The sequence below is a fragment of the Nostoc sp. genome, assembly GCF_036919555.1.
In the GTDB taxonomy this organism is placed as follows: domain Bacteria; phylum Cyanobacteriota; class Cyanobacteriia; order Cyanobacteriales; family Nostocaceae; genus Nostoc.
The window spans coordinates 57,672-115,342 of sequence record NZ_JBALCS010000008.1 but is presented as its reverse complement, the minus strand read 5'-3'; the positions used below and the strand labels follow the sequence as shown (position 1 = coordinate 115,342).

Below are 57,671 nucleotides of genomic sequence, written 5' to 3'. Positions count from 1 at the left end.
ATTTGAGATCGATCTCCCTGAATCACCAGATTTAGAAGATGTTGCACGGGCGAGTCAACAAACACAAGCTCTTTTAGGTAGTAAGAAACCTACGGATCTGCTAAATCTACCAGAGATGACGAATCCTCAAATTTTGTCAGTGATGCAAATTCTCAATGAAATATTGGTCCCTGCTTATTTGACAAAACCAAATCTCAATTCATTGATAATCATGACACAGATGAATCTATCAATGATTTATGGAAATGCACCTCTTTCTGCATTAGGCTACTCTAGCTACGGATTATTTCTTTGTGCTGTTGCTGGCGATATTGAGCAGGGCTATGAATTTGGTCAATTGGCGTTGAATTTATTATCTAAATTCAAAGAAAAAAAGATTGAAGCTAGAGTCTTATTTGTAACCTCTACTTTTATAATTCATTGGAAAATTCATGTCAGAGAAACCTTAAAGCTGCTGCAAAATGCTTACTCTAGTGGTTGGGAAAGTGGAAATTTAATGGTCTTGGGCTACGCAGCTTATGCTTACGGCTTCCATGCCTATTTTATGGGTTATGAGTTATCTGAGCTAGAACAAGAAATGACAGCCTATAGCAAGGTATTAGAACAAATTAATCAGCAAACGCAGCTCAACTACAATGAACTTTATCGACAGTCAATTTTGAATTTGCTAGGTCAAACGGCAAGTCCATTTCTGTTGCTTGGTGAAGCAGATAAAGAACAGGAACTTTTAGCACGATATCAGCAGATAGATGACAAAACAGGATTATGGCATTTCTTTTTAAACAAGTTAATTCTGTGTTATTTTTTTCAAGAATTTGAGGCAGCGCTTGAGTATATCGAACGGGCAAAACATTATGCCTCTGCGGGAAAAGGAATGTTTAATATTCCTGTATTCTATTTTTATGCTTCTCTGACTTGCTTAACTGTTTTGCCTAACCATCCTAAATTTGAGCAAGAAAATATCCTGCAACAAGTCGCAGCTAATCAGAAAAAGATGCAAGAATGGACAAGTTATAACCCGACGAATCATCTACACAAATTTTATCTAGTGGAGGCAGAACGACATCGAGTTCTTGGTGAATATTTAGAAGCAATGAAAAATTATGACCTGGCGATTTCTCTTGCTAAAGAAAATGGCTACATCCAAGAAGAAGGATTGAGCAACGAACTTGCAGCAAAATTCTACCTCGACTGGGGTAAACAAAAAGTCGCTCAAGCATATATGCAAGAAGCATACTACTGCTATGCTCGCTGGGGTGCGAAAGCCAAAACGGATGACTTAACAAAATACTATCCCAAACTGTTGCAACCCATCCTGCAACAGCAAAGAATTAACCTCAACCCCCTAGAAACTATTGAATTTTCTGGGACTTTTTCATCTACTTACACTTTTAGCACTAGTAGCACCAATATTTCCAATGTTCTAGATTTTACCTCTGTCCTCAAAGCCTCTCAAGCTATCTCCAGTTCTCTAGAAATAGATCAACTCATTACCACTCTCACCCGCATTATCCTAGAAAACTCTGGCGCGAAAAAATCTGCACTCATTCTTCCTCAAGGAGATACTTGGCAAGTTAAGGCAATTACCTTTATTAATCATGGATCAAATTCTTATATTGAGATACAAACCATTGTTAATTCACAAGCACTAGATACTTGTCAAGATATTCCCGTAAATATTATCAATTACGTCAAAAATACCCAACAAACAGTTGTGATCGATAACTTGCAAACAGATATTCCTGGTGTAATTGGGGAATATATGTACCGAACAAAACCCCAGAGTGTATTATGTACCCCGATTATTAATCAAGGACATTTGGTAGGTATTATTTACTTAGAAAATAAACTGACTCCAGGAGTGTTTACCAGCGATCGCCTTAGCGTGATTAACTTACTTTGTACTCAAGCTGCAATATCCCTAGAAAATGCTCAATTGTACACTGATCTACAGGGCAGTCAAGCTCGTTTCCATCGCCTAGCGGAGAATGTTCCGGGGATGATTTATCAATTCCAGCTCTTACCAGATGGTATATCCAGATTCAACTACGTTAGTACTGGTTGTTATGAAATTTACGAAATCCCACCAGAGCAGGCGGTGGCTGATGCTAGCAGCTTAATATCTGCGGTTTCCCCAGAGGACATGGCACATTTTCAAGAGTCTGTTACCATTTCTGCTCAAACTTTGGAGCCTTGGCGATATGAAGGACGAATTATCACCCCTTCCGGTAAAGTAAAATGGATTCAAGCTGCATCCCGTCCAATTAAACAAGCTGATGGCACAATTATTTGGGATGGCTTGTTGTTAGATGTCACAGAACGCAAACAAGCTGAAGCTGCTGTTTTTCAAAAATCCCAAGAATTGAAAAAAGCTTTAGAAGAATTACAACAAGCACAACTGCAAATCGTTCAAAGTGAGAAAATGTCGGCACTGGGTAATTTAGTTGCTGGGGTAGCTCATGAAATGAATAATCCTTTGGGCTTTATTTATGCCAGCCTTCAACAAGCTAAACCTAGTCTTGCAGATATTGTTGAACACTTGAAACTCTATCAATCAAGTCTTCCAAATCCGGGTGGTCAAATTATCGATCATGCCGAAGAAATCGACTTGAATTATAGCTTAGAAGACTTACCTAAGATTATTGATTCAATGGTGATGGCGTGCGATCGCCTCAAAAATATCAGCACTAGTCTCCGCACTTTTTCGCGTGCTGATAAAGATTATAAAGTCCGATTTAACATCCACGAAGGTATCGATAGTACGATTTTAATTCTCAAACATCGCCTGAAAGCAAACGAACAACGTCCAGCAATTGAAGTGATAACTGATTATGGTAATTTCCCCCAGGTTGAATGTTTTCCTGGGCAATTAAATCAGGTATTTATGAATATTCTGGCAAATGCCATCGATGCGCTGGATGAATCAAATACGGGACGGAGTTTTGAGGAAATTAAGACCAATCCCAACCGAATTATAATTAAAACCTCCCTGGAAAATGAAGGCGTGAGAATTGCTATTGCTGATAATGGCAAGGGGATAAATGAGTCAGCAAAACAAAAGATTTTTGACCAATTATTTACTACAAAAGCTGTGGGTAAAGGGACGGGATTAGGATTAGCGATCGCTCGTCAAATCGTCGAAGAAACCCACAGTGGCAAATTGAGTTTTAACTCTGTTCTGGGTGAGGGTACAAAATTTTTCATTGAAATTCCACTGTAAAGTTTTGAAGATTGTTGGTAAACAACTCACATATCTGGGAACACTAAACCTGGAATCGTCAGGATTTAGCAATATGGTTACCACTCTAGTTAGTATTCCCGGATATCAAGCTAATGAACAACTTTATAATGGTTCGAGAACCCTAGTTTATCGCGGTTATCGAGAAACTGACTCCTTAAGAGTAGTGATTAAACTGCTGAAAAATCCATATCCGGGTTTTAGCGAACTGATGCAGTTTCGCAATCAATACACCATTGCCAAAAATCTCAACTCACCTCTAATCATCCAAACTTATAGCCTCCAAGCGTATCAAAATGGCTATGCGTTGGTGATGGAAGACTTTGGGGGGATTTCTCTGAAAGAATGGGGAACAGGGGAAAACCTACGAAATCTCACAGACTTTTTCCAGATAGCGATCGCACTATGCGACACCTTAGATATACTGTACCGCGCTCGGATTATTCATAAAGATATCAAACCCGCAAATATTCTAATTAATCCAGAAACCAAACAAGTAAAATTAATTGATTTTAGTATTGCATCCCTACTACCACGAGAAACTCAAACGCTGATCAGTCCCAATGTGTTGGAAGGGACACTTGGTTATATTTCACCTGAACAAACTGGAAGGATGAATCGGGCGATTGACTACCGGACTGATTTTTATTCACTGGGTGTCACTTTCTATGAATTACTTACAGGAGAGTTACCATTTCAATCAAACGATATGATGGAGTTAGTGCATTGTCATATTGCCAAACTTCCACCAGATATGAATCAACCTCACCCCAACCCTCTCCTTGCTAAGGAGAGCGTGCCGAAGGCGGGTGAGGTTTCTTTTCATATTCCCCAAGTTCTCTGTGACATCGTGATGAAATTGATGGCGAAAAATGCTGAAGATCGGTATCAAAGTGCATTAGGACTGAAATCTGATTTAGAAAATTGTTTAACTCAACTCCAAGAAACTGGTGAGATTGAGGACTTCCCAATTGCTCAACGGGATGTGTGCGATCGCTTTATTATCCCCGACAAACTTTATGGACGAGAAGCCGAAGTAGAAACCTTACTCCAAGCATTTGAGCGAGTCAGCAAAGGTGCAACTGAAATGATGCTGGTAGCTGGTTTTTCGGGTATTGGTAAAACTGCGGTTGTTAATGAAGTTCATAAACCCATTGTTCGTCAACGTGGTTATTTTATCAAAGGTAAATATGACCAATTTGGGCGAAATATTCCCTTCAGTGCATTTGTGCAAGCATTCCGAGATTTAATGGGGCAATTGCTCACTCTAAGCGATACTGAAATCCAGCAATGGAAAAGTAAAATTTTATCAGCTGTTGGTGAGAACGGACAAGTAATTATTGAAGTCATTCCCGAATTATCAAGAATTATTGGTATCCAACCACCTGCCATAGAATTATCAGGAAGTGCGGCACAAAATAGATTTAATTTCTTGTTGCAAAAGTTTACTCAAGTCTTTACCAGCTTAGAGCATCCATTAGTGATATTTTTAGATGATTTGCAATGGGCTGATTTGGCATCGCTGAAGTTAATGCAGTTATTAATGGCTGATACAAGGCATCTTTTGATCATTGGTGCATATCGTGATAACGAAGTCAACCCAGCACATCCGTTAATGTTGACTTTGAGTGAAATTGCTAAAACACTCTTCACGATTAATACGATTACTTTAGCACCGCTGAGTCAAATAAAAATGAATCAGTTAGTTGCTGACACACTTAAATGTACAGAAAATTTAGCCTTGCCTCTTTCTCAACTGGTATCTCAGAAAACTCAAGGTAATCCGTTTTTTGCTATCCAGTGTCTCAAAGCATTGCATCAAGATCGGCTGATTAAATTTGATTTTCAGTCGGGTTGTTGGGAATGTGACATTGCACAAGTCAGTCAGCAAGCGGTTACAGATGACGTTGTTGCTTTTATGGCACTTCAATTGCGAAGACTGCCGCCATCAACTCAAGACATATTGCAGTTAGCCGCCTGTATTGGTAATCAGTTTGATTTAGCAACTTTGGCAATTGTTTCGCAACAGTCAGAGGTAGAAACGGCTGCTGATTTGTGGAAAGCTTTACAATTCGGTTTAATTTTACCGATTAGTGATGTTTATAAGTTTTATCAACAAGAGTTGTTTGTCATTAGTCATACTCTACGGGAAGGCGAAGCGCCTATGTCATTAGTAGATGGTCAAAAACAAATGGCCAATGACAATGAAAAAATGACAATTTCTTACAAATTTTTACATGACCGAGTACAGCAAGCGGCTTATTCACTGATTGCTGCTGACCAAAAAATAGCAACTCATCTAAAAATTGGACAGCTACTCCTCGAAAATTACTCTTCGATAGAGCAAGACGAAAAACTGTTTGATATTGTCGAGCATTTGAACAAGGGACAGGAGTTTATTACTCAAGCAAGTGAACGAGAAGCATTAGCTAAAATGAACTTAAAAGTCGGCCGTAAAGCTAGAAATTCCACAGCTTACGCAGCAGCAGGAGATTATCTAGAAACAGGAATTGAGCTACTAGATAGCAACTGTTGGCTTCATCAGTATGAATTGACCCTAAACCTCTATGTTGCAGCTACTGAAGCTGCCTATTTGAATAGCAAATTTGACAGAATGGAACATCTAGCAGCAAAGGTGTTGCAAGCAGCACAGACAATTTTAGACAAAGTTAAAATTTATGACTTAAAGATTCAATATCTTACAGCACAAAACCGATTGCATAATTCCCTAGAATTAGGTTTGCAAATTCTAGATGAATTAAAGGTTCAGATTGCCAGTCCAGAATCAGTGAAAAAAGGTGTTAAATTACCTACACTGTCTGATATTGAAAGTCTGGGAGAAATGACTAATCCCGAGAAAATTGCAGCAATGCAAATGTTGATTAGTGTTCTGCCAGCAGTATTTTTGACTACGAACAGATTTGCAGAATTTGTTCTCACACTGATTAACCTGTCTTTAGAATTTGGCAGGTCAAAGTTTGCTTGTTATGCTTATGCTGCTTACGGTTGGCTCAAGTGTGGTCAAGGGGAGATTAAAGATGGCTATCATGCTGGGAAAATTTCTTTAAAACTCCTAGAAATTTATGATAGCCGGGAGTTTAAGTGTAAAGTTAATCTCCTCTTTGCAGCCCATATTCAGCATTGGAAAGAGCATTTAAACAATACACCACCATCATTGTTAGAAGCATTAAAAGATGGATTAGATAATGGTGATGCTGAGTACGCTGGCTATGCCGCAATGCATTTATGTCATCATCCGTTATGGGTAGGTGAATACTTACCAGAAGTTCATCGAAAACAAGAGAAGTACATTCAGATTGCTGGTCAAGAAATCGCACAAGAGTTTTGCAGAGAATTCGGTAGTATTTGGAAACAATTAACGGACAACTTATTGAATCTAGGGAAAGACCGAGTGCATTTGATCGGTGATAGTTTTAATGAAGATCAGAGACTATCTCAACTAATCCAAGATAATAGCCATAATCCTTTAGTTGCTATTTATGTATCGAAACTAATTCTTCACTATCTTTATGGTGAATATAGTCAGGCTCTCGAAAATGGGAATTTAGCATACCCGCATACCTTGCCAATTCCTGGTGTATTTTCAGTGTTTATCCACAATTTATTTTGGTCATTGTCATTATTAAAATGTTGCGAAATGGTTGATGGAAATACACGACAAAATTACTGTCAGCAGATAGATCATAATCAGCAAAATCTGCGCCTTTGGGCAAATCACGCCCCTATGAACTTTCTGCACAAATTTCATTTGGTAGAAGCAGAACGGCAGCGCGTATTAGGTAACAAAGTAGAAGCAATAGACTTATACGATCGCGCCATATCGGGAGCTAAAGAAAACGGCTACATCCAAGAAGAAGCACTTAGCAATGAACTAGCAGCCAAATTCTATCTCGACTGGGGCAAAGAAAAAATCGCTCGTGAATATATGCAAGAAGCTTACTATTGTTATGCCCGTTGGGGTGCTAAAGCCAAAGTTGATGACTTAGAAAAACGCTATCCCCAACTACTTCAATCCATCCGGGAACAGCAACAACTTAAACTCAATTCCCTAGAATCTATCGCTTTTTCTGGTACTTTTTCATCTACTCGCACTTCTAGCTCTGACAGCACCAGTATTTCCGATATTCTGGATTTTACCTCTGTCCTGAAAGCCGCTCAAGCTATCTCCATTAGCATCGAATTAGATGAACTGATTGCCAACCTCACTCGTATTATCCTAGAAAACTCTGGCGGAAGAAAAGCTGTACTGCTGCTTCCCCAAGAAGATACTTGGCAAGTACGGGCAATTACTTTTATCGATCAAGAGTCAAATTTCCAGATTGATATCCAAACCATTCTTGGCTCACAATCACTAGACAATTGTCAAGATATTCCCGTAAACATTATCCATTACGTCAAAAATACCAAGCAAACAGTTGTTATAGACAATTGCAAAACAGATATTATTGGGTTGATTGGGGAATATATGCACTCCTCACAACCCCAGAGTGTATTATGTACCCCGATTCTTAATCAAGGGCGTTTGGTGGGGATTCTTTACCTAGAAAATCAACTGACTCAAGGGGTATTTACTAGCGATCGCCTTTCTGTGATAAATTTTCTCTGCACTCAAGCTGCGATTTCTTTGGAAAATGCCCAATTATATGATCATCTCCAGGAGCGAGAAAAGTTTCTCAGTAGTATTTACGAAGGTGTTGGCTGTCTGATCTTTGTAATTGATGTCCAGGATAATGGTAGGTTTGAGTACACAGGATGGAGCAAATCTTGCGAACTAGGGGTTGGTATACTTGCTTCAGAAGTGCTGGGTAAAACTCCCCAAGAATTCATGGCTGCTGATGAAGGTGCAGCAGTGGAGCAAAAATATCTGCGTTGTTTCCAAACCGAAATACCCATCACCTATGAAGAATGTCTAACATTTAATGACCAAAAAACTTGGTGGTTAACCACACTCAGTCCATTAAAAGACGAGACGGGCAAAGTTTATCGCCTAGTCGGGACAACTATTAATATTAGCGATCGCAAACAAGCTGAGTCAGCGTTAACAGAAAAATCTCAAGTACTCGGAACAGCCTTAGAAGACTTACAACAAGCGCAATTACAAATTGTTCAGAGTGAGAAAATGTCTGCATTGGGTAATTTAGTCGCAGGGGTAGCCCATGAAATGAATAATCCTTTGGGCTTTATTTCTGCTAGCCTCAAACAAGCTAAACCTACCGTTGCAGATATTGTTGAACACTTGAAACTATATCAATCAAGTCTACCAAATCCGAGTGATCAAATTCTCACTCATGCTGAAGAAATCGACTTGGATTATAGCTTAGAAGACTTACCCAAGGCAATTGATTCAATGGTGATGGCGTGCGATCGCCTCAAAAATATCAGCACCAGTCTCCGCACTTTCTCCCGCGCCGATCAAGATTACAAAGTACAATTTAATATTCATGAAGGCATTGATAGCACAATTTTAATTTTGAAACATCGTCTCAAGGCGAATGAACAACGCCCCGCGATTGAAGTTGTCACCAACTACGGTAAGTTCCCTCAAGTAGAATGTTTTCCTGGTCAATTAAATCAGGTATTTATGAATATTATAGCTAATGCTATTGATGCCTTAGATGAATCTAATCATGGACACTCTTTTCAGGAAATTAAAGCCAATCCTAACTGCATTACAATTACAACCTCAGTCGAAAATGATTTAGTTAAAATTGCCATTGCTGATAATGCTCAGGGGATGAATGAATCAGTGAAACAAAAGATTTTTGACCACTTATTTACCACAAAATCTGTGGGTAAAGGAACGGGATTAGGATTAGCGATCGCGCGTCAAATTGTTGAATTAACCCACGGCGGAAAATTGAGTTTTAACTCTGTTCTAGGTCAGGGTACAGAGTTTGTAATTGAAATGAAGTTCTAAAAAAATTAAACAGGCAAATTAGCAGCACTCTGGATGTTTTCTAATATTAAGTCAGGGCTACTACGTTTAATCAAGCCAGTTAGCACTTTACCAGGGCCAATTTCTACTACTCGCTGGATACCGTTAGCTGGTAATTGCAGACAAATTTCTCGCCAGCGTACCGAACCAGTCATTTGTTTGTTCAGGCGCTGCTTTAAAATCTCGGCATCAATAGATGGAATTGGTTCGACATTAGACAACACTGGCACAATCGCGGGCTGAAATTCTACAGATTCTAGAATGTCTTGGAATTGGGCAGCTGCTGGTGCGATTAAATGTGAGTGAAACGCTCCAGAAACTTTTAGGGGAATAGCACGCTTTGCTTTAACTTGAGACAGCGCCGCTTGTACAGCCTCAGTCGTGCCTGAAATTACCACCTGAGTCGAGCTATTGTCATTTGCTAGTACGACATCAGGCGTTTGGGCAATGACTTTTTCCAACTGTTCATGGTCAAAGTTTATCAAAGCCGCCATCATCCCACCGACAGCACTATCCATGAGTTCTGCACGACGCTTCACCAGATATAAACCAGCCGACCACTCAAAGACACCCGCAATATAAAGGGCAGTATATTCTCCCAAACTGTGTCCAGCAACTAAATCTGGCTGGTGTCCTCGTTCTCGGAGAAGGTCAGCAAGAATGCTTTCTACCACATAAAGAATTGGCTGGGTGTATAGCGTCTGTGATAACTTTTCTTCTTCGTTTTGACAGATTTCTGTTACAGACCAGCCCAAAATTTCCTCGGCTTGGGCAAATTTGTTTTTAGCGGAGGGTATATCTAATAAGTCCATTCCCATTCCCAACGCTTGGGAACCTTGTCCGGGAAACACCCATGCAGTTTTAGTCATTGGTCATTGGTCATTAGTCATTAGTCATTAGTCATTGGTCATTAGTCATTGGTCATTAACAAAGGACAAATGACAAAGGACAAAATATTCACCTTCCCCATTGAAAAATTGCCGCGCCCCAGGTAAGCCCGGCACCAAAGCCGGATGCCGCAACTATGTCATTGGGTTTAATTTTGCCTTGCCGCACTGCTTCATCTAAAGCTAAGGGAATGGAAGCAGCAGAGGTATTGCCGTACTGGGCGAGATTACTGATCACTTTATGTTCTGGGACACTCAGGCGTTGGGCAACGGCATCGATAATTCGCTGATTGGCTTGATGCAACAACAGCCAATCTATTTGGTCAACACTGAGGTTGGCTTGAAACAAGGCTTTATCAATGATTTCTGGCACTTTTTGGACAGCAAAGCGGTAAACTTCTTTGCCGTTCATCGTAATGGGTTGATAAGTGCCTTTGGTGATATTTACACCGGCGAGCAGTTCTTGGGAAACGCCTGCGTAGGCAAGATTGAGGTGATGGTTTTGAGTGCCATCACTTTTAAGTGCAAATCCCAATAAGCGATCGCTTTTAGAAGCCTGCAATACTACTGCCCCTGCACCATCACCGAACAATACACAAGTGCGGCGATCTTGCCAATCTACCCAGCGAGAGAGAATGTCTGCCCCGATCAATAGTACGTTTTTATAGACACCTGTTCTAATGTATTGGGCTGCTGTAACCAGTCCAAACACAAAACCGGAGCAGGCTGCTGTCAAGTCAAAAGCTACTGCGTTGGTGGCTCCCAATTGAGCCTGTACTTGACAAGCACTACCAAATAAATCATCAGGGGTGGAAGTCGCTAGCAGAATCAGGTCTAGGTCTTCTGCTTTAATTCCCGCAGCTGCGATCGCTTGAGTGCTGGCGGCAGTAGCGAGTCCACTCAAGGACTCAGATGGCAGCGCTAATCGTCGTTGACGAATTCCAGTTCTTGTAGTTATCCACTCGTCTGATGTTTCAACTAGTTCAGTCAATATCTGGTTGTGTAGGGAAGTTGCTGGTACTGCCGAGCCACTTCCGGTAATTGCTACGCCTAAATTTTGCACTCCTAATCTCCTGAGCTATCAGCTTTTTGCCTTTTATCCCTTGCCTTTTGTCCCTTGCCTTTTGTCCCTTGTCATTTGTCCCTTGTCATTTGTCCTTGGAGTTCTGAATCTAAGGAAGCCTGAGCTTTTGACTTCTCTCTTTATCGCTCGTAACTAATGACAAATGACCAATAACTAATGACCAATAACTAATGACCAATGACAAATGACCAATGACTAACCGCTCTCGCGCTCTAGGATATATTGCGACTGAATTCGTTGTATCACCTGGTTGTCAACGGCTTCTTTTGCCATGCGAATTGCATTAAAAATGGAAGGTGCTTGTGAACTACCGTGACCGATCAAACAGACTCCTGCCACGCCTAACAGCAAAGCGCCGCCGTGTTCGGCGTGATCCATGCGCTGCTTAACCCGCTTCAGGTTTGGTTTTAAGAGTGCTGAACCGATTTGACCGTGCAATCCTTGGGGTAATTCTTCCCGCAGAATTTGCAAAATCACTTCTCCGACTGCTTCGGCAAATTTTAACAATACATTACCGACAAAGCCATCGCAAACAATCACATCAAAGCGACCGGAAAGCACATCACGCCCTTCGGCATTGCCAATAAAATTAATTTGGGAATTTTCGCGGAGCATTTGGTGGGCGCGGACGGCGGCATCATTGCCCTTAGAGTCTTCTTCACCGATATTCAGCAAACCCACCTTTGGTTCAGTTGTACCCAAGACATACTGACTGTAGGCCGATCCCATGACGCCAAACTGCTCTAAAAACTTGGGACGGCAATCTACATTCGCGCCGACATCAAGCACTAGCACTGGCTTACCAGCAATAATCGTGGGAAAAACTGTCCCGATGGCTGGGCGGTCAATTCCCGGCAATCGTCCTAAGCGCAGCAAAGCTGATGCCATAGCTGCCCCAGAGTGGCCGGCAGAAAATACGGCATCTGCCTGCTGCTGCTTGACCAAATCCATGGCCACATTGATAGAAGCCTTGGGTTTGCGTCTAACTGCGTTTAAAGGCTCCTCATCCATTGCGATCGCTTCCTGTGCAGTTACGATCTCCACCTGCCTTAAACTTGTTTTTGGCGGCAAGGCAGCTTCTATTTGTTGGGGATCACCAACCAATAATATATCTACACCCAGTTCTTCCCGTGCTCGCAGTGCGCCAGCAACGATTTCACCGGGTGCGTGATCCCCTCCCATTGCGTCAATTGCGATCCTTACGCGAGTCGATCCCATTGCTCACAGCTTCTAGAAACCTTACAAATTTTACCAGATGGCTTTGCCGAAAAAGCTTAACTTTCTGACCGCCAAATTAATTCTGTTACTATTGCAACAATTTTTCCTGGCAAGCTCAAGATAGCACGAATTTGGGCATTGGGCATGGGTTATTCTCTGCTACTCCCTACTCCCTACTCCCTACTCCCCACTCCCTACTCCCCACTCTCCACTACCCAATTAACTAGCATCCGAACGCCGTAGCCGGTTGCCCCTGCGCCGTTGTAACCATTTTCTTTATCTGTCCACACTGGGCCAGCAATATCTAAGTGTGCCCAAGGGGTTTCTTTGACAAATTGCTTAAGGAAAAGGGCGGCGGTAATTGCACCACCTGGACGAGGCCCTGTATTCTTCATGTCCGCAATACCAGACTTTAGCCCTTCAAAATATTTTTCTTCCATTGGCATCCGCCAAATCTTTTCCCCTGAAGTTTGGGCAGCTTTCTCTAGCTGGGAAGCGACAGCATCATCGGGAGTATATAAACCAGCAATATCCTCACCCAAGGCAATGAGGTTGGCACCAGTTAGGGTGGCTAAATCCACGATCGCATCCAAGCCTAATTTGTCGGCATAAACTAAGGCATCTGCTAGGGTTAAACGTCCTTCAGCATCGGTGTTGTTCACTTCGATTGTTTTGCCGTTTGATGCTGTAAGAACGTCTCCAGGGTGCATGGCGCGACCGCTAATCATGTTCTCAGTCACAGCCGAGATAAAGTGAACTTCCGAATCTGGCTTAATTTGAGCAATGGCTTTTGCTGCACCCAAGATTGCAGCTGCACCGCCCATGTCAATTTTCATGGTTTCGATGCCGCTACCAGCACCTTTAATGTTGAGTCCGCCGGAGTCGAAGGTTAAACCTTTGCCAATAATTGCTAGTTTCTTTTTGGGTGTACCTTCTGGCTTGTAAGTCAAGTGAATGAATTTAGGTGGCAAATCGGAAGCTTGGGCTACTCCTAAAAAAGCACCCATGCCCAACTTTTCACAATCTTCCCGTTCCAGAATTTGCAGTTGTAAACCATGTTCCTTTGCGATCGCAACAGCAGTTTCTGCCAAAGTAATTGGTGTGACTGCGTTAGCTGGTGCGGCTACTAACTGCCGTGCCAAGATTACCCCGGAAACGATTTGATTGGCGCGGGCGATGGCTGCTTCTTGTCCACCGAAACCGAGTAAATCGACGGTTTCTATTTGTGAACCGTTCTCTTCTGGTTCTGATTTAAACCGAATATCTTGGTAAAGCGCCAATTCGACACCTTCTACGATCGCTTGGGCACTTGCTGCTGGATCGTTGTTCCATAATGGAAAACTAAATCCCAGAATTTTGCTTTTTTGCTTGTTTCCTACTCTGGCTACAGCAGCAGCAGCGCGGCGCAAAGTGTCTAGTTTTAGTGCTTCTGGTTTTCCTAAACCTACCAAAATCAATTTACGCACTGGGCTACCAGCATTTACACGGGTGAAAATTGTACTGTTGGCTTTACCTTTAAATTCTTCTTCAGCAATCAGTTCTTTTAAGACTCCAGAAAACTTTTGATCTAAAGTTGCGAGTTCTCCGGTTAGCTCTACTGAATCTTCAAATAATCCAATTGCCAAACTATCGCCTGCCCACTCTAGCAAAGGCTTATCACTAGGTTGAATTGTCATGTTGGGATTTTGTGTAAATATTCCTTCTTGTACCAGTATTGCTTAAAATTCTTGTTTCATGGTGAGGGAGATGCAGAGCAAAGGGGAACATCTCAGTTTTGCAAATATACCAGATGAGAAACAAGATTCTTGCTCCCTCTCCTTACCAAGGAGAGGGTTGGGGTGAGGTTTTACAAGGCTTTTTACACTCATTGAGATGCTCTCGAGCAGAGGGCACTAGCTATAATTTAGCAAATTGGTATAAATAGGACTCGTTAACGAGTCTTTGATACTCGTGAATGAGGCTCAGAATTCCGTTAACGAGTCTTTGATACTCGTTCGATAATATAATTACAAGATTTGGGAAAATCTACCGTGTTAACTCAAGATAAAAAACTGCTTTTAATTGGTCAGGTAACAGATTTAAGCGGAATCCCCATCAGGACAATTCGTTATTACGAGAGTTTAGGCATAATTAAATCGTCAAGACGAACAGAGGGAGGCTTTCGCCAGTTTTCATTGGATGTGCTAACTCGTCTAGCATTCATTAAAAGGGCACAAAATCTTGGTCTTAGCCTAGAAGAAATTGGAAATATTCTTCAGGTTTATGACCAAGGACAAGCTCCCTGTGGTGAAATCAAAGAAAAGCTCGAAGATAAGGTGTTGCAGATTGATCAACAAATTGATCAGTTGTTAACTTTACGTTCTGAAATAATGGGATTACTTTCAGGCTGGAAGAATATCGGCGACCACCATGAGGATACAATTTGTCCGATCATTCAAAATAAAACTTTCAGTAGGAGTCAGGTGTAAGTGGGCTTGTGGCGAATTGAGGGTTGAAATTTAAACGCAAAGGAGAGGCAGCGCGTTGCGGGGGTTCCCCCCGTTGTAGCGACTGCCGTCGCGCCAAGGGAAGCGCAGAGGAACGTAGAGAATTTGCTACGAATTTAGGACTCAGAACTTTTGTAGAGAAGAAACCACCACAACTCTAGTCCAATTAATGCTAAACCACCGATCGCAACACCAACTTTCAAGCCCAAAGGTTGCTCAATGCGTTGAAATTGGCTGGTTTGCTCTGACGAATGGGCTGGTATTTCTGCTAATGTTACACCTGATGTTCCAGTGAGCAGCACTAAAGCTGTAAGACTTCCCCAAAGGATTTTTTTACTGAACATTTGCTAAATTAACCTGCAATTATGAGATAGTTTTTGGTTGAAAGTTACGCAATCTTAGAGCATTGCTAACAACAGAGAGCGAAGAAAGAGCCATCGCAGCCCCGGCGATAATTGGATTGAGTAACCAACCAAAGATGGGGAACAGAATCCCAGCCGCAATGGGAATACCAATGACGTTGTAAATAAAGGCAAAGAAGAGATTTTGCCTGATGTTATTGATCGTGGCGCGACTAAGTTGAATAGCTGTAACAATTCCTTGTAAATCTCCAGAAATTAGGGTGATATCGCTAGCTGCGATCGCCACATCTGTTCCTGTCCCAATAGCAATTCCCACATCAGCTTGGGCTAGGGCTGGTGCATCATTTATGCCATCACCAACCATTGCGACAATTGAGTGCTGAGTTTTGAGTGAGAATTTACGAGAATTCTCTCCCCTTGCTCCTCTGCTCCTCTGCTCCCCTTGCAGAGATTGGATAATCGCCGCCTTTTGATCTGGACGCACTTCGGCAAAGATTCGCTGGATGCCAACTTGTAGAGCGATCGCATCAGCAGTTTTACGATTATCTCCGGTAAGCATTACTACTTCTAAACCTAACTTCTGTAAGGCTTTCACTACTGCTGTTGATGAAGGTTTCAGGGCATCGGCAATACTCATTATTCCTTGTAGTTCGCTATCTACAGCAATCAAAATGACTGTTTTACCAGCAGTTTCCCAGGCATCTTTATACTGCTGGAGAGTTATGGTGTTAATTCCAAGTTCTGTTAACCAGCGTTGTGTACCAATTTGCACAAGCTGATTTGAAACAACTGCTTGCACACCACTACCTGCGATCGCTACGAAGTTCTTGGCCTCTGTTAAACTCACTTCTTGAGACTGAGCGTATTTTACAACCGCTTCAGCTAAGGGATGCTCAGAATTGTGTTCCACCGTTGCTGCTAACTGTAAAAGCTTGATTTCATTACCATTAGCTGTGCCCTTGACAGTCACAAAGTCTGTAACTGTAGGTTTCCCCTGAGTCAAAGTGCCAGTTTTATCTAGGACGATGGTTTTAATTTTGTGTGCTAGTTCTAAGCTGTCCGCGCCTTTAATCAAAATGCCATTTTCTGCACCTTTGCCCGTCCCCACCATTACAGATGTGGGGGTAGCTAAACCCAAAGCACAAGGACAAGCGATAATCAGTACACCTACCGTTGTCGTTGTTGCTAGGGTGAGGTTGCCCGTGAAATTAAACCAAATTACGAAAGTGGCGATCGCGATCGCCATCACAGCTGGTACAAACCATCCTGTCACTTGATCTGCCAAGCGCTGAATTGGTGCTTTAGAACCTTGCGCTTGTTGCACTAGTTTGACGATTTGAGCCAAAAAGGTATCATTTCCGACTCGTGTTACCCGAAACTGAAATGCACCCGTACCGTTAATCGTCGCCCCAATCACCTCATCTCCTGGCTGCTTTTTGACGGGCAAACTTTCACCTGTCACCATCGCTTCATCTACCGTCGAAGCGCCTGTAATCACTTCGCCATCTACGGGAATCTTTTCACCAGGACGTACCAAAATTACATCGTTGATTCTGACTTCGGCGATGGGAACATCAATTTCCTTACCATCACGGATGACTCTGGCATCTCTGGCTTGCAGTCCAATGAGTTTGCGGATAGCTTCAGAAGTTTGCCCCCTAGCGCGATTTTCCAATAACCGCCCCAATAAAATTAAGGTAATGACGATCGCGGCAACTTCATAATAAACATGAGGTATTAAGCCTTGAGCAATAAAAAATTTCGGCAAAACAGTCACAAACAAAGAATATAGATACGCTGCACTTGTGCCCAAAGCAATCAGCGTGTCCATCGTCGCCGTATGGCGCTTCAGGGTTTTCCAGCCATTCCGGTAAAAAGATCCGCCACACCAGAATATGACAGGTGTTGTCAGCACTAACTGTATCCAAGGATTTTGCAGAAAGCTTGGAATTAAGGGCAAGTTCAGCCCAGTCATCATGGGGAACGACCCCAAAAATAGGAAAATGCTGATTACACCTCCCACCACTACCTTGAGAGAGAGTTTGCGTTGTAATGCTTGCCTATTCGCTTTCTCGTCATCATCTTCTTCGGAGAGTATTTCTTCTGCGAGTGAGTCGGAAGAGTATCCCGCAGATGCGATCGCAGTTTGAATTTTCTCTAAACTGGCTAGAGAGCGATCGTACTTGATGGTGGCTTGTTCTGCTCCAAAGTTAACGTTGCAGTCAATTACCCCAGAAACAGAGCGAATTGCCTTTTCGATGTTAGTGGCGCAAGCGGCACAACTCATGCCTCGAAGTTTGAGTGTGAGAGTATCCATAACTAGATGAACCCCTGTAATTGGTGTGGCAGGATCTTAAACATTAGACCTCTTGCAAAAGTCCCAAACACCCCAGCCTTAATCCCCTCTCGAAGAGCGGGGAACTCGGGGCCCCCTCTGGGGATTAGGGGCAGGGAGACAAAGCGTAGCTTTGGCGGGGTGGGGTTCTTATTTCTGATTTATGCAAGAAGTCTATTAAGCAACTGGATAGCCAGCAGCAGCCAACGCTTCCTTAATTGTTGTTTCTGATGCTTGAGTTTCTACACTGACAAGCTTGGTTGTTGGATCAGCCTGAATGCTAGCATTGGCATCGACTGCCTGAAGTGCTTTGGTGATGGTGCTTGCACATACAGAGCAAGCCATGTTGGGAACTGTGAGTTGGAGAGTCATAGATTTACGGGATAAAATAAATAACTTAGCCAGACCAAACTGGATGACTGAGGGACAACCGTAAACAGTCAGAAATAACTGGAAAGAAAGTCGCCTTGAATTCATCCTAGACTCTCTAGCCGGCTGGAGAGTCTAGAGAATTTTAAAAGTTTTTCGCTAAACTTCAAATTTCTTTACAGACGTAGTACAGAAATCGCTAAAAATACAAAATACTACAAACCACTTGTCTTCCGATGCAAGTGTATGTTATGAAGGCTATATAACCTGTTGTTTTCCCCACAGTTCTGGGAAAATTACACCTGAGACGCGGCTGCTGAACCCAAGTCTCCTACTCTCTTCACAACAAAGAGTCTTTTTTAAGGCTCTATTTGGAGTTTTCATGCAGCCAAAAAATTTAAAACGTCTCTTGCGTGCTTTAGAGCGGCAGGGTTTGGATGTAAGTTACAGCGATGTCTCACGACAAGCCGCTTCTCTACGAGACGCTCCGCGAACGCGTCTACGCACTTATTCTGTCCGTCTAGTTAATTCTCCTGATGCGCCTGTAGCAGAAGTGCTACTGCCAGAAGGCTTCCCCATTGAAGCTAAGGCACTCAAGCAGTTAGCGAATTTGGCAAGCGTCCGCCACCCATCAGGTGGATGCGTGTGTCATGCCTGTGCTACGCCTGACTTTCATCCAGGTGATGCGGGTGTTGCCATTGGTTCAATTGTGGAAACTGTGGGTCAAGTCATCCCTGGCGCTGTCGGTTCTGACATCAATTGTGGGATGCGCCTCCATGTTGTTGATTTGACAATTGAGGAATTTCTGGCAAAGCGTGACCAATTCGTAGAAAAGATGAAGGGGGATTACTTCTTCGGTACGCCTGATGTGACGATGACTGCTCAGACAATGCGATCGCTATTTCAGTACGGAGTTCCTGGTTGGCTGGATGCGATGCTAAATCAGCCTACCGGGAGTGTAGTCAAGTCTGATTTGCAACAACTTGCCCAAGAGAGCGATCGCATCTTCTTAGGTGGTTCAATGGATGGTGACTGGAAACTTGCGCCTTTGTCCCGCCCATTTAGGGCAACCAGTGATTATCCCTGGTTCAATGGGTGCTGATTCTTATCTGATGGTAGGTAAAGGCAATCCAGCATTTTGTAATTCTGCTTCACATGGGGCGGGAAGAATTCGTTCTCGCTTCGACCTCAATCGCAAAGGTGCATCTGAAAGTGAGGCTGAACTGGGATTAACCGGGGTAGACTGCATTACCCTGCGTCAAGAACGCCGAATTGAAGAAGCACCCGCCGCCTACAAACCGATTCAGTCTGTGATTGATGTCCAGGTTGAGGCAGAAATGGTGGATATTGTGGCGCGATTGAGTCCGGTGTTGACATTTAAGGCGTAGCTGCTAAATAAAAAGCCCCTGGTCAACGCCAGGGGCATCCATCTTTATTCCCTGATATTAGAATTGCATCTGTGAAGCTATGGTAAATCCCTATTAATGCAATTACCACATAAGATTGATGATTATTTTGCAATGAGCTATAGGACTCATATCTGATTTTTGAACAATATTTCAGATAAAACCCTGAACAAGCGGGTTTTTCAGTCTCAGTATGTTTTCAGAAATCAAATCGGAGTGCTATAGTTAGAGGATGTTTGAAAAGTATTTTTGGTAACATCAAAGTATCAGGAACCTAACCCCCCTAGCCCCCCTTCCCTACAAGGGAATGGGGGTTTCAAAGACTCTCGCCGAAGCGGAGAGAGGAATGGAAGCGGGGTTTTTGGTATACTTTACGACTTTTCAAACATCCTCTGGTATTTTATTGGATAACCCTACAGTCAACTTTATTGTTAAAAGATACTGTCCTTGGTGGTGATGAAATCATCAAGTAAGAATGGCTTAAAAGCACCCTCAGCCCGTCGTATTCAATCAATCGCCCAATCCCCATAATCTCCTTTCTACCCCGTAGCGTTGAAAGCTAGTCGAGCAGCGCTTGGATTCTAAACAATACTAACTTTGGCAACTTGGTTTAGATAGGAATTTACCTAGCATCATAGATAAGAGCGAGATCACTGAGCTTTGTCGAAGTACGGGCTACGCCTACGCTTCTTTCTCTTCATTTGATGAAGGTAAAGCAGAAAAACTTAAGTGTTTTTAGGTAGTTGCACAGTGAACAGACTACCTTTACCTATTTCAGAGGACACCTCGATAGTTCCGGCGTGCGCTTCGACAATCCGGTGGGATAGATGTAATCCTAAGCCACTACCTGACCGTTTATTTCTACCTTGGCGAAATCGCTCGAAAATTGTTGCCTGATCTTCTGGCGCAATCCCATATCCTGTATCTTGTACCTCAATTGTTACCAAATCTGGATTTACTGGATGAGGTGATGTTTCCCAAATGCGGATTGTTATACCTCCTATATCTGTAAATTTGATGGCATTTGCGATCAAGTTGTTTAGTACCCGCCGTAGTTCCAAGCGATCGCCCATAATAATACCAGCATTATTACTCAGTGGTTCTAATTCACGGGTATCTATTTCTAGTGTCAAGCCTTTTTCACTAGTTAAAGGACTTAGTTCGCTCACTACTTCTTGAGATATCTCACGTAAATTGCATATCTCCCAATTCAACGTTTTTTTACCTGCCTCGAAGCGATAGACTTCTAAGAGGGTATTCACCATGTCCATCAAATTTTGGTTACTGCGAATCATGACTGCGATCGCCTGTTTCATTTCCGGCGAAATTTTGCAGAATGTTTCCATCTCAAATAAACTCAACATGCGATCGGCAGCTACTAGGGGAGTTCGCAAATCATGAGTCAGACGAGAAACAAAATCTTCCCGTTGGCGGGCCATTTTTTGCTGTTCGTCCAGACTGTGCTTGAGACGCAACAGCGATCGCACTCTTGCCAGTAGTTCATCAGTATCAAATGGTTTGCGAATAAAATCGTCAGCACCAGCATCCAAACCTTGGACAACGCTGGATTCGTGAAAGGCAGTAATCAGCAGAATTGGAATATAAGAGATTGCAGGGTTCTTCCGAATCCGACGTGTGACTTCATAACCATCTATTCCCGGCATCATCACATCTAACAGAATCAGATCGGGTGGAGATTGTTCAATTTTCCGCAAAGCCTTTATTCCATCTGAAGCCAAATCAATTTCATGCCCTTCACTTTCTAAAATTGCTTGAACTAAAATGAGATTATCTTGAATATCGTCAACGGCGAGGATACGATAAATTTTATTATCTTCAACTTCAGACATGATTTATCAACTTTTATCAGTTTCTTTTTGGAACTAATTTATAGTTTAAATTTCGGATATCCTATTGATGCTTTACTGGCTTGAAAAGATGAATGATGATTTTTAGCAGAGCAAAAAACCCCGTCAGCATCTAACTGTGAAGCTGGAGCATTGGTTGCTACATTCGATAGTGTGATTTGACGTGGCAATTCAATTTTAAACATTGAACCGATCCCCAATTTGCTCTCAAGAAAAATTTTGCCGCCCATCATTCGTACCAGTGAATCTATAATTGCCAAACCCAAACCTGTACCTGGATATTTGCGAGTGATAGTTTGATCTACTTGCCGAAATGCTTCAAAAATACGTTTAAAATTTATGGGTGCTATGCCAATACCTGTATCCCCAACCTGAATTACCACTCGATTTTCAGCTAGCTCCTTAACCTCAACCCAAATCTCACCAGACTCGGTGAACTTAATGGCGTTGGAGAGCAAATTCATTAAAATCTGTTTGATACGAATCGGATCATTAAATACCAAAGTATTTTGCAAATCCGTTTGCACGAACAATGATAGATTTTTGGCATCAGCTAGGGAACGCAATTCACCAACTGCGAGATTTATTACCTTTGATAGATCAAATATTTCCGCCTTTAAGTCTAATCGTCCTGCCTCCAGCTTGGAAAAATCGAGAACTTCGTTGACTAGCATCAGTAAATGCTTGCCATTATTCAAGATGCGCTCAATCATATCTGCTTGCTGGTGCGTTAGTTGAGTGAACTTGGGACGCAGCAGTATTTGCGAAAAACCAATAATCGCATTCATCGGCGTTCTGAGTTCGTGGGACATAGTTGCCAAAAAATCTGATTTTAGCTTTGATGCCTCCAATAGGTTGAAGTTTTGCATTTGAATGCATTGCTGTTGTCTCTCCAATTCTTGGTTCTTACGAATGAGTTGTTCATGAGTTTCTCTGAGCTGCTGGGTTGCTAAAGCTGCCTGCATTTCAGCCCGATAAACCCGAATCGCACTCCGCAAAACTTGTGTCAAGTTTTCTGGAGATATCCTAGATTTAGAGAGATAGTCTGTGGCACCAGCTTTCAATAATTGAACAGCAATTTCTTCATCTCTTTGATCAGTTAAGACTATTAAAGGAACTTTAATTTCTGAAGAACGTAGCTGTTGAATCAAGGTTAGTGCATCCTGGTTTAGTAAGTGATAGTTGAGGAAAACACAATCATAGGCAGTAGTGCTTAAGGCAGAAAACGCATGATTGCCATCGCTTACTTCAGACAGTTCCATTTGAACACCTGCTTTAGTCAGGGCAGAACGGACTGCCATCCGGTCTATTTCGTCAGCGTCTACAACCAAAATTTTCAGCGTCTCTTCCATCGTGTTTTATTTTCGCCACCAAACATAGGTTGATGTATAACATTTCTTTTTTCAGATTATCCAACTAAATAATATATGATTTTCGGACATCTAAAATCTGTAACTTGATTGATTAAGGCACTTCGCACAATATCCAATACTTGTTGAGCGTTGTGATTATCTCCACAAAGTTAGGAAAGGTCAAAGGTAAATTCAGTCTGTTGTATCCTGAATCTAGTTAATTTACCAGAGTATTGAAATTAAACTCTTAGCAAATGACCAATGGCTTTCAAAAAATTAGCAATTAACAAACCGAAAGCTATGGATCTCAATCCAGTAAACAGAGCTAGATATAAAGTAAAATAAAATACTTTACTTAAGCTTAAAACAATTATAAATGAGTGAGCAAGCGACCGTCGTCAGCCCTTGGTGAGAGTTGCACACGATTATCATGTACCATAAGCTTGAGCGGTTTTACCCATCAGATTGCTTAGACCAGATGAAAAAGAAAGTACTGCCTATAACTATTTGTGAATCTGAAGTAATCCTACCTCCTGGAATTTCGACAATTTTCTTAACGAGCGCCAGACCTATGTTACTATTTTCCTAGCGATCGCGGACTTGCACTGTTGCGAAAATTACCAAGAATTGCCTTGAACTTTAGAAAGAATTACCATCGAGCCTGACTTTTCACGTTATTGTGGAAAAGAAGAGGGCGAAACCAACATATCCTGTGAAAAGTCAGACCAATAAGCTTTCCCCAAAGCACAACAAATTACTTGACTGCTGACGATTCCACCAAATTTTAATGCTGTCTGATTCCCTTCCATAAGGATTCTTATTGGCTCCATCAATCCGATGAATCCAAAAGTTTGTTTAAAAATCATTCGAAACCATTGTTCACTTTCTCGTAAGGGAACTTTGACCTTTTGTAATTTGTCCATTTTTATCAGCTTTATACAGAATTAACTAATGGAACATACCAACTCAAAGCTGAATTCTAAGCAAGGGGGAACAATTTGGGATTCGTTTCAATATTTCATACTTTTTGTGCAAGTATCCATATATCTCCAGCTAGATTTGTCCTCTATCGAAATATCCAAAAATCGGGTATTTATTATTTCTCTCGGTGGATGCAGACTTGTGAAAATATCATCTATCTTTGGTATGGGAAAATAAGAAATAGCACTTACAAAAGGTAAGATATTGAAAGAGCCAAACAGCGAAAGAGTGAGTGTAGCGATGAATGAAATTAGCATTATTTTAATTGAAGATCACGACTTAACGCGAATGGGGCTACGAGCAGCATTACAGTCTCACAGTGCATTGAAAGTAATTGGCGAAGCGGCAAATGCTACCCAAGGATTAAAACTTTTAGAAACGGCAAAGCCAGATGTAGCTGTTGTAGATATCGGCTTGCCTGACATGGATGGCATCGAACTGACCCGTAAATTCAAACGCTACCAAGCTGAAACTGGGCAATCGACTACAAAGATTCTGATCCTGACAATGGATCATACAGAGGATGCTGTACTTGCAGCCTTTGCGGCGGGTGCTGATTCTTATTATATGAAAGAAACAAGTATCAGTAAATTAACGGAGGCAATACAAGCAACTCACGCCGGTAACTCTTGGATTGATCCGGCAATTGCCAACGTGGTATTGCGGAAGATGCGCCAAGGTATTCCTGGAGAGAGCCAAAATTCTGAGAAGCCGAAGACTGTAAAAATTGAGGCGCTAGCGTCAGAATACGAGCAAGTTTTGGAAACATACCCCCTGACTCAACGGGAATTGGAAATCCTAGAGTTGATTGTAGCTGGGTGTAGCAATGGGCAAATTGCGGAGAAACTCTACATTACAGTTGGTACTGTAAAAACCCATGTTCGCAATATTCTAAATAAACTGTGTGCCGATGACCGGACTCAAGCTGCTGTGAGGGCGCTACGTTCTGGGTTGGTGGCTTGAGGAGTGAGGAGTGCTGAGTGAGGAGTGCTGAATGAGGGAGTGAGGAAGATTAACCAATGCCCAATGCCCATTCAAAATCGTTCCTGTAAACATTCTGCAATGCGTAGTGCGGCTCCAGATTTACCCATGCGTCGCAGACCATTTTCCGCAATAATTTGCAAAATATCAGGATCTTTGAAGAGGGACTGGACGATCTTGGCAACTTCTGCTGGCTGCTCGACTAAAATCAAAGATGAGCCTAAATGACGACTTTGAGCTTCAGCAAAGGCAGGGTTATATTGTGGCCCATTACCGGGAATCGCGATCGCAGGTTTCCCTAAACCGATAAACTGTTCTGTGGCTGTACCTGCCATTGCGATCGCTAAATCTCCCAAATGCAAGCAATCATTATAGGCTTGTTGTGTCAGCAGTAGATACACATTTCTTTGTTTAAATGTCAAGACATTTGGATCGTGAAGTTGGATAGGAGATGCTGATTCAGTTCGCCAGCCTTGGGATTGCAGACTTTGGGATAAAATATGAGAGTCTAAACTAGAAGCGATCGCACCTAAAAATACTACTGTGCCAGAAGTGTAAAACACCGAATCTCGCTCCTGGAAACTTGCCATCAAAGCAGATACGGCAATCATAATTGTTTCCCAGTTAGCGTATGCCTCTGGCGGACGGGAACCAGGAAGAAGAGTCACCATTAAAGGCCGAACTGTCTCTTGCTGTTGGCTATCCTGACTATAGAATTGTTGGCGTGAAAACGTCGGTTCTAGACCATCCATCATGGGATTACCCAAATTAAAAGCTGGAATTGGCCATTGTTTTAATATTTCCGTCGTCAGCGCATCTCTAGGAAACACCGCCTGACAACGGCGACGACTCATCAACCAACGTTCCCAAGGATGGTAAACTGAACCGGAAAAGTTTTCCCAACGCGCATCTTTAGATTTCCGTGGTAATAATCCAGCTTCATCCCGCACATAATATTCAGATTTCGCTGTACCCACAAAAGCATAATTAGCGCCACTGAAAGTTGCAAACAACAGGGGAACAATATCTCCCACAGCTAAAATCGCTCTTTTATTACCTAATTTTTTTTGAGAACTCACCCAACGGCGGACAGCTTTAATCTGGCTGAGGGTAAGTTGCAATAAACCACCGCGTACATCCCGCGCTAATTGGCGTCCATCCATATAAATAAAGCCGCCAGAAGGCATAGTGCGGACTGAACCGATGAGAGGGATATCCAACTGTTGATAAGCACGTCCTTCACCCACCAAAGGTAAAGCAAAGATTTCTGGTGGGTTTGATTGTCGTTGGAGTTCTTGCAAAATCCGAACTGCAATTACATCTTCCCCATGACCATTACTTAATACAAGTAACCGCAAAGCAGAAGTTGCAGCTTGTGAGTTAGAAGCTAGGGATAACCGAGATAGATTACTCATAGAAACAAAATATCAAAATTAACAGCGATCGCTTGGGCTACACTGTGAATGGTTTTCCTAATCGGGAACTTTCGGAAACTTTTGATGACAAGATTAAGCGGCCAAAGTAATATTTTCCTAAAGTTGACAAAAATAGTTGGTAAAACTCACTGGTGTGAGATCCTAGAGACAGTCAATAAAAGCTGAATAGAATGGAACACCATCAGAAGCCAACGGTTGTAATTACGGGTGCCTCTTCGGGCGTGGGTTTGTATGCTGCAAAAGCTCTTGCTGAAAGGGGATGGTATGTGGTGTTGGCCTGTCGGGATTTAGCCAAGGCACAAAAAGCTGCCCAAGCTGTGGAAATTCCCTACAATAGTTATACCAGCATACATATCGACCTTGGCTCATTGGAAAGCGTTCGACAGTTTGTGAAGAACTTCCGAGCAAGTGGAAAGTCCCTAGATGCTTTGGTGTGCAACGCCGCAATTTATATGCCCTTAATAAAGGAGCCGTTACGCAGTCCAGAAGGCTACGAGTTAAGCGTTGCAACAAATCACCTTGGACATTTCCTATTGTGCAACCTGATGCTAGAGGATCTCAAGAAGTCATCTTCAGAGCCAAGGCTCGTCATTTTAGGAACTGTCACTCACAATCCAGACGAGTTGGGTGGGAAGATTCCGCCGCGTCCCGACTTGGGCGAACTGAAAGGCTTTACAGAAGGGTTTAAAGAGCCAATCTCGATGATTGATGGTAAGAAATTTGAACCAGTCAAAGCTTACAAAGATAGCAAGGTTTGCAACGTGCTGACTATGCGGGAACTGCATCAGCGCTATCACGAGTCAACCGGTATCGTCTTCAATTCTCTCTATCCGGGATGTGTTGCAGAAACGCCGCTATTCCGAAACCACTATCCTCTGTTTCAGAAAATCTTCCCATTATTCCAGAAGTACATCACTGGGGGATATGTGTCTCAGGAGTTGGCGGGAGAACGGGTTGCTGCTGTGGTTGCCGATCCTGAGTATAATCAATCGGGTGTTTATTGGAGTTGGGGAAATCGCCAGAAGAAAGATGGCAAGTCTTTTGTTCAAAAAGTCTCTCCTCAAGCCCGTGATGATGAAAAAGCCGAGCAGATGTGGGAACAAAGCGCCAAGTTGGTTGGACTTGCGTGATTGGCATAGGGCTTGGCGTTACTATGCGTGTATATAAGCAATGGTTGAGGTGATTTTAAGTCACCTCTGACTTGATTTATAGTTTTATTTAAATTACGCTATACAGCTAATACAGTTTTGAAAAAAGCTGGTATTAATTAATGCTAACATCGGAGTATTTAAAACGAGTTAATGCTCAGTCCTTACAGCAAACATTGAGACGACTTGAAAAAGCTTTTGTGAGTATGTAAGAACAAAATTATGGGTTCCCAAGATTCAAAAAAGCAGGCCGGATGCGGTCTTTTTCTTTTCCGCAACTAGGGCAAAATCCGTTAACTAATGGTCAGGTAAAATTGCCTGTAATCGGTGCGATTAAAGTTCGTCAATCGCGGAGTATCCCTAATGATGGAGTAATCAAGCAAGCTCGTCTAACAAGAAAAGTTTCTGGATGGTATGTGATGTTAACGGTGCAGTGGGATGTATCTGTACCACAGACAATCCCGCACGGTGAAGCAGTAGGAATTGATGTAGGGTTAACAAGTTTTATTGCAACTTCTAACGGGCTATCTGTCAAGCGTCCGAGGTTTTTTATAGATGCAGAACGCAAGCTTAAATTGCTGCAACAACGTGTTTCTAAAAAACCTATAGGCTCGAACAATTGGAAGAGAGCTACGAAGAAAGTTGCTTCATTGCATGAGTACGTTGCCAACTGCCGTAAAGATTGGCATAGAAAGCTGTCTCACAAAATCTGCAACGATACTGGGATGGTATTTGTTGAAGATTTGAATTTAATTGGTTTATCTCGCGGAATGTTGGGCAAGCATTGTCTTGATGCTGGTTTCGGTCAGTTCTTCAATATTCTTGAACAAACTTGCTTTAAACGTGATGTTTACTTTCAGAAAGTAGACGCACGGAAAACAAGTCAGATTTGTCCCAATTGTGGAACCGAGACAGGTAAAAAAGAACTTTCACAACGTACTCATGTTTGTTCAAATTGCGGTTATACCACCGATAGAGATGTTGCAGCCGCACAAGTAGTTCTCCAAAGGGGGCTTGCAGCCGTAGGGCATACGGTCAAAATGCTTGCTGAGGGTAAATTCGTTGGAATCCCCGTGAAGCAAGAATCCTCACACCTTTAGGTTGAGGAGTGTCAAAGTTATATATCTCCATTCTCTGGTCTTGACTTCTACCTGGAGATAGATGTATGATAAAGATCGCATTGAAGGGGAGTAGCTGCTGGCAGAAAAAATAAAAGCCAGTACATCTGAATCAACATACTGGCGATGAGCCTGGTTCAGATGGCAAATAATCAATATTTGAAAGCGAGACCTTCACTAAGTTCACACCGAAAAGTGTGAAACTTGGTGAGGTCTTTTGGTTCTCATCAAGCTTCACATCGGTAAACGATTCTTCAGGAGCTTGAGAGAGTGTTAACAGCTTTTACCGCAGCTTTATTATTAATTACAGTTTCAGAACTAGGCGATAAAACATTTTTTATCGCCGTGATTTTGGCTATGCACCACCCCCGGCGGCTGGTATTTACAGGTGTGACAGCTGCTTTAGCCGCGATGACAATCCTTTCGGTGCTATTTGGACAAGTGGTATCTTTGTTGCCAAAAGCTTATATTCATTACGCCGAAATAGCTTTATTTATTGCCTTTGGTATCAAGCTGCTGTATGACGCTAGTAAGATGTCGGCTGCTGCTTGTGATACAGATGTTGTAGAAGAAGCCGAAGCTGCGGTGAAAAAGGCAGACTTGCAGCTACCAAAGCAAAAGACTTCCTTGGCAATTGTAATAGAAGCCTTTGTGTTGACATTTATGGCAGAGTGGGGCGATCGCACGCAAATTGCCACCATTGCCCTAGCGGCAGGTAATAATCCAATTGGAGTGACAATAGGTGCAATTTTAGGACATGCCATTTGTGCTGCGATCGCAGTTATCGGCGGCAAAATGATTGCCGGACGCATTTCTGAGCGTCAACTCACCCTGATTGGCGGATGCCTGTTTTTGGTTTTTGGTGTCGTTGCTGCCATTGAGGGAGCGTGAGGGGAAGAAGCAGGGAGCAGGGAGCAGGGGGAGTGAGGGAGAAGAATTAATAACCAATGCCCAATGCCCAATGCCCAATGCCCAATGCCCAATGCCCAATGCCCATTACTTAGGAGTACTCTCCAATGAAGGCGTGGGAGATGCAGCAGGATTAGGAATGGGGGAAAACGTCGCTGCCTTATTAATTTCGTCTTTGTATTGAGCAGGTGCTAAAGCTGCGGCATGATCAAAGAAAGGTTTTGCATCTGCATCTTTACCCTGTTGTTTCAGGAGCATCGCTTTTGCCACAACGGGGCGGAAATCCTTGGGATCTTTCTTAATTGCCTGGTCATATGCAGAGCTAGCTTGAGCGTAGCGTTTCTGGGAAGCGTGAACAGAACCTAACAGCACCTGCACGGCTACTGTATCTACACTTCCAGGCTGAATTGTATTTATTTGGGCTGCGTTAGAAAGGGTTTCTTGCAACAAACCAATGGCTGCTTCGGGGCGTTGCTGACTGATCAACAGACCCACCATTCCTTGTAAAGCCTTCAAATCGCCTGGTTTCGTGGACAAAATCGAACGATAAGCTTGAGCAGCTCCTTCGCGATCGCCAATTTGCTGTTTGGCTTGAGCCAGTAGCACTGAATATTCTGACTGTTCGGGATTCAGCTTGGCTAGCTTTTCTAGGGGTTCAATGACGACTTGGATATCAGCTGGTTTAACCTCATTTTTTTCTTTTTGACTCAGTAGTTGTAGCCGCGCCTGTAATAAGCCCTTAAGCGCAGTCTGATTTTCTGGTTCCCTTTGCAAAACCTGTTCGTAACCCCGTACTTCGTCTTCCAATTTTGATTTTTGGTCAGAGGAGGACAAGCTGCCTCTGGTGCTAGTGGTATTCTGGCTTGAGGGTGGCGTATTATTAAATGCTCCAATTATGGGAATCACCGAAACACCCACAAAAGCAACAATTGCCAGCGCCAAGACGACTTGAACTATCCAGCGATTGCGTGTTTGAGTCACAGTTTTGTTTTTCTCCTAAACTCTAATGACATTATCATTTACACAAATCGTAAAGTTAAAAATTTCCAAAACTTTGCGGAATACTGCCAATTGCCTGTGAATTTTATAACAATTAACTATCCACACTGCTAAAGTAAGTGATGACTTTAGGAGGAGCCGTCAGAATTGTAGCTATGATATGCTTCCGAAACTAGTGTTGAGGTCCTAAATTACACATTTAGTGTATAAACACTAAATTTAGCGCCTTTAGGATTGTTTTAGAGTAGTCTGGTGTGACTTTGTGAAAAGTAAATATACTTTCATCAGTCGCACAAATGCTCTTTCCAGCTGCCTTTGTAAAATCCCACAATGGGATGTGTCTCCGCCGCAAGGAGTTTTTATGAATTCCGACCTGATGCCGTTGCCTGAATCCTCTAATTCTTCTGCCTCTAACCAGGGCCCAACTAAGATAGAGGCAGCCGCTAATGTTCACATAGCCGCCCAGTCCTCTAAACCTGAAAATTCGCCTGTCAACCCCATTGAGACTGACTCAAATGGGAACTTGATCAATCGACAGCAACCGATTCCGCCTCCCAGTGAGCCGATGCAATATCGAGCGATCGGGTTAGTCCGGGGTCGCTATCATGCTAGCAGCGAACAATTTACTCAAGGTACGCTGCTAACCGCAGATGGTGTAGAACTCAATGCCGTCCTCCTAGGCCGGATTATGAGCTTAGTCAAGAATCACCTAGACTTAGAAAAAGAACACTTGTGGGTAGTATATCCACGTACAAGACAAGAAAATGATACCTTGCACATCCAAATCGTCGGAGTTTGGGAGCCAGAAAATCTGGCTAAAAACTCAACAGATGAGGACGAGTCAGATTTGGAGTTGCAAGAGTTACAGACACCCGATGATGGCTTATCCGAAAACTCTGAATTAAGTACAACTGCCCTGATACCCTCATCAGAAGTTGCAGATGGTGGTTTTTCTGTTCGTGGTGAAGTAGTATACCAGTCTTTTGATGCTAAAAGCTTGGTAGTCAAAATTAGGCAGGCTCCACGGAAATCAACTGATAAACCTAAGTATTTTAAGTTGAAATTGAGGGGTGTGCTGACCACTAAAGCAGTAGGAAAGTTCTGGGACTTCCAAGCCAAGCGGGAAGCTGACGTTTTGATAGTAGAAAAAGCTGAGGCGATCGCTGACTTGCCCAAAAAACGCAAACCACCATTCAAAGGTGGTCCTCGTGCTGGCGGACCTGGTGGCCCTGGTGGTGCTGGTGGTAGAAAACCATTCCCCCCCAGACGCAGTGGCGAAACCCCTCGTCCCATCAAGAAAATAGGCGCAGGCGGCGACCCCTCTGTGGTGTCGAAACCTATACCAAAAATGCCCGCTCCTAAACCCATCAAGCGACCAAAACCAACTCAAGATTAGGGCATGGGGCATGGGGCATTGGGTATTGAGTTAATAACTCTGCACCCTGCACCCTGCCTCTTCTCAAAAATCCGTCCGACGGTCTTGAGGTAGGAAAGATCGCTCCATCGGAATTGGGGAAACTGGTTCTGTAAGGGTAAACGTACCTGCTTCGATCCACTTTTTCAACTCTAGGGCGACTTGCCTAGAAAAAAACAAACTCGCTAAGGGGGCAGAGCGTACTGCTTTGCCCTCAATGATGATCCGCCCAGATTTGAGTTGGGCATAACTCACCAAACCAAAGGTGGGACGGACGCGCCGGGGAATAGAAAAATCGACTATTGGGGCTACTAAGTCTTTATCCTGCACAGCACAGTGTTCAACTACTTGTTCATTTAATACAGGGAGTGGTACACCAACGCCTAACATCAATGAGGGTCCATAACTTTTGAAGTAACACCCCCGCACCCAATGAGCATCCATTTGCTTGGCATCACCAATTAAAGCTAAAGTGGCGGAAGGCCCAATCGGTGTACGATTAGCTAAACGCTTTTGTAAGGGGAAGTGCTGAGTGCCTTCCCAGGCGACATAGCCAACACCACCGCCTAAAAAAATTCGAGTACCTATACCAACGAGTTGCAAATCGGGGTCGTTGAGTAAGGGGGAAATAGCACCGGGGTTAGAGTAAACGGCATTTCCCAGACGCGGTTGTAAAGGACCGAGATAGGTGAAGAGGGGGCGATCGCCACCATTTACACCAACAATAAAATTTTGATAAAGATTGCGCGGATTGAATAAATAAAACTGATTAATCGTTTCACTGGTAATTGTAGTTTCAAAACTTGCTCTGGGGTAACAATCTGTTACTTGTCCTTGGGCTTTTACGTGTATAGGTTTACCCGCAATCAAATTTTCGATTACATGACCGCCGCCACGTTCTCGGACTTCTTCTCCGTCCATCGCTTCCATAGCACAACTCGCACCCAAATATAAATCTACTGCCCCAAAACCAGAATATGCTGGCACGCCATCTAACCAGCAACGGCGAATTTTTATCGGGGGGTCAGTGTGTCCCAGATTGATAATTGCACCACTTGATTCCATCGGCTCAAAAGTGCCAGTGGTAATTACATCAACTTCTTTAGCAGCTTTAGTAACACCGATTTCTACAACTCGTGCTTTTAATTCTTCAGTTGTCAACACTACCGCACGTTGGCGGCTGATTTTCTCGTTAATTTCTGCAATTGTTCGCATTTTATCAGTGCTAGCGCTTCCTGCTGTCTTCCTCTCTGAAGGATATCTTGTTGAAGAAGAATTCAGGGGTCTTAAACGCCGTGTTTCTTTTGGATTCTCTTCAATATGATTCAGTATGTCGCTCATATTTCTGTGTCAAAAAAGCTCTTTGATGTTCTTTGACCACAGAATGTTACTATTTTGCAGATGTCTATTATTGTTACCTCTCCATAGCCGAGCAAACATCATTAAAGACTTATGCAAAAACAGCGAAAACCAAGTAAGAAGAGTTTGCGATCGCTTGATTACTTGAATGTGTTTCTCGCAAATGTGCGCGATGGTGTTGGGCCATATCTGAGCATTTACTTGAAAGCTTCACAAAATTGGAACCCAGCTCAGATTGGAATGGCGATGTCAGTTTCAACAATTGCCACAGTTATTGTCCAAACACCAGCTGGTGCATTGGTTGACAGGCTACGTCAGAAACGGATGTTGATTGTACTGGCGGCTGTGTTTGTTTCTATCGGCTGTATCGCTATAGGCTTGTTACCCAGTTTGCCTGTTGTCATTGGCTCTCAGATCATGATTGGGATTGCAGCAGCAATTTTCCCACCTGCTATTACTGCTATTACTCTGGGACTTGTAGGACATGAGAGATTAGATAGGCGGGTAGGTCGTAATGAAACATTTAACCATGCAGGCAATCTGCTAGCTGCTGTTCTCGCTGGTTTAGCAGGTTACTTTATTGCACGCAAGGCAATATTTTTCCTAGTTGCAGCTATGGCTGTGGGCAGTATTATTTCGGTGAGGATGATTCGTGAAAGAGAGATTGACCACGAACTAGCGCGTGGAGATGGTGAAGAGGAGGATAAAGAAAAACATCAACAGCGCTATGAAGGCATATTGGAATTATTGAGCGATCGCAAAATCCTTTTTTTTTACTGTTGCAGTAGTTCTGTTTCACTTTGCCAATGCTGCTATGTTACCGCTAGTTGGTCAAGAATTGGCGCAGGGTAAGGGACAAGTGACACAGTTTATATGTCTGCTTGTATCATTGTGGCTCAGTTAGTGATGATTCCGGTGTCCAACTTGGCTGGGCGTTTCGTAAATGCAGCCCGAAAACCCATATTCCTGCTTGGCTTTGCCATCTTAGCTATTCGAGGAGTGCTGTATACGCTTTCGGACAATCCCTATTTTCTCGTTTCTGTGCAAATTTTGGATGGAATTGGAGCCGGGATTTTTGGTGTGCTTTCAGTGTTGATGGTAGCTGATTTGACTAGATTTGACTAAAGGCACAGGGCGCTTTAATGTTACCCAAGGGATGCTCAACACTGCTATTGGCGTTGGTGCGGGTTTGAGCAATGTCTTAGCTGGTTTTGTGGTTCAAAGTGCTGGTTATAATGTTGGTTTTTTGATTTTAGCAGCGATGCCTGCGGCGGGCTATGCCTACGCAGTTGTGGCTTTAGGAGTTTTTTGGTTTTGTGTACTGTACCTGAAATAAAAACAGGAGTTAATAGAAAGGCATCACCTCAAAAGAATCTAGCGAAATCATGATTGTTTTCAGATACATCATCATTGGGTTGACTTATATAGGTTTGGGTTTAGGATATCTACCTGGTTTGCGGATGAACCGAGCCAGTATTGCTTTAGTTGGTGCATCTTTGCTGGTGGCATTCGGGGTATTAGACCTGAAAGAAGCATGGCTTGCCATAGACTATAAAACGCTGATTTTTCTGTTTAGCATGATGGTAATCAGCACAAACTTAGCTTACGCTGGTTTTTTCCAACTAACCCTTGATACAGTTACACACTTTACCCGCAGCCCTTTAGGTTTGCTGATTATTTTAACTTTTGGCAGTGGAATTCTCTCCGCTTTTTTTCTGAATGATACCATCGCTCTAATTCTGACTCCTTTGGTTCTCGGCTTAACCCAAACTTTGAACCTCAATCCTATTCCTTACTTACTTGCCTTAGCAGGAGCAACTAATCTGGGTTCAGTGGCTACCTTAAGTGGTAATCCGCAAAATATCTTGATTGGTTCCTTCTCTGGTATCAGCTATCTCGATTTTGCTAAAGCATTGACTCCCATCGCATTAGTAAGTTTGTTGATTCAAATTGGGTTACTGTGGTGGCTTTATCCTGATGTCCGTTCTACTAAGTCTTGTCCGAGTGGAACCCCCGTGCGTTACCGCATATTTAAACCGTTACTTACTAAAAGCCTATTAATAACCGCAGGACTATTAATTGCATTCTTAATTGGGATACCTCCAGCCCAAGCAACATTCGTAGCTGCTGGTTTAATGTTTATTACTAGGCGAATCAAACCGCAGCGAGTTTTAAATAAAGTAGATTGGGATTTACTGGTGATATTTTCTGGATTATTTATTGTGACTGCTGGAGTCGAAAAATTAGGAATATTAAATTTATTTAGCGGTTTAGTTCATACTCCCCTGAGCATCTTAGGAGTTACTGCTCTCCTTTCAAATTTAGTTTCCAATGTTCCAGCAGTATTGTTATTACAACATTTACTTCCCCATCCAGACACAAAAACCTGGTTACTATTAGCAGCAGGTTCGACTTTGGCAGGTAATCTAACTTTGTTAGGTTCAGTTGCTAATTTAATTGTTGCTGAGGCTGTTGCAAAACTTGGTTATCAGTTATCATTCTGGGAACATTTACGTTTTGGTCTACCGCTAACTGTCCTAACTCTCATCCTGGCTTATTACTGGATTTAATCATTGGTCATTTGTTTCAAGAGACTCCAACCCAGTTTGTCCGTCCGATTCATGGATATAAGCGAAAAGGCTATCATCTCCTACCTCGTCACCGCCTACTACTCCGCAGCCGTCCTCGTCCCTGACGCACTCGGCATCCTCGAAGATGTCGAAATCGGTCGCTGAGGGAAGGGATCGGACATCTGGTCACTAAGAGATGGCTAAAGGCCAGCATCAACCTACGTAGATTCAAAAAATTTCGCGTCTAAAATTTTCACTGATAATCCTTAACGACGCAGTTGAAAGATAAATAAGGGTATAAGCAAGTTGTTAAGTTGCCTATACCCTCAGATAAACATGTTAGGTTTTTGCAGTAGCGTATAAGTCTAAGTTAGTGCTTGAGCAACTACTGCCGAAAGTGACTCATTTGCTGCTTGCTTCAACAATTCGGCTTTATCGGTCTGTTCCCAAGGTAAGTCTAAATCAGTCCGCCCAAAATGACCGTAAGCCGCGACGTCCTGATAAAAACGTCCGCCTCGTTCACTTGGCAAGTTGCGTAAGTTGAAGGTATGGATAATCCCAGCCGGACGCAGTTCAAAGTGCTGGTTGATTAATTCCAGCAAGGTTTCTTCATCCACTTTGCCAGTGCCAAAGGTATCCACCAGAATGCTTGTTGGTCGCGCTACACCAATAGCATAGGATAGCTGGATTTCAACTTTGTCTGCTAACCCGGCGGCGACAATATTTTTCGCCACATAGCGAGCTGCATAGGCAGCAGAACGGTCTACCTTCGTGGGGTCTTTGCCGGAAAAAGCGCCGCCACCATGCCGTGAATAACCACCGTAGGTGTCAACGATTATTTTCCGTCCAGTCAAACCAGAATCTCCCTGAGGGCCACCAACGACAAATTTGCCAGTGGGGTTGACTAAAAAACGTGTCTCCTGATTAGGCTTAATGTCAATGTCGCCAAAAACAGGTTCGACCACTGCTGACCAGAGGTCTTGTTTAATCTTGGCTTGTACCGCCGCCTCATCTGTGATTTCGCCAATACTGGCTGTATGCTGGGTGGAAATCAGGATAGTATCAATGCCTACTGGGCGTCCGTCTTCGTAGACCACAGTTACTTGGGTTTTGCCGTCAGGACGCAGGTATGATAGTTCACCAGTTTTGCGGACTGCTGCCAATCGGCGAGCAATGCGGTGAGCAAGACTGATGGGTAAGGGCATCAGTTCTGGTGTTTCGTTGCTGGCAAAGCCGAACATTATACCTTGATCTCCGGCGCCAATTTTGTCGAATAGTTCATCACTATCTTGCTGGCGGCTTTCGTGGGCGGTGTTAACGCCTTGGGCAATATCGGGTGATTGTTCGTCTAAAGCCAATAGAACGCTGGTGCTGTTAGCAGAAAAGCCATTATCAGCATTGGTATAGCCAATTTCGGCAATTTTTTTACGAGCGAGATTGACGAAATTGACATTGGCTTTGGTGGTTATTTCACCAGTGATTAGCACCAAACCAGTGTTAACTACTACTTCAGCAGCAACACGGCTACTGGGGTCTTGTGTCAGTAAGGCATCCAGAATGGTATCAGAAATCTGATCGCAGATTTTATCTGGATGACCTTCGGTGACTGACTCGGAGGTAAATAGATATCGACGAGACAAAGGAAATTCCTCCTGACTTGAGTTTTTTTGCTGACTAAATGTGGTATTTAGTTAAACTACCTAATTTATGAAATCATAACAATATTTATACTTCAGTAGTTAGTATCTTCTTGATATTGATAAAACCACTAATTATTAGGTAAGTATCGTAAAGAAGATAAATGTATGCTAATTATTTTGTAGCTTAAATGTATTTAATAACACAAAAAAAGGGGACACCCAGAAGCGCCCCCACAAACTTTGATATAAACACTGCTGCTTTTAAACCTGAACTGCTAACTTTGCTTCCGTAGCTGTCAGCCGTTCATAAGCAGCACGCATTTTCAAACCTGTAAGCACTTGGAAGAAACCAGTTCCATTATTGGAACCTGGATACTCGCGGTGCTGGAGTAACAAATGAGTTAATTCACCTTGGTATTTGGTGGATGTATTGCTGAGATGGGTTTCGATATAAATTACTTCTTCCAAGTTGTCAAATTGACCATCCACCTCTAATACTGAGACATAGCGTCCGTAGTATACATCTGAGCCGTAGTATAGTTGCATACCAGGATAAGAACAGGTCAGCTTGCGTCCACAGGGAGTCCAATTAATTGTTGAGCCTTCATCAAAGAGGTAGGTTGGCTCAAAGCCTTCCTTATCTTCCCGTTGCAGCATACGTACCCTTAAGACTCGGCGCTCCGTGTCGTTTTTGATCAAGTTGGTGGGTAATACCTGGAGAACTACATCGGCAAATTCTCTTTGTGGTTCGATAAACTTATCAAAGTCAGGTTTGCGGGAATTAATTTGCGCTAAGACATCTTCGTAGCGATGACCGCGTTCAGCCATATCTCGCTGAATTTTCCAGGCAATTTTAACTTCATCGCTAATGTCAAAATAAACACTGAAGTCGATTAGCGATCGCACCCGCTCATCATACAAAGGATGCAGCCCTTCAATAACTATAATCCGATTCGGCTCCACTCGCTCTGGCGGATCAAGCAAGCCGGTTTCGTGGTTGTAAATCGGCTTATCAATGCCTTGACCACTTTTGAGCGCTTTAATTTGCTCATACATCAGGTCAAAATTGTTCGCCCTGGGGTCTAGTGCTGTTATCCCGGTTTCTTTGCGCTGTTTGCGATCGAGCGAGTGATAGTCATCCAAGCAGATGACTGTCATTAAATCTTCACCAAACAAATCTATCAAACGACGCAAAAACGTAGATTTCCCGCACCCAGAGTCTCCGGCTACTCCAATCAGTACCACGCGTTCCGGCTTATTTGTCATAAATCTCCTCTAAAATACTAAAGTTGTGTCAATAATTTTTCACACAGCAGATTCTGAAGCCAGGAGTTTACCCCTTTGGTTTATCCTGCGTTCTTGCTACCTAGCACTGCTATAACACACCAAACGGGTAGACAACAAAGTAATAAGCTGCTACTCGTCAGACTAGCCTGAATGTTGGTGCTGGTAAGTATTTAATCTTAGTGGTATATTTGATTTTAACAGAAGGGGGTATCCCATACAAGATTTGCCCTCAAGAAGAATTAGCGTGGTTCATCAATGATTTTGTTGATTTAGTTGTTAATTTAAAAATGGGGATCAGCATCGCCATAAGAGTTGCAGCGCTGTCAGTCTGCTAGTTGTGACTCTATATAATCAAGTCTATAAGGTAGAATTTATTCTGGCAGCGAACTCTTTAGCCTTCCTAAATTGTAATTCCGGCTCGACAATGCTTCCGATATTCAAAGCTAAAATCTATCCAACGAATGAGTCAACAACTTGCATTGGTCAAATTATTGGCTATGAACTACCTACACTGACCTTGCGGTAGATTGTAGGCTTCCCAATTCACGGGGGAAAGCCTGGGTCGTTAGAGATTTTTGACGTCAGTCGTGACTTTGGTCTTACATCCCCTCCAAAGGCAGAAGCGCTAGTTCCAAACGCCCATAATCGCAATCCTTCATTTCTAATAAATTATCGCAGCATTGATGTCTCTATCATGCTGTCTCTGGCAGTGGGGACAATCTACAAATCTTACACCCAATGAATCATAACCATTCTGTAGCATCGAAATTGGTTGTAGGGTCTGGCTACAAAATTGAGATGATGGGAAGAAACGACCTATTTGTTGATAGGTGTGTCCAAATTTCTCAGCTTTGTATTTAAGCATAGTCAAAAACATCCCCCAACCTTTGTCACTTATAGCCTTTGCCAATCTCCCTAATGGGGGTAGTAGTTAACGAAAAAAAGATTAAATTGACTCATTATTAACATTCTCTACAAGACTTATCCTTTACCTTAGAAGGTGAACAGGTGTGTTTTTTGCTATGCCTGCATGTCTTTGGTGAGTGTACTTAGCAAGGCATTAATTTAATGATGCCGTTTTTCCTTCAGGCCAGTTTTGTGAAACGAAAATCCGGTAAACTAAAGCTGGCAAGGTAGGGAATAGTTTTTTTTTGAAAAACGGTTAAGTAAATTATCGGAGTGGTAGAACGAATGTACAATCAAGGTGCTGTTGAGGGTGCTGCCAACACAGAATTAGGTAGCCGCGTCTTTGTGTATGAAGTGGTGGGTTTGCGTCAGGGCGAAGAAACCGATCAAACTAACTACCCAATTCGTAAAAGTGGCAGTGTGTTCATCAGAGTGCCTTATAACCGCATGAATCAAGAAATGCGACGTATCACTCGTCTAGGCGGCACAATTGTTAGCATCCAGCCCGTAACTGCTCTAGAGCAAGTTAATGGTAAAGCCTCATTTGGGAATGTTAACAGCGAAGTCAGCGAGTTAGCTACATCTGGGGAAACTGCTAACAGTGAAGGGAATGGTAAAGCCACACCTGTAAATGCTCATAGTGAAGACGAAGACTTCGCTAAACCACCAGCTGAAGAACAGCTCAAGAACAAGGACAAGAAAGGCAACACCATGACTCAAGCGAAAGCCAAAAAAGACCAAGGTGACGTTCCTGTAAACACTTACCGTCCCAATGCTCCGTTTATTGGCAAGGTAATATCTAATGAACCGCTAGTCAAAGAAGGTGGTATTGGTATTGTTCAACACCTCAAATTTGACATTTCCGCCGGGGATTTGAAGTATATAGAAGGTCAAAGTATTGGGATTATTCCACCAGGATTAGACAAGAACGGCAAGCCGGAAAAACTTAGACTATATTCCATTGCCTCAACTCGTCATGGCGATGATATCGATGATAAAACGGTATCACTGTGCGTCCGCCAGCTGGAGTACAAGCACCCGGAAACTGGCGAAACAGTCTACGGTGTTTGCTCTACACACCTGTGTTTCCTCGAACCAGGGGCAGACATAAAAATTACCGGGCCTGTGGGTAAGGAAATGTTGTTACCCAATGATCCTGATGCTAATGTCATCATGTTGGCAACCGGAACAGGTATTGCCCCCATGCGGGCTTATCTGTGGCGCCAGTTTAAAGATGCGGAAAAAGCAGCTAACCCAGAATACGAATTTAAAGGATTCTCTTGGCTAATATTTGGCGTGCCGACAACTCCAAACCTCTTATATAAGGAAGAACTGGAAGAAATTCAACAAAAATATCCTAATAACTTCCGCCTCACTGGCGCCATCAGCCGCGAACAGAAAAATCCCCAAGGCGGTAGAATGTACATCCAAGACCGGGTAGCGGAACATGCTGATGAATTGTGGCAGTTGATTAAAAATGAAAAAACTCACACCTACATCTGCGGTTTGCGCGGTATGGAAGAAGGTATTGATGCAGCCTTAACAACTGCTGCTGCTAAGGAAGGCGTAACTTGGAGTGATTACCAGAAGGAACTTAAGAAAGCTCATCGCTGGCACGTAGAAACGTATTAAGTTAGTTATTAGTCATTGGTCATTAGTCATTAGTCATTAGTTTTAGACAAAGGGCTACGGGCGAAAGACAAATGACAAAGGAAGCAGGATAATCAGTAGGTAGGGCAAATGCTCTACCTACAATTGTTATTGGTGAAATTGGGTGCAAAAATTGTGGGTGTGAAACTAGGAATACTGGGATTAGGCACTGTGGGAACGGGAACAGTGCAATTGTTGCAAGATATAACTGGGCGTCACCCATTGTTGCAAGAGATCGAAATCTATCGGGTGGGAGTCCGATCGCTAGATAAACCCCGTGCAGTAGAATTGTCTACGGAAGTCTTAACTACAGATTTAGAAGCGATTGTCAACGATCCGGCGGTAGATATAGTTGTGGAAGTGATGGGTGGATTGGAGCCAGCGCGATCGCTCATCCTCAAAGCTTTAAGTAATGGTAAGCACGTCGTCACCGCCAATAAAGCAGCGATCGCCCGCTTTGGGGCAGAAATTTTCACAACTGCCAATCAAGCAGGTGTATACGTCATGCTAGAAGCCTCTGTGGGTGGTGGTATTCCCGTGATTCAACCCCTGAAGCAGTCTTTAAGTGTTAACCGCATTCACACTATAACTGGCATCGTGAATGGTACAACGAACTACATCCTGACGCGGATGCAAACAGAAGGTAGCAACTTCAGCGATGTTTTAGCTGATGCCCAGCGCCTCGGTTATGCTGAGGCTGACCCTACAGCCGATATCGATGGCTTAGACGCAGGCGATAAAATTGCCATCCTGGCATCATTAGGCTTTGGTGGACGCATCAACCTACAAGATGTATATACTGAGGGCATTCGGCAAGTTAGCAAAACAGATATTGCCTACGCCGAAAAATTAGGATTTGTGATTAAATTGTTAGCGATCGCTAAACGTAATCCTCCCTCATCCCCCCTCTCCGTTAGAGTTCATCCTACCTTAGTGCCTCAAGCTCATCCTTTGGCTAGCATCAACGGCGTTTACAATGCCATTCTTGTCGAAGGAGAACCTATCGGGCAAGTAATGTTTTTTGGCCCCGGTGCTGGTGCTGGTGCAACCGCCAGTGCTGTCACATCAGATATTTTGAATTTAGTTGCTGTCCTCAAAACCAATACAGTAGTTGCAAATCCATTATTAGCTTGTGGGCATCAGGAATACTGCCAAATTGCGCCGATGGCAGAACTCATAACTCGGTTTTACGCCCGTTTCCTTACCAATGATCAACCTGGAGTTATCGGTAAATTGGGTACTTGCTTTGGTAACTATGGCGTTAGCTTAGAGTCAATTGTTCAAACTGGCTTTCAAGGGGAACTAGCAGAGATTGTGGTTGTTACCCATGATGTACGGGAAGGTAATTTTCGGCAAGCTTTGGCAGAAATTCGGAATTTGTCAGCGATCGAAAGCATTCCTAGCTTACTGCGTGTACTTTGAGATTACTCTTTTAGCGATCGCTTTGCGCCAGGTGTTCCCGCAGACTAGAATACTTAGTTTTTTTCAGATTTCCCTTTACGCTTGCGCTTGGTAGACTAAATAACAAACAAACCTCACGAAGAACGCGAGGGTAGCCCTATGACTGCAACTAATCCCGCTACTAGCACCGCACTCCCAGATCATACTCAACTTCCAGAGTCTGACGGCATCTTTGTGTTCGCGGAGCGTGCCGGAGGCAAAAACTTCCAGGAACATCCCCAAAGCATTCTACTAACGGAGTCGATTAAACCAGTATTGCAAAAACGTTATCCTGACGGGCAATATTGCATAGGTCAAGACAGTGGTATTTATTGGCGGATTACTGACCCACCAGAACGAGGTGCAGAAGCTCCCGATTGGTTCTATGTACCGAATGTGCCACCTACACTGAATGGGCAAATGCGCCGCTCTTATGTACTTTGGCAAGAACACATTGCTCCATTGATTGTATTGGAATTTGTCTCTGGAAACGGTGCAGAGGAACGAGATAAAACCCCTTGGACGGGTAAATTTTGGATTTATGAGCAGGTGATTCATCCGGCTTTTTACGGCATTTATAGAAGTGAATAAAGCCAGTGTGGAAGTGTATCACATTATTGAAGGACAATATCAACTGTTAGCAGCAAATGAACGGGGACATTATACTATTGCCCCTTTGGGACTTGAGTTAGGCATTTGGACAGGAGTTTATCAGAATGCGGAATTACCCTGGTTGCGCTGGTGGGATTTGCAAGGTAATTTGTTGTTGAGTGGTGAGGAAAGAGCGGAACACCAAAGCCAAAGAGCGGAATTAGAAAGCCAAAGAGCCGATCGCTTAACTGCCCAATTGCGATCGCTCGGCATTGAACCAGAAGCCTAGCTGTTGAGAAAGTCTTGGCAGCCTTAGCCTAATGGCAAGCTAAACTAAAAACAACCCTTACTCCTGCAAAGGTAGTCTTATGACCTCTGCAACCGACCCATCCACCGCCCTCACTCCTTTCCCCGACCATACGCAGCTACCTGAGTCTGACGGCACATTTGTGAAAAATTGGCAAGAGCATCCCCAAAGCATTTTACTGACTGACTCCATTACACCCGTCCTCAAACAATTACATCCTGATGGTCAATATTGTATAGGTCAGGACTTAGGTATTTACTGGCGCTTGACAGAACCCCTAGAAAAAGGTGCAGAAGCACCAGATTGGTTTTATGTCGCAAATGTACCACCCCTGCTCGATGGACAAACGCGGAGGTCTTATGTACTGTGGCGAGAGTATATTGCCCCTTTGATTGCCTTGGAATTTGTCTCTGGGGATGGTAGTGATGAGCGAGACAAAACCCCTTGGAAGGGTAAATTTTGGATTTATGAGCAGGTGATTCATCCGGCTTTTTATGGCATTTATGAAGTAAATAAAGCCAGTGTAGAAGTTTATGAATTAATTGGTGGAAAATATCAGTTATTAACAGCAAATGAGCGCGGACATTATCCGATTACCGCCTTGGGAGTTGAGTTAGGCTTATGGCAGGGAGAATATCAGAATGCCCAATTACCCTGGTTGCGTTGGTGGGATTTGCAGGGTAATTTGTTATTGACTGGTGAGGAAAGAGCTGAACAGGAATCTCAACGGGCTGAAGAGGAATCTCAACGGGCTGAAGAGGAATCCCAACGGGCTGAACAGGAAAGACAAAGAGCCGATCGCTTGAGTGCCCAATTGCGATCGCTTGGCGTTGAACCAGAAGCTTAATATTTTGGAATGGGGTTAAAGGTGCGATCGCTAATTCTCTCATCAACTCTAACTTTCCTTATTTAGCTTAAATATTATCTCTCCAGAGTAATAGAAGAGTGTTAAAGCAGTTGGTGTACTCCGGCTGCTTTGGTTTTTATGACTGACTATAGGATGCTGGGGATGCTATCGCTGAATACATCATGGCGGCATCTCTAGGTGCAAAAAACATCTCCGAAAAAATAGAGGCTTCAAAAAGCTTGCCATATAAGCTTTATAAGATTTATTCTCCCAGCGATTGTGCTTCTAACTAGTTTTCGCTAACCTCAGTACATAAGTTAAGAGGTAATCATATGACAGACCAGAAATTCAATTGCGTCTCGATTCAAAAAAAATGCATAGAACTTAATCCACTTCTGTACAAAGCAATTCAGATAATACAGGCTCCCTTCCTTCCAGTTAAAAGAAACCACCAATTCCTAACTCAAGGGCAAAATCTATTATTAGCAGGCCTTGACTACGATTGGCACATAATAGCTTACTGGATAATATGCCTACAAACAGACCAGCTAAATCCAAAAAAATCACCTTACAACCTTCAAGATTTTCAAGATCGTAAAACATATGGGCAAGTTTTAAATGCTCAACTTAACTTGTGCGCTGGTGTGCAAAAATTCAAATCTATCAATAAAATCTATCCATCACATTATGAAAGGTGGATAGGTTGTATGCAGGAAATTAGGAGATGGCGAGTTAATTCAATTATTGAATGTCCAACTATATCAGGAGAACAGCCAATATTAAAAACTCAGCAAATTCAAGGCATAAGAACATTTATAAAAGAGTTAAGAGAAAATAGCAAAGTTATGCTTCCATATCGAGAAGATACACAACATAATTACAACCTATTAAATACAGCTATAAAACTTGCTAATTCAGAAGATAGTTCTGCCGAAAGGGAATGTTTTAGACAGGAATATTGGAATCCATTCCTTGATGCTTACAGTATTTATGCTACAGATATTTACAACAATTCAAAATTAAAATCAGTGTTTCCTTGGAAAGATAGTTTAGGACATCAAGGTATAGGAAGATTTGCACCAAGAATAATACGATATGAAGAAAAACTTGAACAAAAAATGAATCGGCAATTATCTAAAGGCGGAATTATTAAAGTAGAAAATGTATTGCTTGACAATGAAAACAAAGAGGGTATTCAAAGAGGTCAAGTGATGCTACTTGTCAATAAAGCAGGACAAATTTGCGAATTTTATGATAATAAAAGGTATGCTATTGATGGAGAAAATGAGTTTAAAGATGATAATGGTAAGCCTTCTGGCAAACGCATTTATATACAGCTTAAATCAGGTTATTCCTACTTATCATTACGTCAAGACGGAAAACTTTCAGCTTTTATCAAAAAACGAGAACACCTTGAATATTGGAAACAACAACTTTATCCTGTATACCTAATAGTCCGTGATGGTAAGGGAAAAATTTATTGGAAAAATGTTACAGAATACCTTACAAAACACCCTAATAAAAAGACACATACTATTCTCTTCTCTGATGAAGATGAAATGACGCTTGAAGCAATACAAACTGTGAGATTGATTAGACTTTATTAATCTTATTTGCTTAGTAGTTTCTAGAATCAACTGACGACTGCTAAATGGAAGTCGAGGATAGGCTTTTACAGCAGATAGCCTCCGATCAAGCTTCTCTTTGCCTCTACACTTGCTAAACTAATTTAAAATATCGAATAAAAGCAGCAAAAAACGACCACGAAATTATGGCTCAAATCTTAGTTGAAGATTTAGACCCCATTATTCTAGAAAAGCTAGAAACTCTTGCCAAACAACACGGTAGGTCTTTACAAGAAGAATTAAAACATATCCTCCAACAAGCCGCAGAAACAGCGACACATTACCACACTAGCGGCGACTTTGGCTACGTTGGTGGGATTCGCAAGGTAATTTGTTGTTGACTGGTATAGCAAATATAACCCGATAGAACGTTGCTTTGGTTGGTTAGAACAGCATTGGAATGGTAGTTTACTTGACACCGTTGAGACCGTACTGAATTTCGCCCAAACTCTCACATTCAAGGGGAAAAATCCGGTTGTCACATTGGTAGAAAAAGTTTACTCCACAGGAGTTAGACTCACAACTTCAGCTATGGAAGAAATTGAAACACGGATTAACCGCCTCCCCAATCTCAAAAAATGGTTTGTGGAAATTTTTGCTAAACCAGCATAGGTATTGGATCATCTTTTTTGTGGAGTTCTCCAAGATGGGCAATGGCATCCAGGCTTAGGTGTAGTGAAGCGTGAAGAGTCCATATCCAAGCAGCCAGAACCGAATTGAAGAATAAAGCGCGTTTTTCACAATCCAAAATCTAAAATCCAAAATCCAAAATCCTATTGCCCAAAGCCCCCTTTTTCAGTGGATTGGGGATTTTCTGTTGCGGGTGCGTAAATCCTAAGAGAAAATTTTTTTCTGAAAGTACTTTACAAAACGCAATAAATTATTTAAGATGTGTAACAGGTAGTTAAACCTACCTAAATTCATTCACAAATAATCGCATTTATAAAACAATGACAACAACCTTACAACGTCGCGAAAGCGCCAACGTATGGGATCGATTCTGCGAGTGGATCACCAGCACCAACAACCGTATCTACATCGGTTGGTTCGGCGTAGTAATGATCCCCACCTTGCTAGCAGCCACCGCCTGCTTCGTAATCGCCTTCATCGCCGCACCTCCAGTAGACATCGATGGTATCCGTGAACCCGTTGCAGGTTCCTTAATTTACGGAAACAACATCATCTCTGGTGCAGTAGTACCTTCCTCCAACGCTATCGGCTTGCACTTCTACCCAATTTGGGAAGCAGCTTCTCTAGATGAGTGGTTGTACAACGGCGGTCCTTACCAATTGGTAATATTCCACTTCCTGATTGGCATATTCTGCTACATGGGTCGTGAATGGGAACTATCCTACCGCTTAGGAATGCGTCCTTGGATTGCGATCGCATATTCAGCTCCGGTTGCAGCAGCGAGTGCAGTATTCTTGGTATACCCCATCGGACAAGGTTCATTCTCTGATGGTATGCCTTTGGGTATCTCTGGAACATTCAACTTCATGATCGTGTTCCAAGCAGAACACAACATCTTAATGCACCCCTTCCACCAATTAGGTGTAGCAGGTGTATTCGGTGGAAGTTTGTTCTCTGCAATGCACGGTTCTCTTGTAACTTCTTCCTTAGTTCGTGAAACCACCGAAACCGAGTCCCTTAACTACGGTTACAAGTTCGGTCAAGAAGAAGAAACCTACAACATCGTTGCAGCCCACGGCTACTTCGGTCGTCTAATCTTCCAATACGCTTCTTTCAACAACAGCCGCAGCTTGCACTTCTTGTTAGCAGCATGGCCTGTAATCGGTATCTGGTTCACCGCCTTGGGTGTAAGCACAATGGCGTTCAACTTGAACGGTTTCAACTTCAACCAATCAATCATTGATTCTGAAGGTCGTGTGATTGCGACTTGGGCAGATGTCATCAACCGGGCTAACTTGGGTATGGAAGTGATGCACGAGCGCAATGCTCACAACTTCCCCCTAGATTTGGCTGCTGGTGATTTTGCTCCTGTAGCTCTAACCGCTCCTGCTATCAACGGTTAATTCTGAAGTTTAGCTAAATAATAAAGCGCTCTCCCGAAAGGGGGGCGCTTTTTAGCCCACATTACGCACTTCAAATAGTAGTATGAGTAAACTACATCTGAAGAAAATCAAAAATTATAATTTTGACACTTAAGTAAGCATCAAGAAAAATAAATTATCTAGGAAAAATGCCCAGCTTCGATTTTTTGGAAGCTAGTTATACAAGAATATTTAATTTCAATTTTCTGCAATTATTAAAATAGCACTATTAAGATGCCTACACTAGCCATATACTTGGTATAGCTTTGAGAGCGCGATTAACTTTGCTGCTGCCACTTGGGCAATCGCACCCGACAATTGCGTAAGTCCACTATCCGTAAAAATGCCCAATAAAGCGAGAAAACTTTTCCGTGAAGAAGCCTTAGAAGGCTTGAATTCTCCAGAAGAGCTTGACCGACTGATGCAGGTAATAAGCCACCAAGCCTGGATGCCCTTGGTTTCTATGGGCTTTTTGGTATTTGTAGCTGCCACATGGAGTGTAGTCGGGCGAATTCCCCTCACTGTCACAGGCTCTGGCGTGTTGATCCGACCTCGTAATGTGGTGCAATTTCAAGCACTTGGTGGTGGTCAATTGTTAACCTTAAACATCAAGCCAGGAGATACCGTTAGGCAAGGTCAAGTACTCGCTACCATAGATCAATCTAATATTAAACAACAACTACAACAAGAAAACGCAAAATTCATCCAACTGCAAGAGCAGAACCAAGACACAGATAGACTGCAAAAGCAGCAGATAGCGCTACAACAAAGAACCCTTGAGCAGCAGCAAAAAGACCTTTCAGAAAGCCTGGGTCGAGAGTCAGTAGCACCGACGTTGCACTCCGAAACTATAACAGCGTTAGAGCAAAAACGACAAAGCCTTGAGCAAAGCTTGTCAAGAGAACAAGTCTCCCCAGTGTTGTACAAACAAACTCTTGCCGCACTAGCAGAAAAACGCAAAAGTCTCTTAGAGCGCTCATCAAAAATTAGCTCATTACTACAAACCTTGCAACAACGAGTTTCAACTCGCCGAAGTCTATTTCAACAAAAAGTGATTAGTCAGGATGTGGTGCTACAATCCCAGCAGGACTTGCTGAACCAAGAGACGCAACTTGGGGATATTCAAACACAACTCAAAGACCTTGATGTTCAAAAAACGTCGAGCCAACGGGAATATCTACAAAACCTAAATAGAATTGATGATATCAAAAACAACATTCAAGAAATTAAAGTTCAAAAAACCAATGCAGACCAAGAATACCTGCAAAATCTGAATAAAATTGACGATATTAAAACCAAAATAAAAGATATCGAAGCCCAAAAAACCAAACTAGTTCAACAAGATTTAGAAAAGTCAATAGGCAAATTAAATCAAATTCAGGAAGTTAGAAGCAAGATTGCTCAGTTAAAACTGCAATTAACTCAGTCTGGACTAATTATCAGCAAATATGATGGTCGCATCTTGTCAGTTGGTGTCCTTCCCGGTCAAATTGTCAACGCTGGTACCCGCATTGGGACTATTGAAGCGGAAGACACCAACACCAAACTGTCCAGTCTTGTTTACTTTGCTGATAAGGATGGCAAGCTTCTAAAACCAGGTATGAGTGTACAGGTAACACCCAGCGTTGTCAAGCGTGATCGCTTTGGTGGAATTGTTGGGGTAGTAACCAAAGTTTCTCCCTTTCCCGTGACAACTCAAGATATTACAGCGCAAGTTGGCAACGAAGACCTCGCTCGTAGCCTTGCCAATAGTAACGCAGCTCGCGTGCAAGTTGAGATCCAACTACAAGAAGACCCAAATACCACCAGTGGTTACAAATGGTCTTTTTCCAAAGGTCCTGCACTAAAAATTTCATCAGGTACGACTACGCAGGTGCGGGTAAAAGTTGGAGAAGTGGCACCTATCTCTTACATTATTCCTATATTTCGCTCTTGGACTGGCATATATTAATAGAATATGCCTTTTGCCTTCATTAAAAGTATTATACGCCGACCTAAAACGAGTCGCGTCCGTACCCCCACGCTGCTGCAAATCGAAGCAACCGAATGCGGCGCTGCTGCTCTGGGAATTATTTTAGGCTATTACTCACGCATTGTCCCCTTGGCAGAATTGCGGCGCGAGTGTGGTGTCTCACGAGATGGTAGCAACGCCTTTCATATCGTCAAAGCAGCCCGGAACTATGGCTTAAACGCCAAAGGTTTGAAACTGTTTCTAGAAAGCCTCAAAACCCTGCCTCCCCCCTACATTGTCTTTTGGAATTTCAACCACTTTCTCGTGGTCGAAGGGTTCGCCAAAAACCATGTCTACTTCAACGACCCGGACACAGGACGCCGGACAGTTTCTATTGAAGAGTTTGACCGTGCTTACACTGGTGTCGTTTTAATGATGCAACCAGGAGAGGAATTTCAAGCTGGGGGTCAAAAAAGTAACATGATTACTGCCTTAGCCTCACGCTTGCAACACTCACGCACCACTATCGTATTCTGCTTCTTAGTAGGGCTGTTACTGACATCTCCTCGGTTAGCGGTGCCAGGTTTTACTCAGGTATTTGTCGATGAAATTCTCATTACTAAGCGACAAGACTGGATACGACCGCTGGTAATAGGAATGGTTCTCACTGGTGTACTACGGGCACTACTTGCCAGACTACGACTTACCTACCTGCGCTTACTGATGCTGAAGTTGTCGGTTACGCTGTCGGGGCAGTTTCTTTGGCATATTCTCCGCTTACCAGTTGGGTTTTACGCTCAACGCTTCGCAAGTGAAATCAGTAGCCGGGTGTCACTCAACGATAAAGTAGCAGATATACTCTCAGGTCGCCTTGCCACCACGTTTATCGACGCGGTGATGATGGTCTTTTACTTTCTAATTATGCTCCAATACGACCTTTTACTGACAGGTATAGCTGTTGGTTTTGCAGCGATCAACTTTTTTGCCCTCCAATGGCTATCGCGGACTCGTGTGGATGCCAATATGAAGCTGGCGGCTGAATATGGTAAAGTCAATGGAGTGGCGATCGCCGGCATTCAAACGATAGAAACAATCAAAGCTTCTGGGCTTGAGTCCGACTCATTTGCTAAATTCGCCGGGTACTATGCCAAAGCACTCAACGCCCAACAGGAATTAGCTTTACAGACTCAAATTCTCACAATAATACCTACCTTAGTTGAGCGTGCGGTAGTGTAAAAACAACTCACTTCCAACTTGACGAGTTTCGACGAGTTGCAGATGAGGAGCAGCATTGGGAAGAAAACCCTCTCCCTCTACTGGGGTAGGGGCGTCCTTTCCTCCATAAATGACGGGCCAAATTGTCAACCACCAATCGTCAATTCGCCCAGCCTTTACTAGAGCAGCTGTTAAAGAGCCGCCTCCCAAAGCCACGACCTTGTGAATACCCCGCTCTGCCATCAAGCTGTAGGCCCGATCCCAGTCCAGGTCTGTATCTCCCAAATCAATTAATTCAGCCAGTTTTTGCAAGGTTGTTGCATCAGAATTGCGCTCCAAACCAGTCCGTGTGGTAAATATCCATCGCTCAATGTCCTGGCTTAAAAAAGGCAAGTCCAGCAAGAGGTCAAGGGAACCTGAGACAACGCAGGTAATGGGCTGAGGAGACTGACCCCGAACGCTACGTGCTGCCAACAGTTCAGGATTGCGAATTGTAAAGGTTCCCCCCTCAGCCCGGATCGTCCCTGCTCCTACCAGGACTAGATCAGCAAGAGAGACTTGATATTCCAAGTGTGCTTGATCAGCTGCATCGGATTCACGAGGCGCTTTCGGATCTACGGCGCTAATTTTTCCATCGGCCGTCATGGCAAGAACCACAGTTGTTTGAATAGCTGACATGATTACGTTTTGACGATTCTTTATAATTTTACCTTTTTGAATTCTTTGCCATTAATAGTTGTTGCATTGTGCTTTAAATCACTTCCTAAATTATGGCTCAAGTTGATAAAAGAATTGTTGTTGGATGATTGTCTCTACACAAGAGTCTGACAACAGTCAATTTTTTTACGCCTAAGAGACTGTCATGCTCAAATACATATCTGCGATCGCATTTATCTTAATTTTAATTTTGGGGTTTGCATCTCCAGTTCAAGCTGCAACTCCCCGTTCAACTTGGGTGGAGAATGAAATTTACCAATATAACCATCCCTTTACTTCTCAATTGCCTCAAGAACTGGCTACGAAGATGCAAAAGATGACAGTTGGCCCCTTCGGCTTTTATCGAGGGACGGCTCACATTTTTTATCGTGATATGCAGACCTTGCCAAATTCAGGATTTGTAAATTCTTCAACCTCAGCCATTTGGTTAGAGGGAGATATGCATCTGCAAAATCTTGGGGGGATAAGAGATAGCAACGACAACAATGTTTTTGACACCACTGACTTTGATGAAGGCTATCTTGGCCCCTACGTTTGGGACTTGCGACGGATGGCAGTCTCCATTCTATTGACAGCTAAAGAGAACGGTCTTAGCTCAAGTGATGCTCAGGATATTGTCCGAAATTTCTTGGATGCTTATCTGAATAAGATGAGTGACTTTAAGGGAACCAATGATGAACTATCATACCGTTTGGAATCCAGCAATACGAACGGTGTGGTCAAAGATTTGATTCAAAAGGCATCAAACAACAGCCGTTCTAGCTTGCTAAGTAATTACACGCAGTTAAATAACAGTAACAATCGAGTCTTCCAGACAACCTCGGAACTCCAGCCTGTATCCAACAGCACCTATTCCGACATTGTTGGGGCGATGAGCAGCTACATCGCCTCAATTCCTAGCAGTAAGCGCTATAACAATAGTTACTATACCCTCAAGGACATTCGGCTCAAATTAGGTTCAGGCAGTGGTAATCTTGGTAAGTACCGATATTACTTGCTGATTGAGGGCCCAAGTTTAGCAGCCGACGACGATCGCATTTTGGAAATGAAGCAGGAAGGCAGTAGCGCCGTGGCGATCGCAGTTCCAGGTCTGCTGCCAACTTCAGTTTACGGGAACCAAGAGGGGGCGAGAGTGACAATCGCCATGAAAGCGATGCTCTCCAATACTGATCCCTTGGTTGGCTACACTACGGTCAGTAGCATCCCCTTTATGCTGCATGAAAAATCACCCTACCAAGTGGACTTTGACTATACTTTGCTAACCACTAAATCAAAATTCATGGATGCGATGGGGTATGTAGGCAAAGTCGTTGCCAAGAACCATGCAATCTCTGATAAAGACTATGAGGCTGCGATTATTCCCGTAAGCGTTGACAAAGAAGTGACTGACATCGTTAGCGGTAATAAGGCTGCATTCAAAGATGAGCTCGTTAATTTTGCGGTGGACTATGCAACTCAAGTCGAGTATGACCACAGGAGTTTTGTAGATGCTTATAATCAAGGGGTGACACTCTACTAGAACACCGATTCAGTACTCAGAGATTGTCTTCAGGGGTGAGAGAAGGGAGAAACTTGCTCAACAATTCTTCCTTGTCCCTTTTCTCATTTACAGCAGAATTCAAGTATTTGAACCACATCTGTCGTAAGGGCACAGCATTGCTCATAGGTGTCAACTTAAGCTAAAAGCCTTTTCAAATCTCGTTTCCAGCAAGAAGGCTGGAAATGCTACTCCTGGCGGCTCTGCCGCCAACAAGGGAGGCGGAGCCTCTAGAACGGCATTCCCAATCGGAGACTGGGAACGAGACAATCTAAAAGCTGGTTCTAGGCAGGTTTTTACGTTAAGTTGACACCAATGAGCATTGCTGTGCCCCTACCGCGTGGTTTATTTACCTGAAAATACCTATAAGATTTTTAAGATTAAACGTACAGAAGCTTTTTGTAACATCTATTCAGTGAACTACCCAGACTTGCCCAAGGCTGAAGTTGATCGCTCCCAATTCATCGAGAATAGCCATCAATTACTCTGTAGTTTTTTTGGTCTGACATTCCCTCCTCTTGTCAGGAGTCCTGGTTCCCAAGACCCAAATCTTTCTCTTGCAACATATACCTATTAGCTTGGTTTTCGCTTGTGGCATTGATGGTCAAGACATCACCTATCTTACCAGAAAATCCTGGGGATTCGTCATACATCCAGAAGAGAGTTTTTACGCTTGTAAAAAATCAATTCCAGAGGCAATCCTCATCCAAGGCTCACAATCCCCACTTGTGCGTGTACGTTGAGAGTGGGGACTTCCGCGTTACGTTAAAAATCGGTAGAGACGTAACACTGCTACGTCTCTACATTCTTTTTCACGCCTATGTCTATAAGTTAATCTCCTTTCTCAATAATTCTGGAATCTGAGAAGGACGTTCAGCTACTAAAACTTGCGCTTCTTTGAAAGCAGCTAATTTACTTTGGGCTGTGCCAAAGTTAGGATCGCGTCCGATAACCGTTGCTAAAGTCCCAGTTTGACGCCAAGTTTTTCCTGGTGGCGCTTGTCTACCTGCAATGTAGGCAATTACTGGTTTATCAATTGCCTCAGCAATGTACCGGGCTGCTGCTTCTTCACTACCACCACCAGGTTGACCAACTAAAACGATCGCCTGTGTAGTTTCATCCTCATCGAGAATTTGCAGCCATTGGAGAAAGGAGGAACCAACGATCGCATCACTACCAATACTGACACTAATCGACTGCCCCAAACCTGCTTTTGTCAATTCGTAAGCAACTTCGTAGGTGAGGGTGCTGCTACGACTAACGATCCCCACTGAACCAGGGGTATAAAACTCGCTAGGTTGAGTACCTAAAAGAATTTTTCCCGGCACAATGATCCCCGGACTATTTGGCCCAACTACCAAAGTTTCACAGGCTTCGGCTTTGCGGAGTAATTGCACCATATCCAAAGGTGGTACGCCAGCAGTAATAATAATGATTTGGCTAATATGAGATGCGATCGCTTCTAATGCCGCATCCAAAACGTCGTAAGGATCTACACAGATAATTGTCGTGTCAATTGTCCCAAATTGTTCTATTACTTCCTCTACTAAGTCAAATACTGGTAGTCCATGCAGTTCCTGTCCGCCGCATCCAGGATTGACACCGGCTACTAAATTCGTGCCATAAGCTTTCATTTGAGCAACATGAGTGCCTGATATAAATTCACAAAAGCCTTGAATTAATACTTTGCTGTCTGGCGTTAGGTTCATAAAAAATTACCGTAAGTTTGGCAACCCAGTGCCTTGACTACTTCTTATTAGCAGTTGGTTTAGCAAGACGAACTGCTGCCGCCACTGCCTCATCTAAATCTTCTACCACCAGGAGCGCATCGCTGTGGGTTTTTAGTGTTGCTAAATATTTTCTAGCAGCATTAAATTCAGAACCAGCAAGGCGGACAACTAAGGGTGAAAAATTTCGCTCTCGCCGACTTTTACTACCATTAGAATGTCCAACCTCTGATTTAAGTTCGCTGTTGTCTTGCTGCACAACTCTGGCTATAACTTCGATCACGTCCTCAGTTTGAGGAATAGTACCCATAAAGTTAATTAATATTACTTGAATGCTTTTGTCAGCCTCCAGGATTTTCAGACCTGTCTCTAGGCGATCGCGGAAGGTAGTTGGTGTAGTATCTGTGAGGAAAGCATGACGTAGATTCAAACAAACACCTGGTTTTCCACCAGCATTAGCGACTAAATCCAAAGTTGCCATTACTGAACCAGTACCATTACCTAAAATACCGATTTTCCCATGCATTTGGACACCATCCCAGTCGCCCAAAATACCGTTGATTTCAGTACTGGTATGACGGCTGATAATTTTTGCCGTCATCTCGGCAAGATCGGGATGACGTTTGATCGCCCGTTCGTTGACTCTGACTTTACCATTAAGAGCCATAACTTGACTAGTCGCACTGACTGCCAAGGGATTTATTTCGACTAAATCCAGGTCTTTTTGCACAAATAACTGATACATCTTCTGGACAACGCTGCTTACCGACTGCATCAGCGTCCCTTGCAAACCCATTTTCAAAGCCAGTCGTCGGGCATAAAATGGCGAGAATTCTTGATCTACAACGACATAGTGCATTTTTTCCCCAGCCGATTCCCAATCGATGTCTGCTTCTTTGCAACCTAAAAGTACTGGTCGGCAAACAGCTGTGTCTAAAACCACCGCCAGATAAAATTCCTGGTTGGCGTCGTATTGCGATTCTGCCAGCACAACTTCCGGTAATTCGCCCCATATTGGTAAACTAAAGATATTTTGAGCAGCTGCGATCGCATCGATTGTCGTCTCTGCAAACCTGACTCCACCAGCTTTAGCCCGTTCGGCTCCATGTACTTGAGATTTCAGTACAATTGGAAAACGAATTTTTAAACGTTTCAAATCTGTAGGATGGTCAATTCGTTGCGAGGGCAATACAGGAATGCCTATCTTCCCAAACCATTCTTTAACTTGGTACTCTAATAAATCCATTGATACACCTTGTATTGACACTTTCCAAGCCTTTGCTTAGTGCTGTCTTAATATTTTGCAGCACCTTTATTGCAGAATTAAGCTTTTGGCAGCTATAAAAATTTATTTTTCACGGATCAATTTTATCGAATTCAGCAAATGAGGCACATTAATTTTGATAGTCAACCTGTTTGTGCCAGAGCCAGAACACGTAATTAATCTCCCTAGTAAGTTTCCCAGCATAGAAGATAACTAGCATTTCTGTCAAAACCCTCTGACACACTATCCTTTTCTTAACCCTTGGATAATTTTGTCACAACTGCTCTGCAACCAGAATTTTGTCGGGCAGTAGCTCCTGTGAATTTAATTGTCGCAACATAATCCAGTGAAAATACCCAAAAACTCTATTATTCCCATTTTTTATTTGTAATTTATATCTGAAGATAGATTATTTATTTTTACATTTAGTACTGTGAAAATGTAGCGGCACGAACAATAACTGCTTTTTTAATTTTTGGTGAAAAGTCAGAATTTGTGTTAGAAAGTTGGTCGTTCAGATTTTCAGACTGTGGTTGCTTAAACCGTGGATTTGCATTCAACAAACCTAAAAAGTTGATTTCATCCCTTTAAAGATAATCAAAACAATATAGAAATTTAGCGGGAAAGCTCTATGAAAGTAGCAGTCCAGCAGGAAGATTTACAGCTTTTAGCCAAAACTTTGCAGGAACAATTACTTGTAGAAGTCTCAACGTCTGAAGTCTTCGAGGTTAAGTGTGCCGTCAAGAAAGACGAGTTAATGATTTTAACGCAACACACATCAGATGTAATAGTTGATGCTCAACTAATTTTTGCAGTAATTGAGGAAGTACTTCAGTCTTTAGCACCCCACAAAGAGCAGAGGGTGCAGTGTTTCGTCAGAGTTTTTGGGGAACAACTCCCTTATGCCAAATGTTTCTTAGCGTTGAAGCAGACGGGGGGATGGGGGGATGAGGAGATGGGGAGCAGGGGGAGCAGGGGAGCAGGGGAGCAGGGGAGCAGGGGGGCAGGGGGAGATGAGGAAGCAACATCATACTCATCTTCCTCATCCCCATCATCCCCCTCATCCCCATCATCATCTCTGACATATTTTCCATCAATTGATGAGACTAGAGAGGAGGAACCGTTTGACCCGTTTGCAGATGGGCCGAATTTGTCGGCTTCAAAGCCAGCATTCCAAGTCAAACCTATCCTACTGGGTGCAGCATTGATGGGAATTGTAGTCTTAGGCGGTGGTACTTACTTATTGACTCGCCCTTGTGTGATGTCTGAGTGTAAAGAAATACAAAGTGCCGAGGAATTAAAAACAAAATCTCCCCAACTGATGCGCCGCGCCAAGTCTGAAAAAGAATTAGTTGCTGTAGAACAGCAACTTGCAGCAGCCAGTGCAGCCCTGAATGTAATTCCTAGTTGGTCGCCCCGTTACCAGGTGTCAGAAGAACT

44 protein-coding genes and 3 pseudogenes (2 of these 47 cut by a window edge) are annotated in these 57,671 nt (G+C 43.0%); 27 read left to right on the top strand and 20 right to left on the bottom strand.

Annotated elements, in window-relative coordinates; genetic code table 11:
• Together V7K36_RS03095 and V7K36_RS03090 are read left to right on the top strand one after the other, a co-directional pair.
• Positions 1 to 3,220, top strand: partial view of an ATP-binding sensor histidine kinase gene (locus tag V7K36_RS03095; protein WP_335113102.1) — the 3' portion only. It extends 2,642 nt beyond the left edge of the window; only the last 3,220 of its 5,862 coding nucleotides appear in the window; its start codon lies off the left edge, out of view; its stop codon occupies positions 3,218 to 3,220.
• Positions 3,221 to 3,293: 73 nt separating this feature from the next.
• Positions 3,294 to 9,176: an ATP-binding sensor histidine kinase gene (locus V7K36_RS03090; protein WP_335113101.1), complete on the top strand. Its 5,883-nt coding sequence runs from the start codon at positions 3,294 to 3,296 to the stop codon at positions 9,174 to 9,176.
• A gap of 5 nt (positions 9,177 to 9,181) precedes the next feature.
• Here V7K36_RS03090 and fabD read toward each other — a convergent pair whose 3' ends face one another.
• From fabD to V7K36_RS03070, 4 genes are all read right to left on the bottom strand, one after another.
• Positions 9,182 to 10,063, bottom strand: a complete 882-nt coding sequence (gene fabD, locus V7K36_RS03085; protein WP_335113099.1) for an ACP S-malonyltransferase — start codon at positions 10,061 to 10,063, stop codon at positions 9,182 to 9,184.
• A gap of 88 nt (positions 10,064 to 10,151) precedes the next feature.
• Entirely contained in the window at positions 10,152 to 11,144 is a 993-nt protein-coding gene (locus tag V7K36_RS03080; RefSeq protein WP_335113097.1) for a beta-ketoacyl-ACP synthase 3, read from the bottom strand.
• Positions 11,145 to 11,360: 216 nt separating this feature from the next.
• Complete coding sequence (plsX, locus tag V7K36_RS03075) at positions 11,361 to 12,383, bottom strand: phosphate acyltransferase PlsX (RefSeq protein WP_335113095.1); 1,023 nt, start codon at positions 12,381 to 12,383, stop codon at positions 11,361 to 11,363.
• A gap of 194 nt (positions 12,384 to 12,577) precedes the next feature.
• Positions 12,578 to 14,059, bottom strand: a complete 1,482-nt coding sequence (locus V7K36_RS03070; RefSeq protein ID WP_335113093.1) for a leucyl aminopeptidase — start codon at positions 14,057 to 14,059, stop codon at positions 12,578 to 12,580.
• A gap of 354 nt (positions 14,060 to 14,413) precedes the next feature.
• Here V7K36_RS03070 and V7K36_RS03065 point away from each other — a divergent pair, with 354 nt between their 5' ends.
• Positions 14,414 to 14,851 carry a heavy metal-responsive transcriptional regulator gene (locus V7K36_RS03065; RefSeq protein ID WP_335113091.1) on the top strand — a complete coding sequence of 146 codons (438 nt, stop codon included), beginning with the start codon at positions 14,414 to 14,416 and terminating at the stop codon, positions 14,849 to 14,851.
• A gap of 134 nt (positions 14,852 to 14,985) precedes the next feature.
• Here the strand turns inward: V7K36_RS03065 and V7K36_RS03060 are convergent, their stop codons facing one another.
• The 3 genes from V7K36_RS03060 to V7K36_RS03050 form a co-directional block, all read right to left on the bottom strand.
• Positions 14,986 to 15,213 carry a hypothetical protein gene (locus V7K36_RS03060; RefSeq protein ID WP_335113089.1) on the bottom strand — a complete coding sequence of 76 codons (228 nt, stop codon included), beginning with the start codon at positions 15,211 to 15,213 and terminating at the stop codon, positions 14,986 to 14,988.
• Positions 15,214 to 15,232: 19 nt separating this feature from the next.
• The gene (locus tag V7K36_RS03055; RefSeq protein ID WP_335113087.1) at positions 15,233 to 17,548 is read right to left on the bottom strand and encodes a heavy metal translocating P-type ATPase; all 2,316 of its coding nucleotides are present in this window, start codon (positions 17,546 to 17,548) and stop codon (positions 15,233 to 15,235) included.
• 195 nt (positions 17,549 to 17,743) lie between these two features.
• Complete coding sequence (locus V7K36_RS03050; protein WP_334832436.1) at positions 17,744 to 17,938, bottom strand: heavy-metal-associated domain-containing protein; 195 nt, start codon at positions 17,936 to 17,938, stop codon at positions 17,744 to 17,746.
• A 379-nt stretch (positions 17,939 to 18,317) separates the two neighbouring features.
• Between V7K36_RS03050 and V7K36_RS03045 the strand changes: the two genes are divergently transcribed.
• Positions 18,318 to 19,037, top strand: coding sequence for an RtcB family protein (locus V7K36_RS03045; RefSeq protein WP_335113085.1), 720 nt, complete (start codon positions 18,318 to 18,320; stop codon positions 19,035 to 19,037).
• Positions 19,027 to 19,323: an RtcB family protein gene (locus V7K36_RS03040; RefSeq protein ID WP_335113083.1), complete on the top strand. Its 297-nt coding sequence runs from the start codon at positions 19,027 to 19,029 to the stop codon at positions 19,321 to 19,323. The genes V7K36_RS03045 and V7K36_RS03040 overlap by 11 nt, the downstream gene beginning before the upstream one ends.
• A 743-nt stretch (positions 19,324 to 20,066) precedes the next feature.
• Here the strand turns inward: V7K36_RS03040 and V7K36_RS03035 are convergent.
• The 3 genes from V7K36_RS03035 to V7K36_RS03025 all read right to left on the bottom strand — a co-directional run bounded on the left by V7K36_RS03035 (position 20,067) and on the right by V7K36_RS03025 (position 23,484).
• A complete protein-coding gene (locus V7K36_RS03035) occupies positions 20,067 to 21,191 on the bottom strand; it encodes a hybrid sensor histidine kinase/response regulator (RefSeq protein WP_335113081.1) in 1,125 nt (374 codons plus the stop codon).
• A gap of 38 nt (positions 21,192 to 21,229) precedes the next feature.
• A complete protein-coding gene (locus tag V7K36_RS03030; RefSeq protein ID WP_335113079.1) occupies positions 21,230 to 22,561 on the bottom strand; it encodes an ATP-binding protein in 1,332 nt (443 codons plus the stop codon).
• Between the two features lie 674 nt (positions 22,562 to 23,235).
• Complete coding sequence (locus V7K36_RS03025) at positions 23,236 to 23,484, bottom strand: hypothetical protein (protein ID WP_335113077.1); 249 nt, start codon at positions 23,482 to 23,484, stop codon at positions 23,236 to 23,238.
• 298 nt (positions 23,485 to 23,782) lie between these two features.
• On the opposite strand from V7K36_RS03025, the gene V7K36_RS03020 reads away from it, so the two are divergent.
• On the top strand, positions 23,783 to 24,505 hold the full coding sequence (locus V7K36_RS03020; RefSeq protein WP_335113243.1) for a response regulator transcription factor: 723 nt from the start codon (positions 23,783 to 23,785) through the stop codon (positions 24,503 to 24,505).
• A 71-nt stretch (positions 24,506 to 24,576) separates the two neighbouring features.
• Here the strand turns inward: V7K36_RS03020 and V7K36_RS03015 are convergent, their stop codons facing one another.
• On the bottom strand, positions 24,577 to 25,938 hold the full coding sequence (locus V7K36_RS03015; protein WP_335113075.1) for a lipid-A-disaccharide synthase-related protein: 1,362 nt from the start codon (positions 25,936 to 25,938) through the stop codon (positions 24,577 to 24,579).
• A gap of 191 nt (positions 25,939 to 26,129) precedes the next feature.
• Between V7K36_RS03015 and V7K36_RS03010 the strand changes: the two genes are divergently transcribed.
• From V7K36_RS03010 to V7K36_RS03000, 3 genes are all read left to right on the top strand, one after another.
• Positions 26,130 to 27,089 carry a protochlorophyllide reductase gene (locus tag V7K36_RS03010; protein WP_334832343.1) on the top strand — a complete coding sequence of 320 codons (960 nt, stop codon included), beginning with the start codon at positions 26,130 to 26,132 and terminating at the stop codon, positions 27,087 to 27,089.
• Positions 27,090 to 27,361: 272 nt separating this feature from the next.
• Positions 27,362 to 28,207 carry an RNA-guided endonuclease InsQ/TnpB family protein gene (locus V7K36_RS03005; protein WP_442948427.1) on the top strand — a complete coding sequence of 282 codons (846 nt, stop codon included), beginning with the start codon at positions 27,362 to 27,364 and terminating at the stop codon, positions 28,205 to 28,207.
• A gap of 288 nt (positions 28,208 to 28,495) precedes the next feature.
• A complete protein-coding gene (locus V7K36_RS03000; RefSeq protein WP_335113073.1) occupies positions 28,496 to 29,116 on the top strand; it encodes a TMEM165/GDT1 family protein in 621 nt (206 codons plus the stop codon).
• A 105-nt stretch (positions 29,117 to 29,221) separates the two neighbouring features.
• Here the strand turns inward: V7K36_RS03000 and V7K36_RS02995 are convergent, their stop codons facing one another.
• The gene (locus tag V7K36_RS02995) at positions 29,222 to 30,115 is read right to left on the bottom strand and encodes a tetratricopeptide repeat protein (protein WP_335113071.1); all 894 of its coding nucleotides are present in this window, start codon (positions 30,113 to 30,115) and stop codon (positions 29,222 to 29,224) included.
• A 379-nt stretch (positions 30,116 to 30,494) separates the two neighbouring features.
• On the opposite strand from V7K36_RS02995, the gene V7K36_RS02990 reads away from it, so the two are divergent.
• A complete protein-coding gene (locus V7K36_RS02990) occupies positions 30,495 to 31,529 on the top strand; it encodes a hypothetical protein (protein WP_335113070.1) in 1,035 nt (344 codons plus the stop codon).
• A gap of 63 nt (positions 31,530 to 31,592) precedes the next feature.
• Here the strand turns inward: V7K36_RS02990 and V7K36_RS02985 are convergent, their stop codons facing one another.
• Positions 31,593 to 32,762, bottom strand: coding sequence for a homocysteine biosynthesis protein (locus V7K36_RS02985; protein ID WP_335113241.1), 1,170 nt, complete (start codon positions 32,760 to 32,762; stop codon positions 31,593 to 31,595).
• Between the two features lie 237 nt (positions 32,763 to 32,999).
• On the opposite strand from V7K36_RS02985, the gene V7K36_RS02980 reads away from it, so the two are divergent.
• The 5 genes and pseudogenes from V7K36_RS02980 to V7K36_RS02960 form a co-directional block, all read left to right on the top strand.
• Positions 33,000 to 33,758 (top strand): MFS transporter, encoded by a 759-nt coding sequence (locus V7K36_RS02980; protein WP_335113068.1) that lies wholly within the window; start codon positions 33,000 to 33,002, stop codon positions 33,756 to 33,758.
• Between the two features lie 21 nt (positions 33,759 to 33,779).
• Entirely contained in the window at positions 33,780 to 34,031 is a 252-nt protein-coding gene (locus V7K36_RS02975; RefSeq protein ID WP_335113066.1) for a hypothetical protein, read from the top strand.
• Entirely contained in the window at positions 34,024 to 34,242 is a 219-nt protein-coding gene (locus V7K36_RS02970; RefSeq protein ID WP_335113064.1) for a hypothetical protein, read from the top strand. Before V7K36_RS02975 ends, V7K36_RS02970 begins: the two co-directional genes overlap by 8 nt.
• 49 nt (positions 34,243 to 34,291) lie before the next feature.
• Complete coding sequence (locus V7K36_RS02965) at positions 34,292 to 35,476, top strand: anion transporter (RefSeq protein WP_335113062.1); 1,185 nt, start codon at positions 34,292 to 34,294, stop codon at positions 35,474 to 35,476.
• 27 nt (positions 35,477 to 35,503) lie between these two features.
• A pseudogene (locus V7K36_RS02960) lies at positions 35,504 to 35,641 on the top strand (hypothetical protein); the annotation flags it as partial.
• A gap of 200 nt (positions 35,642 to 35,841) precedes the next feature.
• Here V7K36_RS02960 and metK read toward each other — a convergent pair.
• The 3 genes from metK to V7K36_RS02945 all read right to left on the bottom strand — a co-directional run bounded on the left by metK (position 35,842) and on the right by V7K36_RS02945 (position 39,268).
• Positions 35,842 to 37,116 carry a methionine adenosyltransferase gene (metK, locus tag V7K36_RS02955; protein ID WP_335113060.1) on the bottom strand — a complete coding sequence of 425 codons (1,275 nt, stop codon included), beginning with the start codon at positions 37,114 to 37,116 and terminating at the stop codon, positions 35,842 to 35,844.
• Positions 37,117 to 37,377: 261 nt separating this feature from the next.
• A complete protein-coding gene (locus V7K36_RS02950) occupies positions 37,378 to 38,382 on the bottom strand; it encodes a phosphoribulokinase (RefSeq protein ID WP_335113058.1) in 1,005 nt (334 codons plus the stop codon).
• Between the two features lie 682 nt (positions 38,383 to 39,064).
• The gene (locus V7K36_RS02945; protein ID WP_335113056.1) at positions 39,065 to 39,268 is read right to left on the bottom strand and encodes a zinc ribbon domain-containing protein; all 204 of its coding nucleotides are present in this window, start codon (positions 39,266 to 39,268) and stop codon (positions 39,065 to 39,067) included.
• Positions 39,269 to 39,594: 326 nt separating this feature from the next.
• Here V7K36_RS02945 and petH point away from each other — a divergent pair, with 326 nt between their 5' ends.
• The 10 genes and pseudogenes from petH to V7K36_RS02895 all read left to right on the top strand — a co-directional run bounded on the left by petH (position 39,595) and on the right by V7K36_RS02895 (position 51,007).
• Entirely contained in the window at positions 39,595 to 40,941 is a 1,347-nt protein-coding gene (gene petH, locus V7K36_RS02940; RefSeq protein ID WP_335113239.1) for a ferredoxin--NADP reductase, read from the top strand.
• Positions 40,942 to 41,094: 153 nt separating this feature from the next.
• Complete coding sequence (locus V7K36_RS02935) at positions 41,095 to 42,381, top strand: homoserine dehydrogenase (protein WP_335113237.1); 1,287 nt, start codon at positions 41,095 to 41,097, stop codon at positions 42,379 to 42,381.
• Between the two features lie 138 nt (positions 42,382 to 42,519).
• Positions 42,520 to 43,279, top strand: a pseudogene (locus tag V7K36_RS02930) (Uma2 family endonuclease).
• Positions 43,280 to 43,358: 79 nt separating this feature from the next.
• On the top strand, positions 43,359 to 44,144 hold the full coding sequence (locus V7K36_RS02925; protein ID WP_335113054.1) for a Uma2 family endonuclease: 786 nt from the start codon (positions 43,359 to 43,361) through the stop codon (positions 44,142 to 44,144).
• A gap of 332 nt (positions 44,145 to 44,476) precedes the next feature.
• Positions 44,477 to 45,751: a DUF4365 domain-containing protein gene (locus V7K36_RS02920; protein WP_335113052.1), complete on the top strand. Its 1,275-nt coding sequence runs from the start codon at positions 44,477 to 44,479 to the stop codon at positions 45,749 to 45,751.
• Positions 45,752 to 45,915: 164 nt separating this feature from the next.
• Complete coding sequence (locus V7K36_RS02915) at positions 45,916 to 46,110, top strand: FitA-like ribbon-helix-helix domain-containing protein (protein WP_335113050.1); 195 nt, start codon at positions 45,916 to 45,918, stop codon at positions 46,108 to 46,110.
• Between the two features lies 1 nt (position 46,111).
• Positions 46,112 to 46,381 (top strand): annotated as a pseudogene (locus V7K36_RS02910) (ISAzo13-like element transposase-related protein); the annotation flags it as partial.
• 338 nt (positions 46,382 to 46,719) lie between these two features.
• A complete protein-coding gene (gene psbA, locus V7K36_RS02905; RefSeq protein WP_335113048.1) occupies positions 46,720 to 47,802 on the top strand; it encodes a photosystem II q(b) protein in 1,083 nt (360 codons plus the stop codon).
• A 361-nt stretch (positions 47,803 to 48,163) separates the two neighbouring features.
• Positions 48,164 to 49,771: an NHLP bacteriocin system secretion protein gene (locus V7K36_RS02900; protein WP_335113046.1), complete on the top strand. Its 1,608-nt coding sequence runs from the start codon at positions 48,164 to 48,166 to the stop codon at positions 49,769 to 49,771.
• A 6-nt stretch (positions 49,772 to 49,777) separates the two neighbouring features.
• The gene (locus tag V7K36_RS02895) at positions 49,778 to 51,007 is read left to right on the top strand and encodes a cysteine peptidase family C39 domain-containing protein (protein ID WP_442948426.1); all 1,230 of its coding nucleotides are present in this window, start codon (positions 49,778 to 49,780) and stop codon (positions 51,005 to 51,007) included.
• Here V7K36_RS02895 and V7K36_RS02890 read toward each other — a convergent pair.
• The gene (locus V7K36_RS02890) at positions 50,984 to 51,664 is read right to left on the bottom strand and encodes a RibD family protein (RefSeq protein WP_335113044.1); all 681 of its coding nucleotides are present in this window, start codon (positions 51,662 to 51,664) and stop codon (positions 50,984 to 50,986) included. The two genes, V7K36_RS02895 and V7K36_RS02890, sit on opposite strands and share 24 nt — an antisense overlap.
• A 184-nt stretch (positions 51,665 to 51,848) precedes the next feature.
• Between V7K36_RS02890 and V7K36_RS02885 the strand changes: the two genes are divergently transcribed.
• On the top strand, positions 51,849 to 53,222 hold the full coding sequence (locus V7K36_RS02885; protein WP_335113042.1) for a DUF2252 domain-containing protein: 1,374 nt from the start codon (positions 51,849 to 51,851) through the stop codon (positions 53,220 to 53,222).
• 150 nt (positions 53,223 to 53,372) lie between these two features.
• On the opposite strand, the gene V7K36_RS02880 is transcribed toward V7K36_RS02885, so the two are convergent.
• From V7K36_RS02880 to V7K36_RS02870, 3 genes are all read right to left on the bottom strand, one after another.
• On the bottom strand, positions 53,373 to 53,510 hold the full coding sequence (locus tag V7K36_RS02880; RefSeq protein WP_335113040.1) for a hypothetical protein: 138 nt from the start codon (positions 53,508 to 53,510) through the stop codon (positions 53,373 to 53,375).
• Positions 53,511 to 54,064: 554 nt separating this feature from the next.
• On the bottom strand, positions 54,065 to 54,949 hold the full coding sequence (locus tag V7K36_RS02875) for a succinate--CoA ligase subunit alpha (protein WP_335113038.1): 885 nt from the start codon (positions 54,947 to 54,949) through the stop codon (positions 54,065 to 54,067).
• Between the two features lie 37 nt (positions 54,950 to 54,986).
• Positions 54,987 to 56,213 (bottom strand): succinate--CoA ligase subunit beta, encoded by a 1,227-nt coding sequence (locus V7K36_RS02870; protein ID WP_335113036.1) that lies wholly within the window; start codon positions 56,211 to 56,213, stop codon positions 54,987 to 54,989.
• A 649-nt stretch (positions 56,214 to 56,862) separates the two neighbouring features.
• Between V7K36_RS02870 and V7K36_RS02865 the strand changes: the two genes are divergently transcribed.
• Positions 56,863 to 57,671 carry the 5' portion of a hypothetical protein gene (locus V7K36_RS02865; RefSeq protein WP_335113034.1) on the top strand. 1,006 nt of this gene lie beyond the right edge of the window, so the window shows 809 of its 1,815 coding nt (coding positions 1-809); its start codon is at positions 56,863 to 56,865; its stop codon lies beyond the right edge, outside the window.

What these genes read in the sequence shown, in the direction of transcription:
- V7K36_RS02990 (WP_335113070.1), top strand. Translation starts at nt 30,495, where the DNA reads ATGAATTCCGACCTGATGCCGTTGCCTGAATCCTCTAATTCTTCTGCC.
- V7K36_RS03035 (WP_335113081.1), bottom strand. Translation starts at nt 21,191, where the DNA reads ATGTCTGAAGTTGAAGATAATAAAATTTATCGTATCCTCGCCGTTGAC.
- V7K36_RS03050 (WP_334832436.1), bottom strand. Translation starts at nt 17,938, where the DNA reads ATGACTCTCCAACTCACAGTTCCCAACATGGCTTGCTCTGTATGTGCA.
- V7K36_RS03010 (WP_334832343.1), top strand. Translation starts at nt 26,130, where the DNA reads ATGGAACACCATCAGAAGCCAACGGTTGTAATTACGGGTGCCTCTTCG.
- V7K36_RS03040 (WP_335113083.1), top strand. Translation starts at nt 19,027, where the DNA reads ATGGGTGCTGATTCTTATCTGATGGTAGGTAAAGGCAATCCAGCATTT.
- V7K36_RS03045 (WP_335113085.1), top strand. Translation starts at nt 18,318, where the DNA reads ATGCAGCCAAAAAATTTAAAACGTCTCTTGCGTGCTTTAGAGCGGCAG.
- V7K36_RS03060 (WP_335113089.1), bottom strand. Translation starts at nt 15,213, where the DNA reads ATGTTCAGTAAAAAAATCCTTTGGGGAAGTCTTACAGCTTTAGTGCTG.
- V7K36_RS03005 (WP_442948427.1), top strand. Translation starts at nt 27,362, where the DNA reads ATGCGGTCTTTTTCTTTTCCGCAACTAGGGCAAAATCCGTTAACTAAT.
- V7K36_RS02985 (WP_335113241.1), bottom strand. Translation starts at nt 32,762, where the DNA reads ATGCGAACAATTGCAGAAATTAACGAGAAAATCAGCCGCCAACGTGCG.
- V7K36_RS02915 (WP_335113050.1), top strand. Translation starts at nt 45,916, where the DNA reads ATGGCTCAAATCTTAGTTGAAGATTTAGACCCCATTATTCTAGAAAAG.
- V7K36_RS03070 (WP_335113093.1), bottom strand. Translation starts at nt 14,059, where the DNA reads ATGACAATTCAACCTAGTGATAAGCCTTTGCTAGAGTGGGCAGGCGAT.
- fabD (WP_335113099.1), bottom strand. Translation starts at nt 10,063, where the DNA reads ATGACTAAAACTGCATGGGTGTTTCCCGGACAAGGTTCCCAAGCGTTG.
- V7K36_RS02950 (WP_335113058.1), bottom strand. Translation starts at nt 38,382, where the DNA reads ATGACAAATAAGCCGGAACGCGTGGTACTGATTGGAGTAGCCGGAGAC.
- V7K36_RS02925 (WP_335113054.1), top strand. Translation starts at nt 43,359, where the DNA reads ATGACCTCTGCAACCGACCCATCCACCGCCCTCACTCCTTTCCCCGAC.
- psbA (WP_335113048.1), top strand. Translation starts at nt 46,720, where the DNA reads ATGACAACAACCTTACAACGTCGCGAAAGCGCCAACGTATGGGATCGA.
- V7K36_RS02980 (WP_335113068.1), top strand. Translation starts at nt 33,000, where the DNA reads ATGCAAAAACAGCGAAAACCAAGTAAGAAGAGTTTGCGATCGCTTGAT.
- V7K36_RS03020 (WP_335113243.1), top strand. Translation starts at nt 23,783, where the DNA reads ATGAATGAAATTAGCATTATTTTAATTGAAGATCACGACTTAACGCGA.
- V7K36_RS03015 (WP_335113075.1), bottom strand. Translation starts at nt 25,938, where the DNA reads ATGAGTAATCTATCTCGGTTATCCCTAGCTTCTAACTCACAAGCTGCA.
- V7K36_RS03090 (WP_335113101.1), top strand. Translation starts at nt 3,294, where the DNA reads ATGGTTACCACTCTAGTTAGTATTCCCGGATATCAAGCTAATGAACAA.
- V7K36_RS03055 (WP_335113087.1), bottom strand. Translation starts at nt 17,548, where the DNA reads ATGGATACTCTCACACTCAAACTTCGAGGCATGAGTTGTGCCGCTTGC.
- V7K36_RS02945 (WP_335113056.1), bottom strand. Translation starts at nt 39,268, where the DNA reads ATGCTTAAATACAAAGCTGAGAAATTTGGACACACCTATCAACAAATA.
- plsX (WP_335113095.1), bottom strand. Translation starts at nt 12,383, where the DNA reads ATGGGATCGACTCGCGTAAGGATCGCAATTGACGCAATGGGAGGGGAT.
- V7K36_RS02920 (WP_335113052.1), top strand. Translation starts at nt 44,477, where the DNA reads ATGACAGACCAGAAATTCAATTGCGTCTCGATTCAAAAAAAATGCATA.
- V7K36_RS02900 (WP_335113046.1), top strand. Translation starts at nt 48,164, where the DNA reads ATGCCCAATAAAGCGAGAAAACTTTTCCGTGAAGAAGCCTTAGAAGGC.
- V7K36_RS02875 (WP_335113038.1), bottom strand. Translation starts at nt 54,949, where the DNA reads ATGAACCTAACGCCAGACAGCAAAGTATTAATTCAAGGCTTTTGTGAA.
- V7K36_RS02895 (WP_442948426.1), top strand. Translation starts at nt 49,778, where the DNA reads ATGCCTTTTGCCTTCATTAAAAGTATTATACGCCGACCTAAAACGAGT.
- petH (WP_335113239.1), top strand. Translation starts at nt 39,595, where the DNA reads ATGTACAATCAAGGTGCTGTTGAGGGTGCTGCCAACACAGAATTAGGT.
- V7K36_RS03025 (WP_335113077.1), bottom strand. Translation starts at nt 23,484, where the DNA reads ATGGACAAATTACAAAAGGTCAAAGTTCCCTTACGAGAAAGTGAACAA.
- V7K36_RS03030 (WP_335113079.1), bottom strand. Translation starts at nt 22,561, where the DNA reads ATGGAAGAGACGCTGAAAATTTTGGTTGTAGACGCTGACGAAATAGAC.
- V7K36_RS02965 (WP_335113062.1), top strand. Translation starts at nt 34,292, where the DNA reads ATGATTGTTTTCAGATACATCATCATTGGGTTGACTTATATAGGTTTG.
- V7K36_RS02890 (WP_335113044.1), bottom strand. Translation starts at nt 51,664, where the DNA reads ATGTCAGCTATTCAAACAACTGTGGTTCTTGCCATGACGGCCGATGGA.
- V7K36_RS02870 (WP_335113036.1), bottom strand. Translation starts at nt 56,213, where the DNA reads ATGGATTTATTAGAGTACCAAGTTAAAGAATGGTTTGGGAAGATAGGC.
- V7K36_RS02975 (WP_335113066.1), top strand. Translation starts at nt 33,780, where the DNA reads ATGTCTGCTTGTATCATTGTGGCTCAGTTAGTGATGATTCCGGTGTCC.
- V7K36_RS02885 (WP_335113042.1), top strand. Translation starts at nt 51,849, where the DNA reads ATGCTCAAATACATATCTGCGATCGCATTTATCTTAATTTTAATTTTG.